54 protein-coding genes (1 of these 54 cut by a window edge) are annotated in these 55865 nt (G+C 67.1%); 38 read left to right on the top strand and 16 right to left on the bottom strand.

What is annotated here, in order from left to right:
- From CR157_RS03255 to CR157_RS03225, 8 genes are all read left to right on the top strand, one after another.
- Positions 1–490 carry the end of a TRAP transporter substrate-binding protein gene (locus CR157_RS03255; RefSeq protein WP_110282091.1) on the top strand. It extends 593 nt beyond the left edge of the window, so the window shows 490 of its 1083 coding nt (coding positions 594–1083); its start codon lies beyond the left edge, outside the window; it ends in the stop codon at positions 488–490.
- 65 nt (positions 491–555) lie between these two features.
- Positions 556–1068: a TRAP transporter small permease subunit gene (locus CR157_RS03250; protein ID WP_110282090.1), complete on the top strand. Its 513-nt coding sequence runs from the start codon at positions 556–558 to the stop codon at positions 1066–1068.
- Positions 1068–2384 (top strand): TRAP transporter large permease, encoded by a 1317-nt coding sequence (locus CR157_RS03245; protein ID WP_110282089.1) that lies wholly within the window; start codon positions 1068–1070, stop codon positions 2382–2384. Before CR157_RS03250 ends, CR157_RS03245 begins: the two co-directional genes overlap by 1 nt.
- A 15-nt stretch (positions 2385–2399) precedes the next feature.
- On the top strand, positions 2400–2552 hold the full coding sequence (locus CR157_RS22470; protein WP_181421943.1) for a hypothetical protein: 153 nt from the start codon (positions 2400–2402) through the stop codon (positions 2550–2552).
- A 191-nt stretch (positions 2553–2743) separates the two neighbouring features.
- The gene (locus CR157_RS03240; protein WP_258364052.1) at positions 2744–2986 is read left to right on the top strand and encodes a hypothetical protein; all 243 of its coding nucleotides are present in this window, start codon (positions 2744–2746) and stop codon (positions 2984–2986) included.
- 53 nt (positions 2987–3039) lie between these two features.
- Entirely contained in the window at positions 3040–4365 is a 1326-nt protein-coding gene (locus CR157_RS03235; protein WP_110282088.1) for an enolase C-terminal domain-like protein, read from the top strand.
- Between the two features lie 84 nt (positions 4366–4449).
- Complete coding sequence (locus CR157_RS03230) at positions 4450–5175, top strand: FadR/GntR family transcriptional regulator (protein WP_373681007.1); 726 nt, start codon at positions 4450–4452, stop codon at positions 5173–5175.
- A gap of 24 nt (positions 5176–5199) precedes the next feature.
- Positions 5200–6768 (top strand): aldehyde dehydrogenase (NADP(+)), encoded by a 1569-nt coding sequence (locus CR157_RS03225; protein ID WP_110282086.1) that lies wholly within the window; start codon positions 5200–5202, stop codon positions 6766–6768.
- 79 nt (positions 6769–6847) lie between these two features.
- Here the strand turns inward: CR157_RS03225 and CR157_RS03220 are convergent, their stop codons facing one another.
- Positions 6848–7795, bottom strand: coding sequence for an AEC family transporter (locus tag CR157_RS03220; RefSeq protein ID WP_181421994.1), 948 nt, complete (start codon positions 7793–7795; stop codon positions 6848–6850).
- A 210-nt stretch (positions 7796–8005) separates the two neighbouring features.
- Here CR157_RS03220 and CR157_RS03215 point away from each other — a divergent pair, with 210 nt between their 5' ends.
- Genes CR157_RS03215 through CR157_RS03205 form a run of 3 tightly spaced genes read left to right on the top strand, consistent with a single transcriptional unit; the run spans position 8006 to position 10783 of the window.
- A complete protein-coding gene (locus CR157_RS03215) occupies positions 8006–8812 on the top strand; it encodes an alpha/beta fold hydrolase (protein ID WP_110282085.1) in 807 nt (268 codons plus the stop codon).
- A gap of 2 nt (positions 8813–8814) precedes the next feature.
- Positions 8815–9678, top strand: a complete 864-nt coding sequence (locus CR157_RS03210) for an alpha/beta fold hydrolase (RefSeq protein WP_110282084.1) — start codon at positions 8815–8817, stop codon at positions 9676–9678.
- A gap of 25 nt (positions 9679–9703) precedes the next feature.
- Positions 9704–10783: a patatin-like phospholipase family protein gene (locus tag CR157_RS03205; protein WP_110282083.1), complete on the top strand. Its 1080-nt coding sequence runs from the start codon at positions 9704–9706 to the stop codon at positions 10781–10783.
- On the opposite strand, the gene CR157_RS03200 is transcribed toward CR157_RS03205, so the two are convergent.
- The gene (locus CR157_RS03200; RefSeq protein WP_110282082.1) at positions 10780–11355 is read right to left on the bottom strand and encodes a Smr/MutS family protein; all 576 of its coding nucleotides are present in this window, start codon (positions 11353–11355) and stop codon (positions 10780–10782) included. The two genes, CR157_RS03205 and CR157_RS03200, sit on opposite strands and share 4 nt — an antisense overlap.
- A 121-nt stretch (positions 11356–11476) precedes the next feature.
- On the opposite strand from CR157_RS03200, the gene prmB reads away from it, so the two are divergent.
- The 5 genes from prmB to phaC all read left to right on the top strand — a co-directional run bounded on the left by prmB (position 11477) and on the right by phaC (position 16571).
- Positions 11477–12430 (top strand): 50S ribosomal protein L3 N(5)-glutamine methyltransferase, encoded by a 954-nt coding sequence (prmB, locus tag CR157_RS03195; RefSeq protein ID WP_258364051.1) that lies wholly within the window; start codon positions 11477–11479, stop codon positions 12428–12430.
- Between the two features lie 39 nt (positions 12431–12469).
- The gene (aroC, locus tag CR157_RS03190) at positions 12470–13555 is read left to right on the top strand and encodes a chorismate synthase (RefSeq protein WP_110282080.1); all 1086 of its coding nucleotides are present in this window, start codon (positions 12470–12472) and stop codon (positions 13553–13555) included.
- A gap of 56 nt (positions 13556–13611) precedes the next feature.
- The gene (locus tag CR157_RS03185; protein ID WP_110282079.1) at positions 13612–14019 is read left to right on the top strand and encodes a hypothetical protein; all 408 of its coding nucleotides are present in this window, start codon (positions 13612–13614) and stop codon (positions 14017–14019) included.
- A gap of 124 nt (positions 14020–14143) precedes the next feature.
- Entirely contained in the window at positions 14144–14587 is a 444-nt protein-coding gene (locus CR157_RS03180; RefSeq protein WP_110282078.1) for a phasin family protein, read from the top strand.
- A gap of 142 nt (positions 14588–14729) precedes the next feature.
- Positions 14730–16571, top strand: coding sequence for a class I poly(R)-hydroxyalkanoic acid synthase (phaC, locus tag CR157_RS03175; protein ID WP_110282077.1), 1842 nt, complete (start codon positions 14730–14732; stop codon positions 16569–16571).
- 174 nt (positions 16572–16745) lie between these two features.
- Here phaC and lnt read toward each other — a convergent pair whose 3' ends face one another.
- The 5 genes from lnt to miaB all read right to left on the bottom strand — a co-directional run bounded on the left by lnt (position 16746) and on the right by miaB (position 22272).
- A complete protein-coding gene (gene lnt / locus CR157_RS03170; protein ID WP_110282076.1) occupies positions 16746–18206 on the bottom strand; it encodes an apolipoprotein N-acyltransferase in 1461 nt (486 codons plus the stop codon).
- 28 nt (positions 18207–18234) lie between these two features.
- Entirely contained in the window at positions 18235–19104 is an 870-nt protein-coding gene (locus CR157_RS03165) for an HlyC/CorC family transporter (RefSeq protein WP_110282075.1), read from the bottom strand.
- Positions 19101–19622: an rRNA maturation RNase YbeY gene (gene ybeY / locus CR157_RS03160; RefSeq protein ID WP_110282074.1), complete on the bottom strand. Its 522-nt coding sequence runs from the start codon at positions 19620–19622 to the stop codon at positions 19101–19103. The genes CR157_RS03165 and ybeY overlap by 4 nt, the downstream gene beginning before the upstream one ends.
- Positions 19619–20710 (bottom strand): PhoH family protein, encoded by a 1092-nt coding sequence (locus tag CR157_RS03155; RefSeq protein ID WP_110282073.1) that lies wholly within the window; start codon positions 20708–20710, stop codon positions 19619–19621. The genes ybeY and CR157_RS03155 overlap by 4 nt, the downstream gene beginning before the upstream one ends.
- Before the next feature lie 218 nt (positions 20711–20928).
- Positions 20929–22272 carry a tRNA (N6-isopentenyl adenosine(37)-C2)-methylthiotransferase MiaB gene (gene miaB / locus CR157_RS03150; protein ID WP_110282072.1) on the bottom strand — a complete coding sequence of 448 codons (1344 nt, stop codon included), beginning with the start codon at positions 22270–22272 and terminating at the stop codon, positions 20929–20931.
- A 245-nt stretch (positions 22273–22517) separates the two neighbouring features.
- Here miaB and CR157_RS03145 point away from each other — a divergent pair, with 245 nt between their 5' ends.
- From CR157_RS03145 to CR157_RS03135, 3 genes are all read left to right on the top strand, one after another.
- The gene (locus CR157_RS03145; RefSeq protein ID WP_110282071.1) at positions 22518–22847 is read left to right on the top strand and encodes a DUF1820 family protein; all 330 of its coding nucleotides are present in this window, start codon (positions 22518–22520) and stop codon (positions 22845–22847) included.
- Between the two features lie 228 nt (positions 22848–23075).
- Positions 23076–23705 (top strand): TIGR04211 family SH3 domain-containing protein, encoded by a 630-nt coding sequence (locus tag CR157_RS03140; RefSeq protein WP_110282070.1) that lies wholly within the window; start codon positions 23076–23078, stop codon positions 23703–23705.
- Positions 23706–23727: 22 nt separating this feature from the next.
- A complete protein-coding gene (locus CR157_RS03135) occupies positions 23728–24366 on the top strand; it encodes a thiopurine S-methyltransferase (RefSeq protein WP_110282069.1) in 639 nt (212 codons plus the stop codon).
- Positions 24367–24428: 62 nt separating this feature from the next.
- Here CR157_RS03135 and CR157_RS03130 read toward each other — a convergent pair whose 3' ends face one another.
- Positions 24429–25019, bottom strand: coding sequence for a YajG family lipoprotein (locus CR157_RS03130; RefSeq protein WP_110282068.1), 591 nt, complete (start codon positions 25017–25019; stop codon positions 24429–24431).
- A gap of 124 nt (positions 25020–25143) precedes the next feature.
- On the opposite strand from CR157_RS03130, the gene CR157_RS03125 reads away from it, so the two are divergent.
- Complete coding sequence (locus CR157_RS03125) at positions 25144–25590, top strand: GNAT family N-acetyltransferase (protein ID WP_181421942.1); 447 nt, start codon at positions 25144–25146, stop codon at positions 25588–25590.
- A gap of 24 nt (positions 25591–25614) precedes the next feature.
- On the opposite strand, the gene cysP is transcribed toward CR157_RS03125, so the two are convergent.
- Positions 25615–26637, bottom strand: a complete 1023-nt coding sequence (gene cysP, locus CR157_RS03120) for a thiosulfate ABC transporter substrate-binding protein CysP (protein WP_110282066.1) — start codon at positions 26635–26637, stop codon at positions 25615–25617.
- Positions 26638–26831: 194 nt separating this feature from the next.
- On the opposite strand from cysP, the gene rpe reads away from it, so the two are divergent.
- Positions 26832–27533, top strand: coding sequence for a ribulose-phosphate 3-epimerase (gene rpe / locus CR157_RS03115; protein ID WP_110282065.1), 702 nt, complete (start codon positions 26832–26834; stop codon positions 27531–27533).
- Between the two features lie 35 nt (positions 27534–27568).
- A complete protein-coding gene (locus CR157_RS03110; protein WP_110282064.1) occupies positions 27569–27823 on the top strand; it encodes a GIY-YIG nuclease family protein in 255 nt (84 codons plus the stop codon).
- Between the two features lie 90 nt (positions 27824–27913).
- On the opposite strand, the gene CR157_RS03105 is transcribed toward CR157_RS03110, so the two are convergent.
- A complete protein-coding gene (locus CR157_RS03105) occupies positions 27914–29212 on the bottom strand; it encodes an NAD(P)/FAD-dependent oxidoreductase (protein ID WP_110282063.1) in 1299 nt (432 codons plus the stop codon).
- A gap of 178 nt (positions 29213–29390) precedes the next feature.
- On the opposite strand from CR157_RS03105, the gene gph reads away from it, so the two are divergent.
- The 7 genes from gph to CR157_RS23275 all read left to right on the top strand — a co-directional run bounded on the left by gph (position 29391) and on the right by CR157_RS23275 (position 35896).
- Positions 29391–30179, top strand: a complete 789-nt coding sequence (gph, locus tag CR157_RS03100) for a phosphoglycolate phosphatase (protein WP_110282062.1) — start codon at positions 29391–29393, stop codon at positions 30177–30179.
- Positions 30180–30447: 268 nt separating this feature from the next.
- Positions 30448–31935, top strand: coding sequence for an anthranilate synthase component I (trpE, locus tag CR157_RS03095; RefSeq protein ID WP_110282803.1), 1488 nt, complete (start codon positions 30448–30450; stop codon positions 31933–31935).
- A gap of 70 nt (positions 31936–32005) precedes the next feature.
- Entirely contained in the window at positions 32006–32590 is a 585-nt protein-coding gene (locus tag CR157_RS03090; protein ID WP_110282061.1) for an anthranilate synthase component II, read from the top strand.
- A 19-nt stretch (positions 32591–32609) separates the two neighbouring features.
- Entirely contained in the window at positions 32610–33629 is a 1020-nt protein-coding gene (gene trpD, locus CR157_RS03085) for an anthranilate phosphoribosyltransferase (RefSeq protein ID WP_110282060.1), read from the top strand.
- Positions 33630–33676: 47 nt separating this feature from the next.
- Positions 33677–34486, top strand: a complete 810-nt coding sequence (trpC, locus tag CR157_RS03080; RefSeq protein ID WP_110282059.1) for an indole-3-glycerol phosphate synthase TrpC — start codon at positions 33677–33679, stop codon at positions 34484–34486.
- Positions 34487–34773: 287 nt separating this feature from the next.
- Complete coding sequence (locus CR157_RS03075; protein WP_110282058.1) at positions 34774–35424, top strand: HAD family hydrolase; 651 nt, start codon at positions 34774–34776, stop codon at positions 35422–35424.
- A 355-nt stretch (positions 35425–35779) separates the two neighbouring features.
- A complete protein-coding gene (locus tag CR157_RS23275) occupies positions 35780–35896 on the top strand; it encodes a DUF6194 family protein (protein WP_373681006.1) in 117 nt (38 codons plus the stop codon).
- Between the two features lie 94 nt (positions 35897–35990).
- Here the strand turns inward: CR157_RS23275 and CR157_RS03065 are convergent, their stop codons facing one another.
- Both CR157_RS03065 and CR157_RS03060 read right to left on the bottom strand, forming a co-directional pair.
- Positions 35991–36191, bottom strand: coding sequence for a DUF2905 domain-containing protein (locus tag CR157_RS03065; protein WP_110282056.1), 201 nt, complete (start codon positions 36189–36191; stop codon positions 35991–35993).
- A gap of 103 nt (positions 36192–36294) precedes the next feature.
- Complete coding sequence (locus tag CR157_RS03060) at positions 36295–39513, bottom strand: FAD-binding and (Fe-S)-binding domain-containing protein (protein ID WP_110282055.1); 3219 nt, start codon at positions 39511–39513, stop codon at positions 36295–36297.
- Positions 39514–39703: 190 nt separating this feature from the next.
- On the opposite strand from CR157_RS03060, the gene serS reads away from it, so the two are divergent.
- Entirely contained in the window at positions 39704–40981 is a 1278-nt protein-coding gene (gene serS, locus CR157_RS03055) for a serine--tRNA ligase (RefSeq protein WP_110282054.1), read from the top strand.
- Positions 40982–41147: 166 nt separating this feature from the next.
- Here serS and CR157_RS03050 read toward each other — a convergent pair whose 3' ends face one another.
- Positions 41148–41918, bottom strand: coding sequence for an SIMPL domain-containing protein (locus tag CR157_RS03050; RefSeq protein WP_110282053.1), 771 nt, complete (start codon positions 41916–41918; stop codon positions 41148–41150).
- A gap of 195 nt (positions 41919–42113) precedes the next feature.
- Between CR157_RS03050 and CR157_RS03045 the strand changes: the two genes are divergently transcribed.
- Positions 42114–43220 carry an AI-2E family transporter gene (locus tag CR157_RS03045; protein WP_110282052.1) on the top strand — a complete coding sequence of 369 codons (1107 nt, stop codon included), beginning with the start codon at positions 42114–42116 and terminating at the stop codon, positions 43218–43220.
- An 81-nt stretch (positions 43221–43301) separates the two neighbouring features.
- On the opposite strand, the gene trxA is transcribed toward CR157_RS03045, so the two are convergent.
- Positions 43302–43625 (bottom strand): thioredoxin, encoded by a 324-nt coding sequence (gene trxA / locus CR157_RS03040; protein WP_110282051.1) that lies wholly within the window; start codon positions 43623–43625, stop codon positions 43302–43304.
- A 260-nt stretch (positions 43626–43885) separates the two neighbouring features.
- On the opposite strand from trxA, the gene cysB reads away from it, so the two are divergent.
- Positions 43886–44857, top strand: coding sequence for an HTH-type transcriptional regulator CysB (cysB, locus tag CR157_RS03035; protein WP_110282050.1), 972 nt, complete (start codon positions 43886–43888; stop codon positions 44855–44857).
- Between the two features lie 6 nt (positions 44858–44863).
- On the opposite strand, the gene CR157_RS03030 is transcribed toward cysB, so the two are convergent.
- Both CR157_RS03030 and pabB read right to left on the bottom strand, forming a co-directional pair.
- Positions 44864–45484, bottom strand: coding sequence for a phosphoadenosine phosphosulfate reductase domain-containing protein (locus tag CR157_RS03030; protein WP_110282049.1), 621 nt, complete (start codon positions 45482–45484; stop codon positions 44864–44866).
- 114 nt (positions 45485–45598) lie between these two features.
- Positions 45599–46966 carry an aminodeoxychorismate synthase component I gene (pabB, locus tag CR157_RS03025; protein ID WP_110282048.1) on the bottom strand — a complete coding sequence of 456 codons (1368 nt, stop codon included), beginning with the start codon at positions 46964–46966 and terminating at the stop codon, positions 45599–45601.
- A 239-nt stretch (positions 46967–47205) separates the two neighbouring features.
- Here pabB and CR157_RS03020 point away from each other — a divergent pair, with 239 nt between their 5' ends.
- The 6 genes from CR157_RS03020 to prpD all read left to right on the top strand — a co-directional run bounded on the left by CR157_RS03020 (position 47206) and on the right by prpD (position 55658).
- The gene (locus tag CR157_RS03020) at positions 47206–47916 is read left to right on the top strand and encodes a GntR family transcriptional regulator (protein WP_110282047.1); all 711 of its coding nucleotides are present in this window, start codon (positions 47206–47208) and stop codon (positions 47914–47916) included.
- Positions 47917–47947: 31 nt separating this feature from the next.
- Positions 47948–48832 carry a methylisocitrate lyase gene (gene prpB / locus CR157_RS03015; RefSeq protein WP_110282046.1) on the top strand — a complete coding sequence of 295 codons (885 nt, stop codon included), beginning with the start codon at positions 47948–47950 and terminating at the stop codon, positions 48830–48832.
- Positions 48833–48945: 113 nt separating this feature from the next.
- Complete coding sequence (gene prpC / locus CR157_RS03010; RefSeq protein WP_110282045.1) at positions 48946–50073, top strand: bifunctional 2-methylcitrate synthase/citrate synthase; 1128 nt, start codon at positions 48946–48948, stop codon at positions 50071–50073.
- Between the two features lie 96 nt (positions 50074–50169).
- Positions 50170–52788, top strand: coding sequence for a Fe/S-dependent 2-methylisocitrate dehydratase AcnD (acnD, locus tag CR157_RS03005; RefSeq protein WP_110282044.1), 2619 nt, complete (start codon positions 50170–50172; stop codon positions 52786–52788).
- A 95-nt stretch (positions 52789–52883) separates the two neighbouring features.
- On the top strand, positions 52884–54062 hold the full coding sequence (gene prpF, locus CR157_RS03000) for a 2-methylaconitate cis-trans isomerase PrpF (protein WP_110282043.1): 1179 nt from the start codon (positions 52884–52886) through the stop codon (positions 54060–54062).
- Positions 54063–54173: 111 nt separating this feature from the next.
- Entirely contained in the window at positions 54174–55658 is a 1485-nt protein-coding gene (prpD, locus tag CR157_RS02995; RefSeq protein ID WP_110282042.1) for a 2-methylcitrate dehydratase, read from the top strand.
- Positions 55659–55865 lie beyond the last annotated feature (207 nt).

Genomic DNA, 55865 nt, shown 5'->3' with positions numbered 1-55865 from the left:
CGAGGTCTACACCTCGCTGCAGCAGGGTGTGGTCGATGCCGCCGATGCCTCGGCCTACGTCAACAACGACGCCTCGGGCCTGCATGACATCGCCAAGTACCCAATCTATCCTGGGATCCACAGCATGTCGTCGCAGCAGTTTACGCTCAACCAGCAAACTTGGGAGTCGCTGAGCGAGGAGGACCAGCAGGCCCTGAACCAGTGGTTCTACGACGCTTTCAGCGACCTGGCAAGTGCGGTGCAGGAGCAAGATGAGAAACTGGTGGCCCGTGACAAGCAAGAGGATGACATGACGGTCATCGACTGGCCGCAGGAAGAGCGTGACCAGTTCCGCGAGATCGCCAAAGGTGCCTGGGAAGAGTTTGGCGAGAGGAGCGAATTGGCTCAGCAGGCCCTGCAGGCTCACCTTGAGTATATGCGTGAAGCTGGCCTGCTCGAAGATGGTGCCGGGACGGACACTGCCACGACTGAACAGGATCAGCAGAACTGATTCGTCACCTTCCGGACCACGGCAGAGGGCATTGTCGTGGTCCTTTTTTCTCACTGGAGTCTGCTATGCGACTACTCAGCCGACTGGCGGCAGGCATGGACCGTATCAGTGCCTTCATCGGCTATGCCTGCGCCGTGCTGTTCTTTGCCTGCATCGTGTTGTCTGCCTTCGAGGTGGTCATGCGCTACGCCTTCGATGCGCCGACTCAATGGACCTTCGAGACGGTCATGGCGCTGTGCGCCACCGGCTGGGTGCTGACCAGCGGTTATGTGACCCAGCGCAAGCGGCATATCGCCATCACCATGATGGAACTGGTCGTGCCCGCTCATGTGTGGAAGAAGATGGAACTGGTCTCGCTGGGGGTGGCGATCTTCGCCTTGGCCGCGCTGATCTGGGCCACCTGGGAGCCGGCGATGATGGCGCTGCATGGTGGCGAGCGTAGCGGTAGCTCTTTCAACCCGCTGTTGCCAGCTTATCTCAAGCCGATCCTGGTGGTGGGGGCATTCCTGTACCTCCTGCAGCTGCTCGCCAACGTGGTTCACTGGTTCGAGGACCAGGCCAAGGGAGAGACCGAATAATGGGTATCGAAGTCGTCACCTTGTTGATCGTCCTGGCGCTGCTGGCGCTGATGGCCTTCGGCATTCCGCTGGGGGTCACCACGCTAGCGGTGTCGGTGGTCACTGCACTGCTATTCTACGGCCCGGATGGCCTTTTCCTGGTCTCGTCCAATGTCTACCATGTGCTTGAGAAGTACGAGCTGGTCGCGGTGCCGTTCTTCGTGTTCATGGCCAACGTGCTGGAACGCTCGGGTATCGCCCACTCGCTGTTTGACAGCATGTCGATTCTTGGCGGCCGGGCGCGTGGCTCGGTAGCCGTGCAGACCTGTGTGGTGGCGGTAATCCTCGCCGCGATGAGTGGCATCATGGGCGGCGAGATCGTCATGCTGGGCCTGATCGCCCTGCCGCAGATGCTGCGTCTGGGCTACGATCGCAACCTGTCGATCGGCATCATCTGCGCCGCCGGCGCGCTGGCTACTCTGATTCCGCCCTCGGTGGTGATGATCGTATACGGTCTTGCTGCTCAAGTTTCGATAACGAAGCTGTTTGCCGCTGGTGTCGTGCCGGGCATGATTCTGGCCGCCATCTACATCACCTATATCTTGATTCGCTGCCGTCTCAATCCGGCGCTGGCGCCGATCAATGACATTCCCGAGACCGCGCTTCCGCTGTACAAGCGCCTCAAGTATCTCAAGGGCGCGATCCTGCCGTTCATCCTGATCGGCTGTGTGTTGGGGGCCATCTACACCGGCATCACCACGGTAACCGAGGCCGCCGCCATGGGAGCAGTGGGCGCGATGATTATCGCCGCGATCCTCAAGCAATTCTCCTACCGCATGATACGCGACGCCATGCGCCAGACGGCGCTGACCGTGGGTTCAATCATCTGGCTAGTGCTTGGGGCGGTCAGCCTGGTGGGTATCTATAACCTCATTGGCGGTGTCAGTTTTCTGACGGGCTTCTTGGAAGGGCTCGACATGCCGCCGCTGGCCGTTATTGCTATCATGATGTTGATCGTCATGGTACTGGGGACCTTCCTCGAGTGGATCGCGATTATCTTCATCACCGTGCCGATCTTCGCCCCGGTGGTGGTGGGCTTGGGCTATGACCCGGTGTGGTTTGGCGTGCTGTTCGCCATGAACATCCAGATCTACTACCTCTCGCCGCCGTTCGGCCCGGCCTGCTTCTTCCTCAAGAGCGTGGCGCCTGAGGGAGTCGAGCTGCAGCACATCTTCCGCGCGGTGCTACCTTTCATCGGCCTACAGGTGATCGGCATGGCGCTGGTGCTATTCTTCCCGCAGCTAGCGCTGTGGCTGCCCAACCTGATGTTCGGCTAGGAGGTATTATCGACCATGAAGATGCGCAATGACGAGCTGACTCGCCAGGACGACGAGCTGACCATCAGCGACTCACCGGAAGAGGTCAACCAGTTTCGCTTCGGCTTCTGGCCGGAGATCGCCGGCCTGGTGGCCACCGGTATCATCATCTGGATCATGCTGCTGTAATCCGATGGATCTACACATGATAGGTAATTGTCCCGCCTGCCGTCGCAGCGTCGTCATGCGGCCGGGCGACGCTGCCAGGCCGAGCGCGCGTTGATTCCCGCCGGGTGCAGCAGCGCCTGGTTCATGATCTGTGCCGCCTACAGGGCCAGCGTGACCGGTGGGTCGTCCTGGACATCAAAAGGAGTGTTGGCATGTTGAACCGAATCCTGGTGACGGGGGCCGCCGGCGGCCTGGGGCAGGCCCTTCGCCCTCATCTGACGAGGCTGGCACGCTGGGTGCGGCTGTCGGACGTGGCCGATCTCGGTGAGGCCGCCGATCATGAAGAGCGGGTTCACGGCGACCTGGCCGATGCCGAGGCCGTCAGTGCCCTGGCGGCCAACCGGCTCGGCATCCACAACGATCTGGTGCTGTTCAAGCCGGCACCCGTGACCTGAGCCCAACAGGAAGGCATCCCGCCTGGGCCGATAATTCAAGAGGCAAGAGACTGATGTTTCCGAAGATCAAGAGCATGCGCGTCGTTCCCGTGGCCGGCTATGATGGCTTCCTGTTGAACCTCAGCGGCGGGCACGCGCCCTGGTTCATCCGCTGCGTCGTCATCCTGGAAGATGACGCCGGCAACCAGGGGGTCGGGGAGATCCCCTCCAGCGCCGGTATCCTCAAGGGGCTGGAGCAGTGTCGCGAGCTGGTGGAAGGCTCGCAGATCAACGATATCAAGCAAACGCTGAATCAAGTCCGTCTGTTGCTGGCACAGAACGGCCGTGAGGAGCGGGGCCGCCAGACCTTCGACCTGCGCGTGGCGGTGCACGTAATCACCGGCCTCGAGTCGGCCCTTTACGACCTCTATGGCCAGGCGCTGGGCATGCCGGTGGCCGACCTGCTGGGCCAGTACGGCCGCCAGCGCGACGAGGTCGAGGCCCTGGGCTACCTGTTCCTGCTCGGCGACCCGGCCAAGACCGATCTGCCCTATCCCAAGGCCGAGAATCCTCAGGATGCCTGGGACGAGGTGCGCTGCCGCGAGGCGTTGACCCCGGAGGCGGTGGCCAACCTGGCCAAGGCGGCCTATGAGCGCTACGGCTTCAAGGACTTCAAGCTCAAGGGCGGCGTTCTGCGCGGCGAGGAGGAGGCCGCCTGCATCCGGGCATTGTACGAAGCCTTCCCCGAAGCGCGCCTGACCCTCGACCCCAACGGCGCCTGGAAGCTCGACGAGGCGGTGCGGGTGCTGACGCCGATCCGCGACCTGCTGAGCTATGCCGAGGATCCCTGCGGCCAGGAGGAGAGCTATTCGGGCCGCGAGACCATGGCCGAGTTCAAGAAGCGCACCGGCCTGCCCACCGCGACCAACATGATCGCCACCGACTTCAAGCAGCTGCAGTACGCCGTGCAGCTCAACTCAGTGGATATCCCGCTGGCGGACTGCCACTTCTGGACCATGCAGGGCGCCGTGGCGGTGGGCGAGCTGTGCAACGAGTGGGGCATGACCTGGGGCTCCCACAGCAACAACCACTTCGATATCTCGCTGGCCATGATGACCCATGTGGCCGCGGCCTGCCCCGGCGAGATCACCGCCATCGACACCCACTGGATCTGGCAGGACGGCCAGCGCATCACCAAGAACCCGTTCCCGATCCGCGATGGCAAGCTCAAGGTGCCCTCGACGCCGGGCCTGGGCGTCGAGCTGGACGAGGAGAAGCTGATGGAGGCCCATCGCCTCTACCAGAGCCTCGACGTGACCCAGCGCAACGACGCCATGGCCATGCAGTACCTGATCCCCGGCTGGGAATTCGATCCCAAGCGGCCGGCGCTGGTGCGTTGAGGGCGACCCGGCTGCTAGACTAAAAGTCATACTTTTGGTCGAGGGCGTTTTTTCATGGCAGAGGGTAGGGAAATGCCAGCAGGAATCGCGCGGTTGGATTTGCATAAGGTGGCGAAACAGGGAAGTCTCTCCGTCCACGTCGCCGATCAACTCGAGACGTTGATCCTTCAGGGAAAGGTCAAGGTGGGTGAGAAGCTTCCCACCGAAAGTCAGCTGTGTGATTCCTTCGGCGTCAGCCGCACCGTGATCCGCGAGGCGATCACTCACCTCAAGTCGCTGGGGCTGGTGGAGACGCGCCGCGGAGTGGGTACCACCGTGCTGCGCTCGACGGTCGTCGAGGCGCGGCCGGCGGAGCGCATCAACCCGACCACGGTGGAGGATATCCTGCATGTCCTCGAGCTGCGCCTGGCCCTGGAGCCGGCGGCGGCGGAACTGGCCGCCCTGCGGCACGACGACGAGGACCGGCGCCTCATCGAGGCTACGCATGCCGCCTTCATCAAGGCCCAGGCGGAGCAGTCCCTGGCCAGGGTGGAGGACTTCGAGTTCCACCATGCCATCGCCCGTGCCACCCATAACCCCTTCTTCGAGCAGTTCTACGAGCAGCTCAGCCCCAGCGGCATTCCGCGGGCCAAGCTGCTCAGCATCGATATCAACCCGGCCGCCTCCGAGCGCTATCTGTTGCGGGTCCAGGAGGAGCACGCCTATATCCTCGAGGCGATCCTTTCCCGCGACGGCGAGGCGGCCAAGGAGACCATGTTCCAGCACCTCAACCGGGCTCGGAACATGTACGCGCAGTATCAGGAAAACTGAACCCCGCAAACCAAGGGAGACAGCATGACTCCACAAGGCACTTCCCAGATCGGCCAAAGCGCCGTCACCGGCGACCAGGCCGTCATCCGCGCCATCGACCCGGCCAGCGGTGAGGCCCTGGCCCCGGACTACCCGGGCCTGGACCGCGACGCGGTCGCCCGGGCCTGTGAGCTCGCCGAGACCGCCTACGCCACGTACCGCGAGAGCTCGCTGGCGGACCGCGCGGCCTTCCTCGAGGCCATCGCCGCCGAGATCGAGGCCCTGGGCGATGACCTGATCACCCGTGCCATGGCCGAGACCGGCCTGCCCCGGACACGCCTGGAGGGCGAGCGCGGCCGCACCTGCGGCCAGCTGCGCCTGTTCGCCGACGTGGTGCGCGCCGGCGAGTGGCTCGACGTGCGCCTCGACCCGGCACTGCCCGAGCGTCAACCGATGCCGCGGGTCGACCTGCGCCAGCGCCACGTCGCCCTGGGACCCGTCGCCGTGTTCGGCGCCTCCAACTTCCCGCTGGCGTTCAGCGTGGCCGGCGGCGATACCGCATCAAGCCTGGCCGCCGGCTGCCCGGTGGTGGTCAAGGCCCACTCCGCCCACCCCGGCACCTCCGAGCTGGTGGGCCGCGCCGTGCAGGCCGCGGTGGCCAAGTGCGGCCTGCCCGAGGGCGTCTTTTCGGTGCTGTTCGGCGCCGGCCGCGAGGTGGGTCAGGCGCTGGTCGCCAACCCGCGCATCCAGGCGGTGGGCTTCACCGGCTCGCGGTCGGGCGGCCTGGCGCTACAGCAGACGGCCCAGGCTCGCCCCCAGCCGATCCCGGTCTACGCCGAGATGAGCTCCATCAACCCGGTGTTCCTGCTGCCCGAGGCGCTCAAGGCGCGCGGCCGCGAGATCGCCGAGGGCTTCGTCGCCTCGCTCAACATGGGCGCCGGGCAGTTCTGCACCAACCCGGGGCTGGTGATCGGGGTCAAGGGCGAGGCGCTGGACGCCTTCGTCGCAGCCGCCGGCGAGGCGGTCAAGGGCAGCGCCGCCCAGACCATGCTCACCCCGGGCATCCACGCCGCCTATGCCGACGGCGTGGGTCAGCTCGCCGGCGAGGCCCGCGAGATCGCCCGCGGCCCGGCCGGCGAGGGGCCGCACCAGTGCCAGACCGCACTGTTCGCCGCTCGCGGCGCCGACTTCCTGCAAAGCGAGGCGCTGCAGGCCGAGGTGTTCGGTGCGGCCTCGCTGGTCATCGAGTGCGACGACCTCGACCAGGTCAAGGCTGTGGCCGAGCATCTGGAGGGCCAGCTCACCGCCACCCTGCAGCTGGACGACGGCGACGTCGAGGCCGCCCGCACCCTGCTGCCGGTGCTCGAGCGCAAGGCCGGCCGGGTGCTGGCCAACGGCTGGCCCACCGGCGTCGAGGTGTGCCACGCCATGGTCCACGGCGGGCCCTTCCCGGCCACCTCGGACAGCCGTACCACCTCGGTGGGCAGCGCCGCCATCCAGCGCTTCCTGCGCCCGGTGTGCTACCAGAACCTGCCCGCGGGTCTGCTGCCCGAGGCACTCCGGGACGACAACCCGCTGGGCGTGTCCCGGCTGGTGGACGGCAAGCGCGAGTGATCCCCGACGCGAGTGAGTGATGGGAGTTTTTGGCGGCCTGCGGGCCGCCTTTTTTGTGGCCCCGATCAGCGCGTGCGCCTCAGATGGCGCCAAGGGCCTTGAGGGCGAATACGCCGAGGCTGATGGTCAGCATGGAACCGAAGGTGGTCAGCATGATGATGCTGGCCGTCATCCGCTCGTTAGCGCCGTAGGCCTTGGCCATGACGAAGGCCACGGCGGCGGTGGGACTGGCCAGGAAGAGGAACAGGATGCCCAGCTCGGCGTCGCGATAGCCGAGCTGGAAGGCGCCGACCGTGCCGGCCAGCGGCAGCCAGACGAGCTTCCACAGCCCCGCATACAGGGCCTGGCGGCCGTCGTGCCGGATGGCCGTGCCGCCGAGGGTGCCGCCGATGCAGATCAGCGCCAGCGGCAGCGAGAGGGAGCCAAGGTACTCGCCCGAGGTCACCAGCCAGGCGGGCAGGGGCAGGGCGAGAAAGGCCACCGGGAGGGCGACCATGACGCTGAGGATCAGCGGGTTGCGCAATAGCCCCAGCAGCAGGGAGCGCAGGTCGGAGTCGGCGCTCGGGCTGTAGAGGGCGAGGACGATCGAGGACAACACATTGTAGACGACGATGACCGATCCCGCCATGATGCCGCCCAGTGACAGTCCGTGGTCGCCGTACATGCTGGCAGCCAGCGCCAGGCCGACGATGCCGACATTGCCGCGGAAGGTGCCCTGGACGAAGACGCCGATCTCCTCCCGGGGGTAGCGGAGTCTCGCCCAGCCCCAGGCGGCAAAGAAGCCGAGCACGGAGACGGCCAGGAAGTAGCCGATCAGGCCGGGCTGCAGGGCGTAGGCCAGGTCGGCCCTGACGATGCTCAGGAACAGCAGCACCGGCATGGTGACCTTGAAGACCAGGCTGGAGGCGGTGGCGATGAAGGCGGCGTCGATCCAGCCCAGACGCTTGAGGACGAGGCCGACGAACACCATGGCGAAGACCGGCAGGGTGACTTCCAGGGTACCGAGAAAGACCTCGAACAGCCCCATCAGCGGGCCAGCCACAGGCCGACCACGACGGCGGCGATCACGGTGGCGAAGAACAGGCGGTTACGAAGGCGGGTGTCGCGGGGCTTGGGCACGATCTCTCCTGGCACGACCGGATCGGAATGGGGTAAAACGGATGTTTGCTTCTTGCGTTACCCTACCGGTTCGATGGTAAACCCGTTAGTCTGCTACCGCTAGTCAGGACACGTCACCATGCCCATGCACTCTCCCCATCGCGATCCCCTGGTCTTCGCCCATGCCAACGGCTTTCCGGGCATCAGCTATCGCAGCTTCCTGGCGCCGCTGGCCGAGCGCTTCGACCTGCACCCGCTGGATCGTCTCGGGCATCACCCGGATTTTCCGGTCGGCCATAACTGGCTGGCGCTGCGCGACGAACTGCTCGAGCACCTGGCCACCCTCGAGGGGCCAGTGATCGGGGTGGGACACTCCATGGGCGGCGTGCTGATGGCGATGGCCGCCGAGGCCGCTCCCCAGCGCTTTCGCTGCGTGGTGATGCTCGACCCACCGCTGATGCTCGGCCTCGACGCCTGGGCCATGAAGGCGGCCAAGTGCTTCGGTTTCGTCGACCGGGTCACCCCGGCCGGCAAGACGCGGGGACGTCGCACGGTGTGGCCCAACCGCGAGGCGATGGGCCAGTACCTGCGCCGCCGCGGGCTGTTCCGGCGCTTCACCGAGCGGGCCCTGCGCGACTATATCGAGGGGGGGACCCGGCTGCTGGACGATGGCCGGGCGGCACTGGTCTATGACCCGGAGGTCGAGGTGGAGATCTTCCGCCATCTGCCCGACCACCTGGGCAGTCTGCCGCGCCGCCTGACGGTGCCGGTGGGGCTGCTGGCCGGCGCCGATTCCGACCTGCTCACGCCACGCCGACGCCGGCGTCTGGCTCGCCACGGCGTGCCGGTGTCCCTGGTACCGGGGACCCACATGTTTCCCATGGAGTATCCCGACGAGACCCGTCAGGCCCTGCTGGCGACCCTGCACACCCTGCTGGACGACTGACCATGTCCGATTCCCGATCCCTGCGCCTCGCCGGGGGGCGACTCGCCGCCCTGAGCTGGGGCGATGACGGCGCCCCCACCTGGCTGGCGCTGCACGGCTGGCTCGACAATGCAGCGAGTTTCTCCCGGCTGGCGCCACGCCTGGTCGAGCGGCTCGGTATCCGCATCCTGGCCATCGACTTTTGTGGGCACGGCCTCTCGCATCACCTGCCGGGAGAGGGGGACTACGCCCTCTGGGACTACTGCCATGACCTGCTCGATGCCTGTGACGACCTGGGGCTCGAGCAGGCGACCCTGCTGGCCCACTCCATGGGCGCCGGGGTGGCCTGCCTGACCGCGGCGACCCTGCCCGAGCGCATCGGACGCCTGGTGCTGCTCGACGGGCTCGGCGCGGTGACCACCGAGGCCGCCGAGGCGCCGCGGCAGCTGCGCAAGGGACTGCTGGGACATCGCCGCCCCGTCTCACCGGCGCCGCGCTATCCTGATATCAAGACGGCGGTGGCGGCCCGGGTGGCCGGCGGTGCCACCCCCATCGACGCCGAGACGGCCGAACCGCTGGTGGCGCGCAACCTGGAGTCACTGGCGGATGGCCACTGGCGGTTGCGCACCGATGGTCGGCTGTTGCGTCCCTCGCCGGTGAGGCTCAGTCCCGCCCAGGCGCTCGCCATGCTGTCCGCCATCGAGTGTCCGGTGCTGCTGGTGGAGGGCGAGGCTGGCATCCTCGGCAGTCGCGAGCTGGCGTCCCGGGCGCGAGCCGCGGTGCCACGGCTCGAGCGTCGGGTAGTGCCGGGCGGCCATCACCTGCACCTCGAGCCGGTGGCCGTGGCAGGCGTGGCCCGGGCCATCGTCGACTGGTGCAGGACTTGAGGGGGTCGACGGGGAGGACAGTCCGATGAATGGGCGGCGTGTGGACCAGGGGAACGAGGGCAAGCGGGTGGCGCTGGTGCTGGGCAGCGGCGGCGCCCGTGGCTACGCCCATATCGGCGTCATCGAGGTGCTCGAGGCCCGCGGCTACGAGATCGTGGCGATCTCCGGCTGCTCCATGGGGGCCCTGGTGGGGGGCATCTACGCGGCGGGGGGGCTGCCGGCCTACCGCGACTGGGTCTGCCGGCTCGATTACTTCGACGTGCTCCGGCTGGTCGACGTCACCTGGAGCCCCATGGGCGCCATGCGCGCCAGCAAGGTCATGAGCAAGCTCGAGTCGCTGATCGGCGCCACCCGCATCGAGGATCTGCCGGTCCCGCTGACCACCGTAGCCACCGATCTGGTACGCCAGCGCGAGGTCTGGTTCCAGAGCGGGCCGCTGCTGGAGGCGATTCGCGCCTCCATCGCCGTGCCTGGGGTGATCACGCCGGTGCATCGTGGCGACCAGGTGCTGGTGGACGGCGGCCTGCTCAATCCACTGCCGATCATTCCCCTCGTCTCGGCTCATGCCGACCTGGTGCTGGCGGTGAACACCACCGCCCATAGCCCGCGCCCGGTGACGCTGGACGAGTTGCTGGCCGACGATGAACCGGACGAGGGGAAGGACGAGCCGCGCGACGACGCCCGCCGCGATGTCGTGGGGCAGCAGTTCAGCGGCTGGATGGACGACGTGCGCGACGCCACCCGCCGGCTGCTCGACGGGTTGAGCCCCGCCAGTGCGGCCGAGGAGGAGGACGACCAGGCCGTCGGTCGCCGCGCCTGGGGCCGGCTGGACATGATCCTGGCCTCGTTCGACATCACCCAGGCGGCACTGGCCAAGTACAAGGTAGCCGGCTATCCCCCGGATGTGCTGATCGAGGTGCCCAAGACGGTGTGCGGCGCCTACGAGTTCCACCGTGCCGAGGCGCTGATTCGCCTGGGCCAGCGGCTGGCCATGGAGGCGCTCGACAACTACGAGGGCCGCAAGCACCGGGCCTTGGGCAGCACCCAGGCACTGGTGGTGGAGTCGCCGAAGTTGCCCGACGAGGGGGAGACGGGCGGGCCTTAGCCGTCCCGGCCGCGCCGTCGCAGCAGCACGTAGACCGCCCCGGTGCCGCCGTCGGTCGCGGTGGCCGAGCAGAAGGCCAGCACCCCGGGCCACTCCCTGAGCCAGGCATTCACGTGGCTCTTGATCACCGGGAAGTCGCTGGTGGTGCCCCAGGCCTTGCCGTGTACCACCAGCACGCAGCGCCGGCCCTCGGCGGCGGCGTCGCGCAGGAAGGCTTCCAGTTCGCGGCGGGCCTCCTCCAGGGTGTAACCATGCAGATCGAGGCCGACCTCCCAGGCGATCCTGCCCCGCTTGAGCTGGCTGCGGGTCCGCCAGGGCAGGTCGGGCAGTGCGAAGTCGAGCGCCTCCGAGGGGCGCACCGGTTCCACCCGGCCGTCGGAGGTTCGCCCCGTGCCTTGGTCGTCGCGCGCGGCGGTGGCCGCCGCGCGGCGCTCGGCGGCGGAAGGGTCGGGACGGCGGTGACGACCCGGGTCGGCGCGATTGGTCTCGATCGGCCGCACGCCGGCCTCGCGCAGGGCCTGGCGGAAGGCCTCGATGTCGTCGTCGTCCGGGTGGTGGCGGTGTCGACTCATGGGGCACTCGGATGGGATCAGGGAGCGCCAGTATAGCGAGTCGAGCGTGGCTGTGAACCGCTCGGCCGGGTACAATCGGACCCTCTCTTGCCGTCCGCAACCGTCAACCACAGGATGCCACGTGGCCGTTTCCAACGACGTCTCCACCTCCACGCTCCAGCTCTCCGACAGCGAGCTTTGCGATGGCTTCGTCACCCTGCGTGACTGCCTGCGCTGGGCCGCCAGCGAGTTCCACCTGGCCGGGCTCTTCTACGGCCATGGCACCGATTCCGCCTGGGACGAGGCGGTGGCCCTGACCCTGGGCGCCCTGCACCTGCCCTGGAACGTCGATCCCGCGGTGCTCGATGCTCGGCTGCTGCCGATGGAGCGTTCGCGCATCGTGTCGCTGGTGCGTGCCCGCGTCGAGACGCGTCGCCCGCTGCCCTACTTGCTGGGCGAGGCCTTCTTCGCCGGCTTTCCCTTCTGCGTGGACGAGCGGGTGCTGATACCGCGCTCGCCCATCGCTGAACTGATCGAGCACGGCTTCGCCGCCTGGTTTCCCGACGAGCCGCCGGCGCGGGTTCTCGACCTCTGCACCGGCTCGGGCTGCATCGGTGTCGCCACGGCGCTGCACCTGCCCGGCTGCGAGGTGGACCTGGCCGACATCAGTGCGGAGGCGTTGGAGGTGGCGCGGATCAACATCACCCGCCACGACGTCGGCGAACGGGTGAGGGCGGTCGAGTCGGACCTCTTCGACGGGCTCGCCGGCCGACGCTATGACCTGATCGTCTCCAACCCGCCCTACGTGGACGCCCGGGACCTGGTCACCATGCCCGCCGAGTTCCGCCACGAGCCGGCCCTGGCGCTGGGGGCGGGCCGCGACGGACTGGATATCGTGCGGCGCATCCTGTGCCAGGCCCGGGAGCACCTCACCGACGACGGTGTGTTGATCGTCGAGGTCGGCAATTCCGACCGCCACCTGGAGGCCGCCTTCCCCGAGGTACCCTTCCTGTGGCTGGAATTCGAGCGTGGCGGCCAGGGCGTCTTCGCCCTGACCGCCGCGGAACTCGACGCCCATGCGGCGTCCTTCGTCTGATCACCCGCTACCGATCTCCCGATACCAGGAGGAGCGCCCATGTCCGGCAATACCTTCGGCAAGCTGTTCACCGTCACCACCTTCGGCGAGAGCCATGGCCCGGCGCTGGGGGCCATCGTCGATGGCTGCCCGCCGGGGCTGCCGCTCACCGAGGCCGACCTGCAGCGTGACCTGGACCGCCGCCGCCCGGGGACCTCGCGCCATACCACCCAGCGCCGCGAGCCCGACCAGGTGCGGATCCTCTCCGGCGTCTTCGAGGGGGTGACCACCGGCACACCCATCGGCCTGCTGATCGAGAACACCGACCAGCGCTCCAAGGACTACTCGAAGATCAAGGACCAGTTCCGTCCGGCTCACGCCGACTACAGCTACCAGCACAAGTACGGCATCCGCGACTACCGCGGTGGTGGCCGCTCCAGCGCCCGCGAGACCGCCATGCGGGTGGCGGCGGGGGCCATCGCCAAGCAGTACCTGGCGACCCAGGGCATCCGGGTGCGCGGCTACATGAGCCAGCTCGGCCCCATCACCATTGAGTTCCGGAGTTGGGAGGCGGTCGGCGACAACCCCTTCTTCTGCCCCGACCCGGCGCGGGTTCCCGAGCTCGAGGCCTACATGGACCAGCTGCGCCGCGACCAGGACTCGGTGGGCGCCAGGATCTCGGTGGTGGCCGAGGGCGTGCCGCCGGGGCTGGGCGAGCCGGTCTTCGATCGTCTGGATGCCGAGCTGGCCCACGGCCTGATGAGCATCAACGCGGTGAAGGGGGTGGAGATCGGCGACGGTTTCGCCGCGGTGGCCCAGCGCGGCAGCGAGCACCGCGACGAGATGACCCCCGAGGGCTTTCTCTCCAATCATGCCGGCGGCGTGCTGGGCGGCATCTCCAGCGGCCAGGCGATCATCGCCCACCTGGCGCTCAAGCCCACCTCCAGCATCTCCACCCCGGGGCGCAGCATCGACGTCCACGGCAATGCCGTCGAGGTGGTCACCCGGGGGCGACACGACCCCTGCGTGGGTATTCGTGCCACGCCCATCGCCGAGGCGATGATGGCGCTGACCCTGATGGACCACCTGCTGCGCCATCGCGGCCAGAACGCCGAGGTCCGTGTCGAGACGCCGCGGCTGCGTTGAGCCGTGGCATCGGTGATGGCTGCTACACTGGAATCACGACGACCAAGAGTGCTGCCATGAAGATCAATGTCGAGTTCGACCTGACCCCCGAGGAGTTCCGCCAGGCGCTGGGCCTGCCGGATGTCGAGGCCTTCCAGAAGGACCTGCTGAGCCGCATCCAGCAGCAGATGGAGTCCGGGGCGGAGGGCTATGACCCCATGAGCCTGATGCAACCCTTCCTTCAGCAACCGGGGCTGCCGCAGGGGCTTTCCCAGGGACTCTCCCAGGGGTTGGCGAGTTTCGGCACCTACCAGCAGATGATGCTCGACATGCTGCGCCAGGCCGGTGCCGGTGCGGCCCAGCGGAGCGGAAAGGGCGACCCGGGCGACGGCGAGGCCGGTGAGGATAACCCGGCTTCTTCCCGGGGTGAGCGCAAGACCACCACGGCCAGTGCCCGCTCCCGCACCAAGGGGGGGGACGGCTAATCGTCTGCCGGATTCGCCCAGGATCGTATTGCAACTCGGCCCCCGGCAGACTACTCTTTGGTGCAGTGCAACATGAAGGGTGGCCCTACCACCCAGCTAGACACCCCCACAAGGAGTACCTGCCATGTCAGACAAGATGACCGACGCCTTCAACGAGCAGACCCGCCAGTTCTTCGAGCCGATGCGCAGGATCAACTCCCTGATGCTCGACAACATGGAGAAGATGACCCAGTACCAGTTGGAGTCGATGAAGCGCTACAGCCAGATGGGTACCGAGCGCATGCGCAGTGCCAGTGAAATCAGCGATGCCGAGGACATGCGCGACTTCGGCACCCGCCAGGCCGAGATGATGAACGAGCTCTCCCGGCAGATGCTGGAGGATGCCCGTGCCATGAGCGAGATGAGCCTGGAGTTCAAGAACCAGCTCGAGCAACTCTTCGCCGAGCAGACCAAGACGACCGAGCAGGCCGAGCAGGCCGAGCAGGCGGAAAAGGCCGGCGGCAGCGACAAGTCCGCATCGGCCAAGGCCACCAGCCAGTCCACGCGCGGCAGCAGCAACAAGAGCTGAGCGAAACGGCACTGAGGTGGTGTGACCGAGCCCGGCCACACCCACAGCGGCTCCCCGGCACCCGCATTGCGGGTGCCGGGGAGCGGCTTTGCATATTTCATATGTTGATGGCAATCAGCCGGCAAGAAGTCAGGAGGGGTCAATGCAGTCAGGGGTGCAAGCACCGACACAGGCCGAACTCGAGGCCTGGAATGCGCAGCTCAAGGCGGTCGGCGAGGAGTATCGAGCCTTGATGGAGGAAATGATGGAGCGGATGGCGCCCAGCGATGCCGCCGACTCCGTCTATGATGACATGCGCGAGAGCTTCCGCGCGGGAGCCGAGTCGCTGATGCGCAACCCCTCCCTGCTGTGGCAGGCCCAGTCACGGCTGCTCCAGGACCAGTTCCAGCTCTGGCAGCAGGGCATGCGGGCGCTGGCCGGCGAAGCGATGGAGCCGTTGGTCACCCCCGCGAAGGGCGACCGGCGCTTCAACGACGAGGCCTGGACCAACGACCCCCACTACCTGGCGATCATGCAGCAGTACCTGCTGTTCTCGCGGATGGTCGAGGATCTGGTGGAGGGCCTCGACGGTCTCGACCCCGAGCGGCAGCGCAACCTGACCTTCTATGCCCGCCAGGTGGTCAATGCCATGGCGCCGACCAATTTCGTCACCACCAACCCCGAGGTGATGCGCAAGACCCTGGAGACCCGCGGCCAGAACCTGATCGACGGCCTGACCCGGCTGCGCGAGGACCTGGCCAATTCCGCCGAGGGCCTCAACGTCGCCATGACCGACCGCAGCGCCTTCGAGGTCGGCGACAATATCGCCGTGACCCCGGGCTCGGTGGTCTACGAGAACGAGCTGATCCAGCTGATCCAGTACAGCCCCACCACCGAGCAGGTCTTCAAGACGCCGCTGCTGATGGTGCCGCCCTGGATCAACAAGTACTACATCCTCGACCTTCGCCAGGACAACTCCCTGGTCAAGTGGCTGGTGGACCAGGGCCATACGGTGTTCCTGATCTCCTGGCGCAACCCCGGCCCCGAGCAGCGCGACCTGACCTGGGCCGACTACATGCAGATGGGGCCGATCGCCGCGATGGGGGCCATCGAACAGGCCACCGGAGAGAAATCGGTCAATCTGCTCAGTTACTGCATCGGTGGCACCCTGGCCGCCTCCACCGTCGCCTACCTCACCAGCACCCGCCGTGGGCGCAAGGTGAAGTCGGTGACCTACATGGCGACCCTGCAGGACTTCCGCGATCCCGGCGACATCGGCGTCTTCCTCTCCGAGCCGGTGCTGGCCGGCCTCGAGGCCAAGCTCGAGCGCGACGGCTACCTGGACGGGCGGGTGATGGCGTTCTCGTTCAACCTGCTGCGCGAGAACGATCTCTTCTGGTCCTTCTACATCAACAACTACCTCAAGGGGGAGATGCCGGCCCCCTTCGACCTGCTCTACTGGAACACCGACGGCACCAACCTGCCGGCCGGTACCCACGCCTGGTACCTCCGCCACATGTACCTGGAGAACCGCCTAGTGGAGCCCGGCGGCATCGAGCTCGACGGGGTGAAGATCGACCTGCGCAAGATCTCCACGCCGAGCTACTTCATCTCCACCAGCGATGACCATATCGCCAAGTGGAACAGCACCTACTACGGCGCGCTGCTGCCCAAGGGGCCGGTGACCTTCGTGCTGGGTGGCTCGGGCCATATCGCCGGCATCGTCAACCCGCCGAGCCGGAACAAGTACGGCTACTGGACCAACGATGCACTGCCGGAGACACCGGAGGAGTGGCTGGCCGGTGCCGAGCACCAGGAGGGCTCCTGGTGGCCCCACTGGCAGGCCTGGATGACCTCCAACGGCTATGTCGACGCGGAGAAGATGGTGCCGGCGCGCCAGCCCGGCGAGGGAGAGCTGGATATCCTCGAGCCGGCCCCGGGGCGCTACGTCAAGATGACCATTCCCGAAGTGTTGGGCGAGACCCCGGCTTCGCCGGGAGCTTGAAGCTATAAGCTATAAGCCGTAAGAAAAACACCCCCACCGGCACTGAACTGCACCCCGAAAGTTGGACACCCAATCCAACCTTCGGGGTGTTTTCGTTCGTTGGCAATTTCCGGGTTTAAGCTGGCTTCGAGCTTCGAGCTTCGAGCTTCGAGCTTCGAGCTTCGAGCTTCGAGCTCAGCGCCGCAGGCGCAGCCCCGGCACTATCATCAGCCCGGCGAGCAGCCAGACGGGCCAGCTGCCGGTGCGGGTGAAGGGTGTCAGGCCCTGCATGGCGGTGACCTCGCCGGTGAGGGTGGCCACCTCGAACTGCGGTGCCCTGGCGGTGACGTTGCCCAGGGGGTCGATGATGGCGGTGACCCCGTTGCTGGTGGCGCGTATCACCTGGCGGCCGTTCTCCAGGGCCCGCAGACGGGCCATCTGCAGGTGCTGCAGCGGGCCGAGGGAGGCGCCGAACCAGGTATCGTTGGAGACCGTGAGCAGGATATCGGCGTCCCGGGCGCGGTCGGCGACCAGGTCGGCGTAGATGATCTCGTAGCAGATGGCGTTGCCGAGGGTCAGGCCGGCGGCGCGGATCGGCTTCTGGCCCGGGGGGCCCGGGGTCATGGCCGGCATCGGCAGGTCGAAGAAGGCGATGGCGCCGCGCAGCAGGTTCTCCAGCGGCAGGTACTCGCCGAAGGGCACCAGGTGCTCCTTGCGGTACTGGCCGTCCACATCGCCCACCCCGATCACGCTGTTGTAGTAGAGCCCGCGTGCCTCGCGCTGCAGGATGCCGGTGAGCAGGGCGGTTGCCGGTGCCAGGTTGGCCTGGACACGTTCGAGGATCGGCCGCGCCTCGTCCTCGAACATCGGCAGGGCGGCCTCGGGCCAGACGACCAGGTCGATGGTGTCGTCGAGCTCGCGGGTCAGGTCGCCGTAGGTGTTGGCGGCGACGCGTTGCCCCTCGGGTGTCCATTTGATCAGCTGCGGCAGGTTGCCCTGCAACAGGGCGACGCGCACCGGTTCACCGCTGGGGGTGGTCCACTGGGTCGGCAGGGCCAGCGGGGTGAGCCAGAGGGCGGCAATGGGCGCCAGTGCCCACCAGCGTCGGCGCAGGATCTCGATGCCCAGGCTGCCGGTCAGCGCGGTGATCAGCGACAGGCCGTAGGCCCCGACCACCGGCGCCCAGGAGGCGAGTGGCGAGTCCACCTGGCCGCTGCCCAGCAACAGCCAGGGAAAGCCGGTGAACAGCCAGGTGCGCAGCCACTCGCCCAGCACCCAGGCACCGGCGAAGGTGAGGAACGCCAGCCGGGGACCACACAGGAGGCGGTAGAGCCACAGGGTGGCGGCGAAGAACAGCGCCAGGGCGACCACGAAGAGGCCGGTGAGGAACAGCGCCAGGGGGACGCCAGTATAGCCATAGTCGTGGATCGACACATAGACCCAGGATGCCCCCGAACCGAACAGGCCGACACCATAGCACCAGCCGCGCAGGGCGGCCTGGGCGGGGGTCAGGGCCGGCAGGCCGGCATAGACCAGGCCGGCGGCCACCGGGGCCAGCCACCAGAGCTCGAAGGGGGAGGCGGTCAGGGTGGTGAGGACACCCGCGGCCAGGGCCAGCAGGCAGCCCAGGGCCGGGGAGAAGCGCAGTTCATGCATCTTGGCCATCCTTGGGGTAATGCCCGGGTCAGTCGTCGCCCGGTTGGTCGCAGGGCTGGGCTTCCAGCAGGCGGATGCGACGGTTGTCGGCGTTGAGCACCGTGAAGCGCCAGCCACCGATCTCGGTATGCTCGCCCCGGCCGGGCAGGTGGCCGAAGCGCTGCATGACCAGCCCCCCCAGGGTGTCGAACTCCTCGTCGGAGAAACGCGTCTGGAAACGCTCGTTGAAATCCTCGATGGGGGTCAGGGCGCGGATGGCGTAGTGGCCTTCGCCGAGCTCGCGGATGTCCTCCTCCTCGTCGATGTCGTGCTCGTCCTCGATGTCGCCGACGATCTGCTCGAGGATGTCCTCGATGGTGACGATGCCCGCGGTACCGCCGTATTCGTCGACCACCACCGCCATGTGGTTGTGGGTGTCGCGGAACTCCTTGAGCAGGCTGTTGAGGCGCTTCGATTCGGGCACGAACATGGCCGGGCGCACCACCTCCTCGAGCCGGAACGGCAGCCCGTTCTCCTGGCCGCGCCGCAGCAGCGGCAGCAGGTCCTTGACCAGCAGGATGCCCTTGACCTCGTCGAGGTTCTCGCCGATCACCGGGTAGCGGGAGTGGCCGGTCTCCAGGATCACCGGCAGGTACTCCTCCAGGGGCTGGTCGAGGGCGATGGCGGTGACCTGGGAGCGGGGGATCAGCACCTCGCGGACCTGCTGGTCGCTGATGTTCAGGGCGCCCTCGATGATCATCATGGCGTCCTGCTCGAGCTTGAGCCGGCTGGCCGTCTGACGCAGGAAATCGAGCAGTTCGTCCCGCGAACTGGGCTCGTCGTTGTCACTGGAAAGGGCGCTGAACAACTTCTCGAGCCAGGACTTGCCGCCCTGGCTGGTCGATCGGTCTTCGCTCATGCGTCGGCTCTCTTGTCCTCGGTATCGGGGCCCAGCGGGGCGGGGTCATCGCGGGTGTCCGCATGATAGGGGTCGGCGATGCCCAGGCCGGCGAGGATCTCGCGCTCGAGCGCCTCCATGGCCTCGGCCTCGGCCTCCTCGAGATGGTCGTATCCGAGCAGGTGCAGGGTGCCGTGCACCACCATATGAGCGTAGTGAGCCCCCGGTGACTTGTCCTGCTCGCGTGCTTCCCGGACCACCACGGGATGACAGATCACCAGGTCGCCGAGCAGCGCCAGCTCGATGCCGGGCGGGCTCTCGAAGGGGAAGGAGAGCACATTGGTGGGGGTGTCGCGGCCGCGGTAGTCGCGGTTCAGGGCCCGGCTCTCCGCCTCGTCGACCAGGCGCACCGTCAGCTCCGAGCCTGGGGCGACGTCGTGGCGGGCCAGGACGGCGGCCACCCAGGTGTCCAGTTCGGCCTGGCTCGGCAGGCCTTCGGCCTCGATGGCGACCTGGAGGTCGACGAGCGGGGCGTTCATGAGTCTCTCTGCGCTCCGTTGCCACGGTCGTGGTCGATGCGCTCCTGGCGGAGCGTTTCACGCTTCTGCTCCCGGGCCTCCCGGCGGGAGCGCTCGGCGGCCTCCTGCTCGGCCTCGAAGTGGTCGTAGGCCTCGATGATGCGCTGCACCAGCGGGTGGCGCACCACGTCCTTGGCGGCGAAGTGGGTCACGCCGATGCCGGGGGTCCCCTTGAGCACCTCGAGGACCTGAATCAGCCCCGAGCTTTGGCCACGGGGCAGATCGACCTGGGTGATGTCGCCGGTGACCACCGCGGTGGAGCCGAAACCGATACGCGTCAGGAACATCTTCATCTGCTCGCGGGTGGTGTTCTGGCTTTCGTCGAGGATGATGAAGGCGTTGTTCAGGGTGCGCCCGCGCATGTAGGCCAGGGGCGCGATCTCGATCACCTGGCGTTCGATCAGCTTGGCGACCTGCTCGAAGCCGATCATCTCGTAGAGGGCATCGTAGAGCGGACGCAGGTAGGGGTCGATCTTCTGGGCCAGGTCGCCGGGCAGGAAGCCCAGCTTCTCGCCGGCCTCCACTGCCGGGCGCACCAGCAGGATGCGACGCACTTCCTGCTGGTTGAGCGCCTCCACCGCCGCGGCCACCGCCAGGTAAGTCTTGCCGGTGCCGGCCGGGCCGATGCTGAAGTTGATGTCGTGGGCGCGGATGCTCTGGACGTAGCCCTGCTGGTTGAACCCGCGGGGCTTGATCACCGTCCGCGGGGTGCGCAGCAGCACCTCGCCCTCCTGGTCGGGGCCTTCCTCCTCGTCCAGGGCCTCGAGGCCGGATTCCTGCAGGAAGAGATGCACGGTATCGGGGGTCAGGTCACCGGCCTCGGCTTCGCGGTAGAGATGCTCGAGCACGTTGGCGGCGGCCTTGACGCGATGGCTGGGGCCGGCCAGCTGGAAGATGTTGCCGCGGTTGCGCAGGGTGATGCCGAGCCGGGACTCGACCAGCTTGAGATGCTCGTCGCGCTGGCCGCAGAGGTTGGCCAGGCGGCGGGGATCATTGGGCTCGAGGTTCAGGGTGATGATGCGATTGGCCTGGGTGGCTGGCTGGCTCAAGGCAGGGGGATCCGTGCGTTGTGTATGTGGGCTCAGCTTACTGCCCCGGCGGTCGCCGGGGCAATGCATGCGCCGCAGAGAAAAGCTCGGAGCTGATCCGGCGGCAAGCCTGCGAGGAGGCGCTGTGACCCCCTCCCTGGGCGCTACCGACGCCATCCCTGGCGTAGGACCTCCTCTTCGGCTCGCCCCCGGCGCTCCTCGCTGGCGAGCGTCTAGCGTCAGTAGCACTCCGGCGAGGCGAGCTCGCCGCGCAGGGAGTTGGGCAGCGCCTCGCTGATCTCAACGTCGACGAAGTAGCCGATCAGATCGAAGGGGTTGGCCGCGCGGAAGTTGACCACCCGGTTGTTCTCGGTGCGTCCGGAGAGCTGCCCAGGGTCCTTGGGCGAGAAGCCGGTGACCAGGATGCGCTGGGTCGACCCGACCATGCGGCGGCTGATCTGCATCGCCTGCTGGTTGATGCGCTCCTGGAGGATCGCCAGACGCTGCTTCTTGAGGCTCTCGGGGGTATCGTCGTCGAGGCCCGCCGCCGGGGTGCCCGGTCGCGCCGAGTAGACGAAGCTGAACGAGTGGTCGAAGCCGATACGATGGATCAGGTCCATGGTCGCCTCGAAGTCCTCCTCAGTCTCGCCCGGGAAGCCGACGATGAAGTCCGAGGAGAAGCTGATGTCCGGGCGCAGCGCGCGGATGCGCTCCATCTTCTCGAGGTACTCCTCGACGGTGTGGCCGCGCTTCATGGCCGCCAGGATGCGGTTGGAGCCGGCCTGCACCGGCAGGTGCAGGTGGCTGACCAGCTCGGGGATCTCGCCATAGGCCTCGATCAGGCTGTCGGAGAACTCCACCGGGTGCGAGGTGGTGAAGCGCACCCGATCGATGCCCTCCACCGCCGCCACGCAGCCGATCAGTTCGGCCAGGTCGATCTCGTCGCCGAGCCGGTTCTCGCCGCGATAGGCGTTGACGTTCTGGCCCAGCAGGTTGATCTCGCGCACGCCCTGGTCGGCCAGGTGGATCACCTCGTCCATCACCGCCTCGAAGGGTCGCGAGACCTCCTCGCCGCGGGTGTAGGGCACCACGCAGAAGGTGCAGTACTTGGAGCAGCCCTCCATCACCGAAACGAAGGCGGTGGCGCCGTCGGAGCTCGGCTTGGGCAGGTGGTCGAACTTCTCGATCTCGGGGAAGGTGACGTCGACCACCGAGATCTGGTCGTTGCGGCGCGAGTCGAGCATCGCCGGCACCCGATGCAGGGTCTGGGGGCCGAACACCATGTCGACGTGGGGCGCGCGCTTGCGCAGCGCCTCGCCCTCCTGGCTGGCGACGCAGCCGCCCACCCCGATCACCAGCTCGGGGTTGGCCTCCTTGAGCTTCTTCCAGCGGCCGAGCTGGTGGAACACCTTCTCCTGGGCCTTCTCGCGGATCGAGCAGGTGTTGAGCAGGATGACGTCGGCATCGCGCTCGTCGTCGGTGAGCTCAAGCTGGTGGGATTCGCCGAGCAGATCCGCCATGCGAGCGGAGTCGTACTCGTTCATCTGGCAGCCGTGCGTCTTGATGAAGAGTTTCTTCGCCATAAGAATAGGGTCGTGGCGGCTGGCGCCCGACGTCTGTCACCGATGAGGATGAATGGGAGTCGCGAGCTCTTCGCGAGGCTGTGGCCGGAGACGGCCATTCGAATGGCTTGTATTATACGCGGGCACCCCGCGAGGGGCCAGCACGCCCGGGTGCGCCGTGGCCGACTATGGTACCCTTGGCGCCTCGCGACACGCGCGCGCCGCGCGTTGCATTTCAGGGCGACAGGCGAGGAACAGGCACCATCATGGCGGCCAAACCGATCTATCGAGTGGTATTCCACCAGCAGGGCGAGGTCTGGGAGCTCTATGTCCGCGAGATCTTCCAGAGCGAGCTCTGGGGCTTCATCGAGGTCGAGGAGTTCGTCTTCGAGGATGTCTCGAAGCTGGTGGTGGATCCCTCTGCCGAGAAGCTGCGGCGTACCTTCGACGGTGTCAGCCGCAGCTATCTGCCGTTGAACGCCATCGTGCGGATCGACGAGGTGGAGCGTGAGGGCCCGCCGAGGGCGGTGAAGAGCGAGGGCAGGGTAGCGGAGTTTCCGCGACCCTTCGCGCCTCCGCCCAGGGGCGAGCGCTGATGCCTGGTCACGGAATGACCAAGGGGAGGGCGAGCCGGGCAGGGCGGCCCTCGTCGGCGGCTTTCCAGCGGTTTTCCCGGCACTTGTCCACAGAAGCTGTGGAAAACTGCCAGGGCCGGGCAGTGTGCCTTCCCGGCGTTGTCTCATCGTGCCGTTGCCGGAAGGAAGCCGGTGACGGTGACGGGTCGCGGTGGAGCGGATCCCGCTAGTTACAGCCAGGACGACGGCATGACGAAACACGATTTCAGATTCTTGACCATGGGCGTGGCCCTGGGGTTGCTGGCCTTGCCGCTGCACGCCCAGGAGGTCGACGATGGCACCCGGTGGGTGTCCGACTCACTCACCACCTACGTGCGCAGTGGTCCCACCGACGGTTACCGCATCATCGGCACCCTGACCGCCGGCGAACCGGTCACGGTGTTGGAGACCAGCGGCGACTATACCCGGGTGCGCAATAGCGACGACAACACCGTCTGGGTGCTGAGCAGCGAGCTGCAGGAGGTGCCCAGCGCCCAGGTGCGCCTGCCGGAGCTGGAGACCCGGGTGGCCGAATTGACCGACGAGCTCGATGGCATCAATGGCGAGTGGGAGAACCGGGTGGCCTCGATGACCGAGGCCCTGGCAGCCAGCGAGCAGCGAATCGACGAACTCGAGTCCCGTAACCGCGAGCTCGACGCCGAGGCCGAACAGTCGCGCAGTACCATTCGCCGGCTCCAGGCACGCCTCGACACCCAGGAGGAGGACCTGCTGCTGCGCTACTTCATGTACGGTGGCGGTGTAGCGGGGGGCGGGTTGCTGGTCGGCCTGATCGTTCCCCACCTGCCGCGCCGTCGCAAGAAGCGCGACCGCTGGTTCTGAGCCCGCACGCGCAGGAGAGCAGATGGCCAACGAATGGCTCGACCGCTGGCGGGAGGGACGTATCGGCTTCCACCGCGAGCAGCCCCATCCGTCGCTGGTACGGTACTGGCCCCTGCCTGGCGTGACGCCCGGCACCAAGGTGCTGGTGCCGCTGTGTGGCAAGAGCCTGGACATGCGCTGGCTGGGGCAGCATGACCATCCGGTACTGGGCATCGAGTTCGCTCCCGAGGCCATCGAACAGTTCGTCGCCGCGGGGTCGGGGGAGGTCTCGCGCTATCGGCAGGATGGCTTCGACGTCTGCCGCCAGGGCAACGTGGAGCTGTGGTGCGGCGACTTCTTCCACTTCCACATCGAGCAGGCGGCGGAGGTCGGTGCCTTCTACGATCGCGCCGCGCTGATCTCCCTGCCGCCCGCCACCCGGCAGCGCTACGCCTTCCACCTCGCCCAGTTGATCCCGCCGGGCGCGCGGGGGCTGCTGATCAGCCTGACCCGGGCCCCCGGCGACGAGGGGGGGCCGCCCTTCAGCGTGACCGCCGAGGAGGTGCGCGAGCTGTTCGAGCCCAACTTCCAGGTCACCCACCTGGAGGATGGCGAACCGGAAGCCGGCAGCGGCTTTCGCGAGAGCGTCTGGGCCCTGGTGAGGCGAGGTCCCTCGATCTAGCAGCCTGACAACGACGAGGGCGCCCCGCGGGGCGCCCTTCTCATGTCACGGCGCAGCGCACTTCACCTGGCCAGCAGCCGCCCCAGCTCCGGGTCGCGGAAGGCGCGGTCGAGGCCATCCGAGAGCAGGTCGTTGACCATGCGGGTGTTGGTGTCGCGGTCGGGGCGCAAGGCAAAGCTCTGGGTGCGTCGGGAGGTGTAGGTGCCGGTATAGGTGTTGCCGCCGTTGACCGCTTCGGCGATGAACACCGCCTCCAGGCGCGCCTCGTCGATCACCGGGCGGCTCTGGCCGCGCCCGTAGCCGAGGTGATCGAGCGTCAGGGTCAGGCTGGGTCGCCCCTGGGCACGCTCGGTGGTGGGGGTGAAGCCCATCTCGCGCACGGCCCGCTCGGCCTCGGCCTGGAGCCGGGGCACCAGCTCATGGGCACTGACCGTGATGGTGGCGGTGGACATGGCACTGCCGCTGCGGGTACCGATCACCTCGCTGTCACGGCCGTCGACGGCCACCACGGTGATCTGCTGGCCGCTGCCGGTCTGCGGCACGGCGGCACTGCGCTTCGGGTTAAGCTGCAGGTAGTGGGGGCTGGCGCAACCGGCCAGCCAGAGACCGGCGAGCAGCACGGCGGAAAGACGAAGGAGGTGGCGACGACGCATCCGGGTACTCCGAGAGGTCAGGTGGGAGGATGTCCCGCGAGTATATCGCCCCGCGACGAGCGCAGGAATTCCCGGCGTACGGCCCGAGGGTTACACTGTCGCGATAGACCAACGGATGGCCACCATGATTCGACCCGCGACGCCCGAGGACATACCGCTCCTCGTCGACATCTGGTTGCGAGCCTCGCGCCGGGCCCACGACTTCATTCCCGCCGACTTCTGGGAGGCGCGGGCCGGGGAGATGGCGCGCGACCATCTGCCCACCGCCGAGCTGCATGTGCTGGAAGCCGGCCGTCGGGTGATCGGCTTCGCTGCCCTCAACGACGACCACCTCGAGGCGCTGTTCGTCGACCCGGAGGTGCAGAGCTATGGTCACGGCACGCAACTGATGGCCCATGCCATGGAGCGCCGCCGCCGCATCACCCTGTGCGTCTACTCGCGCAACGTGCGGGCCGTCTCCTTCTACCTGCGGCTGGGCTTCCAGGTCTGCGGGGAGCGCGAGGACCCGCTGACGGGCGAACAGGAGACGCTGATGTACTGGGCCCGCCAGGCCGGCGCGACTGATCGCTGAGTGCGTTATCTTGGCGGCTGGTGATCATCGGCGCTGCAGCTGGTCCAGCAGGGCACCGCCGGCGAAGTGCTCTTCCATGGCCGCTTCCCAGCTACCGACGATGTTCTCGACCTTCAGCAGCTCGGTTTCCGGGAACCGCTCGGCGAACTCCTCGACCACCGCCTCGTGGTGCACGCGGTAGTTGAAGCTGGCAAGCAGGCGCTGGGCCTGTTCGCTGTAGAGGTACTCCAGGTAGCCCCGGGCCAGGTCGAGGTTGTCATGGCGCTCGGCGTTGGACTCGACCACCGCGACCGGGAACTCGGCCAGGATGCTGACCGGCGGCACGATGGCCTCGTAGTCCTCCTCGCCGTACTCGCTACGGATGTTGTTGGCCTCGGACTCGAAGCTGACCAGGACATCGCCGACGCCGCGCTCGATGAAGCTGGTGGTGGCACCACGGCCGCCGGTGTCGAACACCGCCACGTTGCGCAGGAAGGTGCGCATGAAGTCGTGAATTTTCTCTTCATCACCTTCGAATTCCGCATCCGCGAAGCCCCAGGCGGCCAGGTAGGTGTAACGGCCGTTGCCGGAGGTCTTGGGATGGGGGAAGACGATCTCCACGTCCTCGCGCACCAGGTCGTCCCAGTTCTCGATCTCCTTGGGGTTGCCCCGGCGGACCAGGAAGGCGGTGGTGGAGTAGTAGGGCGAGGCGTTGTTGGGCAGCTGTGCCTGCCAGTCTTCGGCGACCATGCCGCCATCGGCCAGCACCTGGACGTCGGGGACCTGGTTGTAGGTCACCACGTCGGCGCGCAGTCCCTGGAGGATGGCGCGAGCCTGGGCGGACGATCCGCCGTGGGACTGCCTGATCTCGACCTCCTCGCCGTGCTCGTCCTGCCACCAGGCCTGGAACTCCGGGTTGAGGGCGGCGAACAGCTCGCGGGCGATGTCATAGGAGGAGTTGAGCAGCTCGCGCTCGGCGGCCACGGCCGGCGTCGCCAGGCCGGTGCCGAGGGCGACGGCCAGAGCGGTACCCACGACGCCACGGTGAAACAGGGGGAGCAGGGGCATGAGGTTCACTCCGGGTATGCAGGATATTGACGTGAAGGCTAGGATTGCGTTGAGGGTATTACACTCGTGATTTGTATTCGATTTTGAAATATATGTGTGGCACCGCAAGGTGGGTCGATTTCGCTGCTGTTCTGCCGGGGCGTGGCGGCTCTGGTAGAATGCAGCCTTCCTGGAGCAACCGCCTGGACACTTTCATGACCGATGCGCCCCGCGACTTTCTCATCGCCCCCTCGATCCTCTCCGCCGATTTCGCCCGCCTGGGCGAGGAGGTGGATAATGTGCTGGCCGCCGGTGCCGATATCGTCCACTTCGACGTGATGGACAACCATTATGTGCCCAACCTGACCATCGGGCCCCTGGTCTGCGAGGCGCTGAGGAGACACGGCGTCACCGCGCCCATCGACGCGCACCTGATGGTGCGCCCGGTGGACCGGTTGATAGGCGATTTCATCGACGCCGGCGCGAGCTACATCACCTTTCATCCGGAGGCCTCGGACCACATCGACCGCTCCCTGCAGCTGATCCGCGACGGTGGCTGCAAGGCGGGGCTGGTGTTCAACCCGGCCACGCCGCTCGCCTACCTCGATCATGTGATGGACAAGGTCGACATGGTGCTGCTGATGAGCGTGAACCCGGGCTTCGGCGGCCAGGCGTTCCTGCCCGGCACCCTGGACAAGCTGCGTGCCGCGCGTCAGCGCATCGATGCCTCGGGGCTCGATATCCGCCTCGAGATCGACGGTGGCGTCAAGGTCGACAACATCGCCGAGATCGCCCGGGCCGGGGCCGACACCTTCGTCGCCGGCTCGGCGGTGTTCCAGGCCGGCAGCGAGGCCGACCCGCACCGCTACGACAGCGTGATCCGCGAGTTCCGCGAGCAGCTGGCCGGGATCCGGTGAACGACAGGCCGGCGACCCCGCGGTGGCACCTCTACATGATAGAGACCGCCGGCGGCGCCCTCTATACCGGCATCACCACCGACGTAGACCGGCGCCTGGCCCAGCATCGTGCCGGGCGTGGGGCCAAGGCGCTGCGAGGCCGCGGCCCCCTGCGGCTGGTCCACCACGAGGCGGTGGGCAGCCGCGGCGAGGCGCTGCGCCTCGAGGCGTGGCTCAAGCGACTCCCGGCGACGGAGAAGCGCGCCTGGCTGGCGGATCGCCCGAAAGCGGGCCATCCGCGACACCGTTAGCCAGGAGGCCGCCCTCGAGCGTTGGGTCGCCGCGCCGCGGCCCGGGGCCGCCGGCAGATTCGGCGGCCCCGGTCGTTGGCGGTGCCGGAGTCAGTGCAGTTTCATGCGCGGCTTGAGGAAGCGGTTGAGCCCATCCACCACCACCATCAGGGCGGTCTTGAGGCTGCCGTGAATGGCGCGCTGGTGCATGCGGTAGAGCGAGGCGTAGAAGAACTTGGCCAGATGGCCCTCGATGAACAGGCTGCGTGCCGAAGCGCCGCGCATCAGGCTGCCGATGGCATCGAAGTGGGCCAGCGAGATCAGCGAGCCGCGGTCCCGGAAGACGAACGGCTTGAGTGGCCTGCCGTCGAGCCGGGCCCGCAGGTTGCGATACAGCCGCTCGGCCTGCTGGTGAGCGGCCTGGGCCCGGGGCGGGACCATCGAGCCATCCGCCTGGGGACAGCTGGCGCAGTCGCCGAAGGCGAAGATGTGCGGGTCGTCGATGCTCTGCAGGGTGGCATCGACCTTGAGGCGGTGGTTGTGCTCCGTGGTCAGGCCCAGTGCCGAGAGGAAGGCCGGGGCCTTGATGCCGGCGGCCCAGACGCTCAGGTGGGTCTCGATCCGCTTGCCGTCGGCGGTGACGATGGCGGATGGCTCGACCTCGATGACCCGTGTCGCCACGTGCACCCGGACGCCCAGGCGCTCCAGTTCGGCATGCACCGCCCGGCTGATGCGGTCGGGCAGGACCGGCAGGATGCCCGGCGCCGCCTCGATCAGGTGCACCTCGAGATGTTCGCTCTCGAGGGTGGTGAAGCCATAGCTGTTGAGCATCTGGGAGGCGTCGTAGAGCTCGGCGGCCAGCTCCACGCCGGTGGCGCCGGCGCCCACGATGCCCACCACCATCCGGGGGTTCCGGTGTTGCGGCAGAGCGTTGTAGCGCAGGAAGGCATTGAGCATGTTGCGGCGGAAGGCCTCGGCCTGGCCGGGGCTGTCCAGGAAGTGGCAGTGGTCACTCACCCCCGGGGTGCCGAAGTCGTTGCTGACGCTGCCCACCGCGATCACCAGCTCGTCGTAGGTCAAGGTCCGTGGGGGCAGCACCTCGGCGCCGTCGTCGTCGTGGATCGGCTCCAGGGTCAGCGTGCGCGTCTCCCGGTCCAGGTCGCACAGGGTGCCACGCTGGAAGCGGTAGCCGTGGGCCCGGGCGTGCCCCTGATAGGCGATCTCGTCCAGCCCGGAATCCAGGGCGCCGGTGGCGACCTCGTGCAGCAGTGGCTTCCAGATGTGGGTCGCGTTGCGGTCCACCAATACGATCTCGGCTTTGCCGCGCCGGCCGAGGCGTCGGCCGAGGCGGGTGACCAGTTCGAGGCCGCCGGCTCCGCCGCCGACCACCACGATACGGGGTGGTGTCATGGGAGACTCCTGAGTGAAAGTGATAGGGAAGGGTGATGAAAACGCTTCCAGCATAGCGGCCCCCGCGGCGGCTGCCTATGGTCCGGGGCGTCGTGGCGCATATTTTTTTCGTAATATTACATGCATGAAGCCCGTTGGCCGGGTAGAGTGCCGTGACAACCGCGCAGGAGGAGTGGCGATGCATCGCTTGCTGGAAGGGGTGTCCCTGGTGGCCTTCGACCTGGATGGCACCCTGATCGATTCGGTACCCGACCTGGCGGTGGCGGTGGACGCCAGCCTGGTTGAGTTGGGCCTGCCGGTCGCCGGCGAGGCACGAGTGCGCGACTGGGTGGGCAACGGCTCGCTGGTATTGATGGAGCGGGCTCTGCGTCATGCGGTCCTCGCCAGAAGCGGCGAGGCTGATCCGGCGACTGATCTCCGAGGGGGCGCTGTGAACCCCTCCCTGGGCGCTACCGATGCCATCCCTGGCATAGGACCCCCTCTACGATCAGTCCCCGGCGCCTCGCCGGATATCGACAGCGCCCTGCTGGCTCGCGCCCACGATGCCTTCCTCGCACACTACGCGCACGACCCCGGCTCGCGTACGCGCCTCTATCCCGGGGTGCGGGAGTGCCTGGACGCCCTGCGAGAGAAGGCAGTGCCCCTGGCGCTGGTGACCAACAAGCCGTATGCCTTTATCGCGCCCATCCTCACGGGCTTCGGGCTCGAACATCACTTCGCCCTCTGCCTGGGCGGCGATAGTCTGCCGCAGAAGAAGCCCGACCCGGCGCCGTTGCGGCACGTGGCGGCCCACTTTGGTGTGGCGCCCGAGGCCTGCCTGATGGTGGGGGACTCGCGCCACGACATCGCCGCGGGCCGGGCCGCGGGTTTTCGCACCCTGGCGGTGCCCTATGGCTACAATCACGGGGAGCCGGTGCGCGACAGCGGCCCCGATGCCGTGGTTGAATCGCTGGCGGAACTCGTTTAGGGTAACTTTGGCTGTCGCTATGAGCACTGCCTGGTCAATATGTTTTCGCTATCACACTTCCCCGCGCGGGAAACGCTTCGATGGACGGCCGCATGACGCTGGATGACCTCTCCTCTCGTGGCGGTGACCCCCTGACGGTTGCTGCCTTCCCGACTGCGCCGCTCGCCGTGCCCGGCGGCTGGCGATGGTGACGCTCCACCGCTGAGCGGGCTGCCGCTCGTCTCCGATACCACCATCGCCGACTTCCATCATCGAGGATCCGGGCATGATGACCCCCGAACGTTTCCATGAGCTGGCGGCGGCCGGCTACAACCGCATTCCGGTCACCCGCGAGGTGCTGGCCGATCTCGACACGCCCCTGTCCACCTACCTGAAGCTCGCCGACGAGCCCTGGACCTTCCTGCTGGAGTCCGTGCAGGGCGGTGAGAAGTGGGGGCGTTACTCGATCATCGGCCTGCCGTGTCGCGAGCGCATCGAGGTGCGTGGTTTCACCGTCACTCATGTCGTCGATGGCGAGCGCCAGGGCGCCACGGAAGTCGAGGATCCGCTGGCCTGGATCGAGCAGTTCCAGTCGCGCTTCAAGGTGCCGCGACTCGACGACCAGCCACGTTTCGATGGCGGCCTGGTGGGTTACTTTGGCTACGATACCATCCGCTATATCGAACCGCGCCTGCGGGGCGTCGAGAAGCCCGATCCCATCGGCGTGCCGGACATCCTGCTGATGGTCTGCAACGACCTGGTGGTATTCGACAACCTCTCCGGCCGGCTGACCCTCTGGACCCATGCCGACCCGGTCGAGGAGGCGGCCTACGAGGGCGCCCTGGACCGGCTCGAGCGCCTGGAGACCCGCCTGCGCAGCGCCACCTTCAACACCATCAGCCCCGGCACCGGCCGGGCGGCGGTGGAGGAGGGGCACTTCACTTCCGGTTTCACCGAGGCGGGCTTCAAGGCCGCGGTGGAGACGATCAAGGAGTACGTGCTGGCCGGCGACATCATGCAGTGCGTGCCCTCGCAGCGCATGTCGATCCCCTACCGGGCCTCGCCCCTGGACCTCTACCGGGCGCTGCGCAGCCTCAACCCTTCGCCCTACATGTTCTTCCTCAACCTCGACGACCACCAGGTGGTGGGCTCCTCGCCGGAGATCCTCACCCGCCTCGAGGATGGCGAGGTCACCGTGCGGCCGATCGCCGGTACCCGGGTGCGGGGCAGGACGGAAGACGAGGACAGGGCGCTGGAGGCCGACCTGCTGGGGGACCCCAAGGAGGTGGCCGAACACCTGATGCTGATCGACCTGGGCCGCAACGACGTGGGGCGCATCAGCGAGACCGGCTCGGTGAAGGTCACCGACCAGATGGTGGTGGAGCGCTACTCCCACGTGATGCACATCGTCTCCAACGTCACCGGCCGGTTGAAGCCCGGGCTGTCGGCCATGGACGTGCTGCGGGCGACCTTCCCGGCGGGAACGCTCTCCGGCGCGCCCAAGATCCGCGCCATGGAGATCATCGACGAGCTGGAGCCGGTCAAGCGCGGCATCTACTCCGGCGCCGTGGGCTACCTCTCCTGGCACGGCAATATGGATACCGCCATTGCCATCCGCACCGCGGTGATCAAGGATGGCGAGCTCCACGTCCAGGCCGGCGCCGGTATCGTGGCCGACTCGGTGCCCGAGATGGAGTGGCAGGAGACCCTCAACAAGGGACGCGCCCTGTTCCGCGCCGTGGCCATGGCCGAACGTGGCCTCGACAATCTCGAGTAGGCGCCACGCCCCTTATCCACCGCCGGCCATGGCCGGGCGAGCGCCCCGAGGTGCGAGAGAGAGAAAGACCATGAAAGTCTGCATGATCGACAACTACGATAGCTTCACCTTCAATGTGGTGCAGTACCTGGGCGAGCTGGGGGCCGAGGTGGTCACCCACCGCAACGACGCCATCGCCCTCGAGGAGATCGAGGCGTTCTCGCCCAGTCACCTGGTGATTTCGCCGGGGCCCTGCACGCCCAACGAGGCCGGTATCTCCATGGCGGCGATCCGCCACTTTGCCGGGAAGCTGCCCATCCTCGGCGTCTGCCTCGGCCATCAGGCGATCGGCCAGGTCTACGGCGGCCAGGTGGTCAGGGCCCCCCGGGTGATGCACGGCAAGACCTCGCGGATCCGCCATGGCCAGCAGGGGGTATTCGAAGGGCTCGAGGATCCGCTGGAGGTGACCCGCTATCATTCCCTGATAGTGGCGCGGGAGAACCTGCCGGCATGCCTCGAGGTCACCGCCTGGACCGATGACGACGACGTCACCCCGGGGGTGATCATGGGGCTGCGTCACCGCGAGCTGGATGTCGAGGGGGTGCAGTTCCACCCCGAGTCGATCCTGACCCGCCAGGGGCATGAGTTGCTGGCCAATTTCCTGAAACGCCGCTGAGCGAGAGGAGACCCATCCGATGCAGATGAGAGACGCCATCGCCGCGGTGATGCGCCGCGCGAACCTGAGCTTCGCCGACACCCACGAGGTGATGCGCCAGATCATGACCGGCGAGGCCAGCGACGCCCAGATCGCCGGCTTCCTGATCGGCATGGCCATGAAGGGCGAGACCGCCGAGGAGATCAGCGCCGCCGCCCAGGTGATGCGCGAGCTGATGAAGCCGGTGACGCTCCACACCGAGAACGTGGTCGACATCGTCGGCACCGGCGGCGACGGCGCCAACCTGTTCAACGTCTCCACCGCGGCCAGCTTCGTGGTCGCCGCCGCCGGCGCTCACGTCGCCAAGCACGGCAACCGCGGCGTCTCCTCCTCCTCGGGCAGCGCCGACCTCTTCGCCGTGGCCGGCATCCACCTCGACCTGGACGCCGGCCAGGTGGCGCGCTGCATCGAGCAGGTGGGCGTGGGCTTCATGTTCGCCCCCAACCACCACCCGGCCATGCGTCACGCCGTGGGCCCGCGCCGCGAGATGGGCGTGCGCACCCTGTTCAACATCCTCGGGCCGCTGACCAATCCAGCCGGGGCTCCCAACCAGCTGCTCGGTGTCTACTCCGCCGAGCTGGTGCCGCTGATGGCCGAGGTGCTGCGGCGCCTGGGTAGCCAGCATGTGCTGGTGGTGCACGCCGAGGATGGCCTCGACGAGATCTCGCTGGCGTGCTCGACCCAGGTGGCGGAGCTCAAGGACGGTGAGATCCGCGAGTACGTCATCACCCCCGAGGAGCTCGGTATCGAGCGCCAGTCGCTGGATCCGCTGCGCGTGCAGACCGCCGAGGACAGCCTGCGCCTGGTCAAGCAGGCCCTCGAAGGCGAGGGGCCCGCCGCGGATATCGTCGCCCTCAACGCCGGGGCGGCGCTCTATGCGGCCGGCGTGGCCGACAACCTCAAGGAGGGCGTGGTGCTGGCCCAGGATGCCCAGGCCTCCCACATGCCGCTCGAGAAGCTCCGCGAGCTGGCCCTCTTCACCCGGGTCTACCAGCAGTAGGGATTGCCCGGCTATCCCCTTGGCCATTCCTCGATAAGGAGTTCGATATGACGTCTTCCCGGGGAGGTACCCCCACCATCCTGACCCGCATCCTGGCCCGCAAGGATGAGGAAGTCGCCGAGCGGAGCCGTGCCGTCCCCGAGCAGGAGCTGCTGCGTCTGGCCGGCGAGCAGGATGCCCCGCGCGGCTTCGTGGCGGCGCTGGAGCGCCTGATCGCCGAGGGCGACCCGGCGGTGATCGCCGAGATCAAGAAGGCCTCACCCTCCAGGGGCGTGATGCGCGAGGACTTCCACCCGGCGGAGATCGCCGCCAGCTACGCCAAGGGCGGCGCGGCCTGCCTCTCGGTGCTCACCGATGCCGACTTCTTCCAGGGCCACGAGGACTTCCTGGTCGAGGCCCGTGAGGCCTGCTCGCTTCCGGTGATCCGCAAGGACTTCATCACCCACGGCTACCAGGTCAGCGAGGCCCGGGCCATCGGCGCCGACTGCATCCTGCTGATCGCCGCGGCCCTGGACGACGTCCAGATGGCCGACCTACACCGCCAGGCCGTGGAGCTCGGCATGGACGTGCTGGTGGAAGTCCACGACGTGCTGGAGCTGGACCGGGCGCTCAAGCTCGACCTCAGCCTGGTGGGCATCAACAACCGCGACCTGCACACCTTCGATACCCGACTCGAGACCACCCTGGAGCTGCTGCCGCGCATCCCCGCCGGCGTCACCGTGGTCACCGAATCGGGCATCCATACCCAGGCCGACGTGCTGCGCATGCGCGAGCACGACGTCAACGCCTTCCTGGTGGGGGAGGCCTTCATGCGCGAGGACGACCCCGGCGAGGCGCTGCGGCGGCTGTTCTTCTGAAGAGGCCGAAGACACGACAACGGGGCCGTCCTGCTGGGCGGCCCCGTTGTCGTTGATACCCGCTATCGAACGCCGCCTCGCTCCGGTGGCGTCATCTGGCTGCGCCGTTCAGGCCTCGCCATGCGAGTCGCGTTGAACCGCGTGTCGCCCCCGTTTTGCACAACCCCTCCTGCCTGCGTAATCTCAGAGGCTAAGGCAGCGTGATTGCAATAAGCGCAGGGACTACCGCATGGATGGCGGCGCCATCGCAGCGTGCAGGGTAGGGCGGAAGTAGCTCTATTGCAGGCATGGGGGGTGTGGGCCGACGGCCCGCCGCCACTATCGCCATCATCATAGGAGCGACGACGATGAACTGGGCCTTGCCTCTGGGGTGCCGAGGGTTGATTTTCGATTGCGATGGCACCCTTGTCGATTCGATGCCCTTGCATTACCACGCCTGGGTAACCGTCCTGCGCCGTCACAACTTGGACTTCACGGAGGCGCGCTTTTATCAATGGGCTGGTGTGCCCGTGGACGAGATCGTCCGTCGCTTGGCCGCGGAAAAAGGACTGACGGTCGATGCCAAGAGTATCGCGGCGGAACGTGATACCTATTTTCACAGTCTACCGACCAGTGCACTGCGCCCCGTGGCGGCGGTGGTCGACATTGCGCGCCGCTTTCATCGGCATCTCCCTATGGCAGTGGCAACTGGGAGTACCAAGGCATCGGCGGAAACCTCCTTGCGAGCGATTGGCATTCTTGAGTTGTTTGACGCGGTGATCAGTTCGCAGGAGGCTGGCCGCCCAAAACCGGCACCAGATGTATTTTTGATGGCGGCGGAACGGATCGCGGTCACCCCGAGGGACTGCGTGGCTTTTGAGGACGGGGATGCAGGGCTCCAAGCGGCGCAAGCGGCAGGGATGCGCGTGGTCGATATTCGTCCCTGGTTACAACGCTGACGTTCTGGAGATCCTTGGCCAGCTCTAGGAGGCTGAGCTTGCGTCGTGCTACCTTTTCCTCGGTGGTCATAGTGGTTTCCTCATGGTGTTACAGCCGAGCGTCAGACACTCGTTCTATAACCCACGGGGGGCACTATGGCCACTTTGCTGTCAGCGGCCGACTGTCAGGTAAATACCATCACACCTCACACAAACACATGACCAAGCGCAGCACTGCGCAGCCTTCGGCCGCCTGACGCTCGCAAGCTCGCACCGGTGTGCGCGGCGTTATGACTAAGGCGGTAAAGTGCGGGAAAAGGAAATCTCGGAGTACATTCTTGACCAGTATCGGGGTTTGGTTGCAGTCTATGCGTGGATGTCTTGGGTATGTGTTCTCAATCCTGACAAAACCATGATCGAAGACTTGGCTCCTTTGCTGAATGAGTCCTATGATCTGGTGGTCAAAAAGCATGCTAAACGCATAAAGTCATAACCGGGCCAATTGCGGCGACAGCTTTTCCGTAGCGGCTTCGCCTCCACTCAAAAGCTGCGCGTGTTGGCGGCGTTAGATTATTACTTCTCGTCTCTCACCGATTGAACAACCACAATACCCCCGACAGTACCAGGCTGGCCAGGATCATGGTGGTGATGGGAAAGTAGAAGGAGAAGTTCTCGCGTCGGATGACGATATCGCCGGGGAGCTGGCCAAGCGGTAGCTTGGATAGCCAGGGCCAGAGCAGGCCGATGGCGACGATGAGCAGGCCGATCAGGATCAGGGTGCGGTTCATGGGGTCGCCTCTTGTTTCCTGAATCCAGACTCGATGGGCTCCTGAGTGAATTAGACAAAGCGTCCACCGGTGGTTTTACCGGTAGGCGCTTTTTTGTGCTGGCTCAGCCGCGCCGCTTGAGCTCCGTGAGCAGGGCCTGCAGCGGGTGCGGCAGGGCCCGGTCGGAGAGCCGCTTGACCTGGCTGCGGCAGGAGTAGCCGGTGGCCAGCAGGCGTCCGGCGTTGGCCGCGTCTTCCACGACCTTCTGCCAGGAGAGACCATAGATGGCTCGGGAGGTTGCGCGGTTGCGCGCCTCATGGCCGTAGGTGCCGGACATGCCGCAGCAGCCGGTGGCGACCAGCTCGAGTTCGAGGCCGAAGGCGGTGAACACCTGCTGCCACGCCTTGGGGCTGCCCGGGGCGTTGGTGGCCTCGGTGCAGTGGGAGAGCAGCCGGTAGCCTGCCGGTGACGTATCGTCGTCGCGGCGTGCCGGCGCGAGGCGGGAGGCCAGGGTCGGGGTCTGAGCGACCAGCCACTCCTGGAGCATCAGCACCTCGGGCACGGCCTCCGGTCCCAGCGCCTTCACGTACTCCTGGCGGTAGGTGAGGGTCATGGCCGGGTCGATGCCCACCAGGGGCACGCCGAACTCGGCCAGCGTGCGCAGCCGCCGGGCCTGCTGCTCGGCGGTGCGCGCGAAGGCGCCGAGGAAGCCCTGGACGTTGAGCGGCTTGCCGTTGGGGGAGTAGGGGGCGACGAAGACCCGCACGTCGAGCCGCGCGAGCAGCTCGACGATGTCCATCACCAGCCGGGCCTCGAAGTAGCTGGTGAAGGCGTCCTGGACGATCACCACGCTGCGGGCCTTCTGGGCTTCGGTGAGCAGGCCGAGCGAGGTGGGGGTGGCCTCGGCGACGCCCCAGGCCTTGAGCTGCTTGTCGAGGCTGGCCCGTGACAGTCGCGGGCTGTCGACCATGCCGATGGGGCCGGCCAGCAGGCGGTCGACCAGGCGATTGCCGAGGGCGGCGTTATAGAGCGGCGCCACCTTGGAGAGCGTCGGCACCAGGAATTCCAGGCCGCCGATCAGGTAGTCGCGCAGCGGGCGCAGGTAGCGGCCGTGGTAGACCTCGAGAAACTGGGAACGTGCCTCGGGGATATTGACCTTGACCGGGCACTGGCCGGCGCAGGACTTGCAGGCCAGGCAGCCGGCCATGGCGTGGTAGACCTCGTGGGAGAAGTCCGCCTCGCCGCGCCGCTGGGCCAGGGTGTTCTTGAGCCGCAGCGGGAAGTCCTTGATGAAGCCCCAGGCGCCCTCGGCCTGCTTCTTCCTCGACTCCTCCACCAGGTCGATGCCGGCCGCGCCCTGCAGGCGCAGCCATTCGCGCACCAGGCTGGCGCGCCCCTTGGGCGACTGGACCCGCTCGCGGGTGGCCTTCCACGACGGGCACATGGCGTCATCGGGGTCGTAGTTGTAGCAGGCGCCGTTGCCGTTGCAGTAGACGGCGGCGCTGTGGGCCTGCCAGACACGCTCGTCGATCTGGCGGTCGAGCTGGCCGCGGGTGGGCACGCCGTCGATGGTCAGCAGGCCCGGGTCGACCCACTTGACCGGCTGTGCCTCGGTGGCCTGTTCCGTGACGGCGCCGGGCGGGCTAAGGGCTCCGACCCTGCGACCTGCCCCCGATGCCCCCTCGTCGGAGAGGGTTTGGATAGGCGCGCTATCGGGAGTCGCGATCTTGCCGGGGTTCAACTGGTTGTGGGGGTCGAAGGCGGCCTTGATCCGCTGCAGGCAGGGGTAGAGCGCGCCGAAGAAGCTGGGCGCGTACTCGGAGCGCACGCCCTTGCCGTGCTCGCCCCACAGCAGGCCGTGGTACTTGTGGGTCAGTTCGGCCACCTCGTCGGAGACCTCGCGAATCAGCCGCTCCTGCTCGGGGTCCTTCATGTCGATGGCCGGGCGCACGTGCAGCACCCCGGCGTCCACGTGTCCGAACATGCCGTAGGCCAGGCCGCGGGCATCCAGGGCGGCGCGGAACTCGGTGATGAAGTCCGCCAGGTGCTCCGGGGGCACCGCGGTGTCCTCGACGAAGGGGATGGGGCGCTTCTCGCCCTTGGCATTGCCGAGCAGGCCCACCGCGCGCTTGCGCATGCCGTAGACCCGCTTGATGGCGTCGTGCCCCTCGGCCAGGGTGTAGCCCAGCCGCGCGACGCCGGCGTCCTCCTGCAGGTGGCGGCAGAAGGCCGCGACCCGCTCATTCAGCCGCTCGGGGTCGTCGTCGTTGAACTCGACCAGGTTGATGCCGCGTACCGGCGTCTCCCCGGCCGGAAAGAACTCCCCCACGCTGTCCCAGACGAAGTCCTCCATGGCCAGCAGCAGCACGGTGTCGTCCACCGTCTCGATGGAGGTGGGCGCCGCGCTGCTCGCCATCAGCGCCTTGGCATCGCGCAGGGCGTCCATGAAGCCGGCGTAGCGCACGTTGACCAGCGTCGAATGCCGGGGAATCGGCAGCACGTTGAGCACCGCCTCGCTGGTGAAGGCCAGCGACCCCTCGGCGCCGCACAGCAGGCTGTTCAGATCGAGACGCCCTTCCGCGTCCCTGAGGTGCGCCAGGTCGTAGCCGGTCAGGCAGCGGTTGAGTGGCGGGAAGGTGTCTGTGATCAGCTCGCCCTGGGTGTCGATGATCTCGCGGGCGGTGCGGTAGGCGCGGCCGGTGGCGTCGTCGCGCGCGCAGAGGGCCTCCAGCTCGCCGTCGTCGACCGGGCGGCTGACCAGGCGCTTGCCGCCCAGCAGCACGCTGTCGAGCTCCAGCACATGGTCGCGGGTCTTGCCGTACTCGCAGCTGCCCTGGCCGCTGGCGTCGGTGGCGATCATGCCGCCGATGGTCGCCCGGTTGGAGGTGGAGAGCTCGGGGGCGAAGAACAGCCCGTGGGGCTTCAAGGCGGCATTGAGCTGGTCCTTGACCACCCCGGCCTGGACCCGCACCCGGCGGTTCTCGACGTCGATGTCGAGGATGCGGTTCATGTGCCGGGAGACATCCACCACCAGGCCGTCGGTGAGCGACTGGCCGTTGGTGCCGGTGCCGCCACCGCGTGGGGTGAGCACTACCCGGCGATGTTCCACCTGGCCGGCGAGGTGCGCGATGCGCTCGAGATCCTCCGCCCCCCTGGGGTAGAGCACCGCCTGGGGCAGGCGCTGGTAGATGGAGTTGTCGGTGGCCAGTACCGTGCGGTTGGCATAGTCGGGGGCGATCTCGCCCTCGAAGCCGGCGGCCTCGAGGGCCTCGAGAAAGCGCAGGTAAGGCGCGTCCTGGCCCGGGAGGGTGGGCGAGTCGGCGGTGTCCAGTCGTGCGATCATGGTGTCGTATTCGGTGGTGGCGCCGCCGGGGCAATACCAGGGTAATGCCGGGCGGACAGAAGGGATGGACCTACTTTACCGCGACAGGGCGGTGGGGCGCATCCCGGTGCGTCGGTATCGCGTAGCACCCGGGCGGCCTTTTGCCTACAATGAGCGCCCTGATTTCACCGACTGCAACGGACCGGATTCCATGCTCGATCCCAAACTGCTGCGCGGCGACCTCGAGATGGTCGCCCAACGACTGGCCAAGCGGGGCTTCGTCCTCGACACCGAGCGACTCGAGGCGCTGGAGTCCCGGCGCCGCGAGCTGCAGGCCGAGACCGAGTCCCTGCAGAGCGAGCGCAACACCCGCTCCAGGGCGATCGGCAAGGCCAAGGCCTCGGGCGAGGACATCCAGCCGTTGCTCGACGAGGTGAGCGACCTGGGCGATCGCCTCGATGCCGCCAAGGCGCGGCTGGCCGAGGTGCAGGTCGAATGGGACGAGGTGACCAGCGGCCTGCCCAACCTGCCCCACGAGAGCGTGCCGGTGGGCGAGAGCGAGGAGGAGAACGTCGAGTTGCACCGCTGGGGCACGCCGAGGGCCTTCGACTTCGAGGTCAGGGATCACGTGGACCTGGGGGCGCTCAGGAATGACCTGGACTTCGACCTGGCGGCCAAGCTGACCGGCGCGCGCTTCTCGGTGATGCGCGGCCCCATCGCGCGGCTGCATCGGGCGCTGACCCAGTTCATGCTCGACAAGCAGACCCTCGAGCACGGCTATGAGGAGTGCTATGTGCCCTATATGGTCAACGCCGACTCGCTCTTCGGAACGGGGCAACTGCCCAAGTTCGGCGAGGACCTGTTCCGCCTCGACGACGAGCGCGGCTATCACCTGATTCCCACCGCCGAGGTGCCGCTGACCAACTTCGCCCGCGACGAGATCCTCGACTACGAGGCGCTGCCGCTGAGGCTCACCGCCCACACGCCGTGTTTTCGCAGCGAGGCGGGCTCCCACGGCCGCGACACCCGCGGCATGATCCGCCAGCACCAGTTCGACAAGGTCGAGATGGTGCAAATGGTCGAGCCCGAGCGCAGCTACGAGGCGCTGGAGGAGATGCGCGGCCACGCCGAGGCGATCCTCCAGGCGCTGGAGCTGCCGTATCGTGTCGTCACGCTCTGTACCGGTGACATGGGGTTCGGCGCCGCCAAGACCTACGACCTCGAGGTATGGCTGCCGAGCCAGTCGACCTACCGCGAGATCTCCTCGGTGTCCAACTGCGAGGACTTCCAGGCACGGCGCATGCAGGCGCGCTTCCGCCACCCCGAGCAGAAGAAGCCGCAGCTGCTGCATACCCTCAACGGGTCCGGCCTGGCGGTGGGGCGCTGCCTGATCGCGGTGATGGAGAACCACCAGAACGCCGACGGTTCCATCACCATTCCGGAGGTGTTGCGGCCCTATATGGGCGGGATCGCGACCATCAACGTCTAAGCATCAGGGGCCTGTCGTCGCGGCTTTCCCGGCGACAGGCCTGCGCGGAGGCGCTGTGAACCCTTCCCTGGGCGCTACATTCCTCTTCCCTGAGGAATGACCTCCGCTCCGACCCGTCCCCGGCGCCGCTTGCTCCAGTCTTTATCCGCGAGCATTCTGCTCGGCGCTACGGCTCGATATCCCAGCTGACGCTGACCCCCGCCTCCATGGTGATGGTGCCGGGGCGATACTCGCCCTGGGGGGCACTCTCCCTGGCGTCGGCGCTCATGGCCATCATGCGCGGGGCGTAGATCGGGGCGCGGGTCTCGGCGATGCTGGTCACCGGGCCCAGCGACACGCCCAGCGTTTCGGCCATCAGCTCGGCCTTGTGACGGGCCTTCACCAGTGCCTTGACCAGCGCCTCGTCGGTGGCGGCGTCGCGGTCGGCGAGGTCGTAGGTCACGCCATCCAGCGCATCGACACCGGCCTCGGTCAGGGCATCGAGCAGCAGCGGCAGGCGTTCCAGGTCCTCTATCTCGACCCGGAAGGGGCGCTCGAGGCGGGTGCGCATCAGCGTCTCGCGATCGTCGTCTCCGTGCCTCTCGCCGGGCAGGTGTTCGGGCTGCACGTTCAGCGAGCCGGCGCTGATCGCCTCGCGCTCCAGGCCGGCCTCTTCCAGGGTGCGGATCAGGGTGGCGGCACGCGCCTCCAGGCGGTCGCGGGCCTCGCGCAGGGCGTCGGGGTCGTTGGCGGTGGCGTCTCGCCGGGCGATGGCCGGCGTGCGCTCCCAGAGGCGGGCGCTGAGGGTGGCGCGGTCGGGTATCACGTCCAGCTGGGCCTCGGCCTGGACATCGAGCCGCGAGCGGGACTCCTCGGCCAGCGTGGGGGTGGCGATCAGCGGAGTGACGACGAGCAGGGCACCCAGCAGCAGATGCCGGGGAAAGAGAGCGAGCGACATGGAAGCCTCCTTGCGACGGGCAGTGTAAACGGCGGCATGATACCGTGCCCCGCTTCGAGCGCCGACGTCAGCCGTGGTTCCGTGGTCGGGACGGCGTCCATCGAATCTGCACCTTCTCCGTGGTGTTTCAAACGGTTTGTACCCGCGCCCGGCAGGCGGCATCATGGGCGTTCACTGGCTGGTAGGGACCCCGGCATGCGCCTTCCGGACGACGAGTCCTTGCGGACCGTTCCCCTCAACCTCATCCTGGCCCTGGCGGCCCTGGTGATCATCATTGCCGGCCTGAAGGCCGGGTCGGACCTGATCGTGCCGTTGCTGCTGGCGTTGTTCATCGCGGTGGTCTGTACGGCACCGGTGCAGTGGCTCCATCGCCTGGGGCTGAGCCTGCGTCTGGCGGTCTGGCTCACCCTGCTGGTGATCGGGGCCTTCCTGTCCCTGCTGGGGCTGCTGGTCGTGAACAGCTTCGGCACCTTCGTCGAGGCCCTGCCGGGCATCGAGACGCGCCTCTACGAGTACTACCTGAGCCTCCTCGACCGGCTCGCCACCATGGGGCTCGCCATCGACCCGGAACGCCTGGCGAGGCTGCTGGAGATCGAGGACGATGGCGTCTGGGTGACGGCGCTGCTCGGTGAGCTGGGCAATCTGCTGGTGCAGAGCATGGTGGTGGCGCTGCTGGTGGTGTTCATGCTGTTCGAGACGCTCAACTTCCGCGACAAGGTCTCGCGGGCGCTGGCCAATCCGGCGCCGAGCCTGCGTCGTTTCAGCGAGTTCAGCCTGACGCTCAAGCGTTACCTGGCCGTCAAGACGATGATCAGCCTGGTGACCGGGGCACTCGTCTGGCTGGCCTGCGTGCTGGTCGGCGTGGACTTCCCGTTGCTGTGGGCCGTGCTCGCCTTTGCCCTCAACTTCATCCCCAACATCGGCTCGGCCATCGCCGCGATCCCGCCCGTCCTACTGCTGCTGGTATCGCAGGATGGCGGCCCGCTTCCGGCGCTGACGCTGGCGATGGCCTACCTGGTGATCAACTTCGTGCTCGGCAACCTGGTGGAGCCGCGCGTCATGGGGCGAGCGCTGGGGCTCTCGACCTTCGTGGCCTTCCTGTCCCTGGTGGTATGGGGCTGGGTGTTCGGCGCCGTGGGCATGCTGCTCTCGGTGGTGCTCACCATGACGCTCAAGATCGCCCTCGACAGCCATCCCGATACCCGTTGGATCGCCCACCTGCTGGGACCCGGCGAGCGCTTCGTCGACGACGACATCGAGGATGCCGACCAGCCACCCTCGCAACGCGATGGCGGGGCCTGAGGCAACCGCGGGGTCTCGAAACGACTTCGCCCCGGCCGGGGCCGGGGCCGGGGGCGAAGTGGCCGTTCCAGCGGGAACCGATCAGGCGTTCTGATCGATGAACTGCGCCAGTTGCGACTTGGACTGGGCACCGACCAGGGAGGCCACCTTGCTGCCCGACTTGAACAGCATCACGGTGGGGACACCACGCACCCCCTGTTCGGCGGCGATCTCCGGGGCGTCGTCGACGTTGATGCTGACGACCTTGAGGTTGCCGGTACGCTCCTCGGCGACCTCGTCGACCACCGGTGCCATCACCTTGCAGGGACCGCACCAGGGGGCCCAGAACTTCAGCAGGACCGGCGTCTCGGCCTTGAGGACTTCCTGCTCGAAGTTGGCATTGGTGACATCGACGTTGTTGGCCATGTGATTCTCCAGTTACGTTGCGCTGCATCGAGGGGATCGGGGTGGCACGCCTGGGGCGTGTCTGGTCGGCTGATGTTAGCGGCCGACCGGGTCGCTGGCAAATGGCGGCCCGCTAGTCGGGCCATAGCTCCCGACTATCGTGGGCCGGGAGGAGGACCGATCTGGCCGGTTTTCTTTTATGCTATATAGTGATTACATGATGCCACTTTAATCACTATCGTGTATCGCATCGCCGGGCGGTAGAGGGAGCCGAGTCCACCATGAAACTTCAGCAGCTGCGCTATATCTGGGAAGTCACACGTCACAATCTCAACGTGTCGGCGACGGCCCAGAGCCTCTTTACCTCGCAGCCGGGCATCTCCAAGCAGATTCGCCTGCTGGAGGACGAGCTCGGCGTGGAGATCTTCGCCCGCAGCGGCAAGCACCTCACCCGGGTCACGCCGGCGGGACAGGCGATCATCGAGCTGGCCGGCCAGGTGCTGCGCCTGACCGAGAATATCAAGGAAGTGGCCCAGGAACACAGCGACGAGCGCCGCGGCAGCCTGTCGATTGCCACCACCCACACTCAGGCTCGCTACGCGCTGCCTCCGGTGATCCGCGACTTCACCCGCAAGTATCCGGACGTGGCCCTGCACATGCAGCAGGGCACACCCAAGCAGATCGCCCAGATGGTCAGCGACGGCCAGGCCGATTTCGCCATTGCCACCGAATCGCTGGAGTTGTTCAACGACCTGGTGCTGCTGCCCTGCTATCGCTGGAACCGCTGCGTGCTGGTGCCCAGGGGGCATCCCCTGGCCCAGCTCGAGACCCTGACTCTCGAGGCGCTGGCCGCACATCCGCTGGTCACCTATGTGTTCGGCTTCACCGGCCGCTCCCAGCTCGACGACGCCTTCAGGGCCCGTGGCCTGACGCCCAACGTGGTGCTGACCGCCGCCGATGCCGACGTGATCAAGACCTATGTGCGCCTGGGCATGGGGGTGGGGATCGTCGCCCACATGGCGGTGGATCCGGAACAGGACACCGATCTGGTGGCGCTCGATGCCGGGCACCTGTTCGAGAGCTCCACCACCAAGATCGGCATTCGTCGTGGCACCTTCATGCGCAGCTACATGTACGACTTCCTACAGCGCTTCGCCTCGCACCTGGACCGCGACCTGGTCGATGCCGCCATGACCGCGGGGCCACGCCATGAACAGGGGCTGTTCGAGAGCATCATGCTGCCGGTGCGTTGAGCCGGCTCAGTGCTGCAGGTGCAGGCCGCACTCGCGCTTCTCCTCGACCTTGGTGGGGTCAAAGTAGTCGAAATTGTTGGGCAGGTCGTGGGCCTGCAGGTACTGGTACATGTCCCGGGCGCTCCAGTGCAGCAGCGGTGACACCTTCAGCAGGCCACCGGCATTGCGGCTGACGGGGGCCATGCGCGCGCGCTCCGGCGTGTCCTCGGCGCGCAGCGCCGTGAACCAGACATCCGGCGCCATTTCCTGCAGCGCCCGCTCGAAGGGCTCCAGCTTCACTTCCCGGGTAAAGGCCTCGTGGCGAGGATCCTCGATGCCCGGCATCGGCCCCTCCACGGCTTCCCGGTGAGCCCGTGAGCGGCGCGGCAGATAGGTGATCAGGTTGAGGTCGAGCCGCTGGACCAGCTCGTCGGCGAAGCGGTAAGTGGCTTCCGTGTTGTAGCCGTTGTCCATCCACACCACCGGGATGTCCGGCCGCTGGCGCGTGACCATGTGCAGGATGACCGCCTCGAAAGGGCGGAAGTTGGTCGTGCAGATGGGGCGTTCGCCTTGTTCCAGGGCCCAGCGAATCAGCGCTTCCGGGTCCTTGCCAAGTTCACTGTTGATAGCGTCGAGTGATGATGCCATGGGGGGCTCCAGGTCGTTGACGACAATTGGCCCTACCCTACCAAAGCCTGCGGAGCGTCCCCCAATACCGTTTCATTGGATGAATATATCAAAAAGGAAGAAAAAGGTCGGCGCTTATTCCATATCGTGCTGAGTGTCGGTGGCCGTCAGGGCATCCATCAGGTGGCGGATCTTGTCCAGGGTCTCGACGTACTCGTCCTCACCCCTGGAGTCGGCCACCAGGCCGCCGCCGCCCCAGAGATGCAGGCGGCCGCGATCGGCCACGGCGGTGCGGATGGCAATGGAGGTGTCCATGCGCCCGCGCACGTCCACGTAGCCGAGGCTGCCGCAGTAGGCGCTGCGCCGGCAGGGTTCGAGTTCGTCGATGATCTGCATGGCCCGCACCTTGGGGGCGCCGGTGATGGAACCGCCAGGAAAGGCCGCGGCCAGCAGGTCCAGGGGGCGACGCCCCGCGGCCAGCTCGCCGGTGACCACGCTGACCAGGTGGTGGACATTGGCGTAGCTCTCGAGCCCGCAGAGTTGCGGTACCCGGACGCTCCCCGGCCGGCAGACCCGGCCCAGGTCGTTGCGCAGCAGGTCGACGATCATCACGTTCTCGGCACGATCCTTGAGGCTCGCCTCGAGCTCCCTGGCGAGACGCCGGTCCTCCTCGGGGGTGTCGCCGCGGGGGCGGGTGCCCTTGATCGGGCGCGCCTCGATCTGGCCGCCGAGGCAGCGCAGGAAGCGCTCGGGCGAGAGCGACAGGATCGCCTTGTCGTTCCAGGCCATGTAGCCCGCGAAGGGAGTCGGCGTGGCTTCCCGCAGGCGCAGGTAGGCGGCCCACAGGTCGCCTTCGTAAGGGGCGCTGAAGCGCTGGGCCAGGTTGATCTGGTAGCAGTCGCCGGCCCGGATATAGCGCTGCACGGCATCGAAGCGCCGCAGGTAGCCGTCACGGTCCAGCTCGCCGGTGAAGGCGTCGGTGAGCCGGAAGTCACCGGTCGGAGAGGGCGCTTCGTCCAGCCAGCCGATTACCTGCCGGCGCCGCTCGGGGGTGGCCACCAGCCAGGTTTCCCGGCGCACCTGATCCTGGATCAGTGCCCAGTCATGCAGGCCGACGCGACTCGAGGGGAGGTCGACCACCCGCTGCGCCCGGCCGGCGACCGGCTCCAGTTGGCTCGCCAGGTCGTAGCTCCAGTAACCGATCAGGCCGCCGAGAAACGGCAGGTCGCTGTCGGGCACCGTCGCCGGCAGGCGATCGAGCAGGGCCTGCTGGGCGGCAAAGGGGGAGAGACCGGCGAGTGCCGGGTCGCCGTGTACGCTGCCCTCGGCATCGATCTCGAGCAGGCCCAGCGGGTCGCTGCTGAGGATGTCATAGCGGCCTCCCGGGGCAGCAGGGCGCCCGCTGTCGAGCAGTACGGCACCGGGGCGGTGGCGCAGCGCCGTGAAGTAGGCCAGCGGATCTTCACGATGGGGCAGGGGGGTGATCTCGAGTCGTGGTGTCATCAACGTGCCTTCCCTGAACAGGCGCCCCATTCTAGGCATCGCGCCCCGGTTTGTCCCTCCCGTTGCCCCCTCGGGGCAGTGATGCCCTGTCAACGAGGCGACGGCGATTGTCGACATTGTCCGGTCTGGCTGGCGGGTTGTCTACAACCAAAGATGTAGGATGTTGCGCCGAGTCGATGGTTGACCGCCTCAGGGTCAGTGATTAAAGTGCTTTTACCACCCAATTGTCGACAATTGCCATGAACTCAATCGTACCGGAACAGGCTACCCCCGAGGCACGCACCCTGGCCGAGCGGGTCTTCCAGCAGCTTCAGGGCGCCATCGTCAGGGGCGAGTTGGCGCCGGGCAGCAAGATCACCGAGCCCGGGCTGTCGAAGACCTATGGCATCTCCCGCGGGCCACTGCGCGAGGCGATGCGTCGCCTGGAGGCGCATCGCCTGATCGAGCGGGTGCCCCATGTGGGGGCGCGGGTGGTCAAGCTGTCGATGAAGGAGCTGCTGGAACTGTTCGACGTGCGGGAGGCGCTGGAGAGCATGGCGGCCCGCCTGGCCGCCGAACACATGACCAGCGAGGAGGTCGCTGGGCTGCGCGAGGTGCTCGCGCTGCACGAGCGCCAGAGCGACCTCAAGCGTGGCGAGGCCTACTATCAGCGCGAGGGCGATCTGGACTTCCACTTCCGTATCGTCCAGGGCAGCCACAACCGCATGCTGATGACGCTGCTCTGTGACGACCTCTATTACCTGGTGCGGCTCTATCGCACCCAGTTCAGCGCCAGCGGCTCGCGCCCCCAGCGCGCCTTCGTCGAGCATCACCGCATCGTCGATGCCATCGAGGCCGGCGATGCCGAGCTGGCCGAACTGCTGATGCGCCGGCACGTCAGTGCTTCCCGGGCCAATGTCGCCGACCGCTATGCCGCCATTCTGACACAGGAAGACGAGACGACCGCCTGAGGCCGGCTCCGACGACACGAGGAGAGATCGCATGACGCAACAGACACCGGGTGCGCGCTTCCGCACCGCCCTCGAGGCCAGCCGCCCGCTGCCCATCGTCGGCACCATCAACGCCTACACCGCCATGATGGCCGAGCGCGTCGGTCACCGGGCGATCTACCTGTCCGGTGGCGGTGTGGCCAACGCCTCCTTCGGCCTGCCGGACCTGGGCATGACCACCATGAACGACGTGGTGGAGGACGCCCACCGCATTTGCGGCGCCACCGAGCTGCCGCTGCTGGTGGACATCGACACCGGCTGGGGCGGCGCCTTCAACATCGCGCGCACCGTCAAGGAGATGCAGCGTGCCGGGGTGGCGGCGGTGCACCTCGAGGACCAGGTCGCCCAGAAGCGCTGCGGTCACCGTCCCAACAAGGCGATCGTCTCCCAGGCCGAGATGGTCGATCGCATCAAGGCCGCCGCCGATGCCAAGCGCGACCCCGACTTCTACCTGATCGCGCGTACCGACGCCTTCCAGAAGGAGGGGCTGGATGCCGCCATCGAGCGTGCCAACGCCTGCATCGAGGCCGGTGCCGATGCCATCTTCGCCGAGGCGGTGCACACCCTCGATGACTACCGCGCCTTCTGCGAGCGCATCGACGCCCCGATCCTGGCCAATATCACCGAGTTCGGCGCTACGCCGCTGTTCAGCCAGCAGGAGCTGGGTGAGGTAGGCTGTCGCATGGTGCTCTACCCGCTGTCGGCCTTCCGCGCCATGAACGCGGCGGCGCTCAAGGTCTACCAGAGCATCCACGACCAGGGGCACCAGAAGGACGTGGTCGAGCTGATGCAGACCCGCGACGAGCTCTACGACTTTCTCAACTACCACGATTTCGAGCGCAAGCTCGATGCCCTCTTCGAGGAAGGCGCCGATTGACGGGTGCCGAGACGGGTGGCGACGAGGCGCGCCGGATGCTGTGGCGGACGCCCGACAATAACGACACGACAAGCACGCATACGACAGCCAAGTGCAAGACGAGGAGACACGACATGGCAGATAAATCCGTCAGTAGTACCGGCCTGCGTGGCCAGAGTGCCGGCAGCACGGCGTTGTGCACCGTCGGCAAGACCGGCTCTGGCCTGACCTACCGCGGCTTCGACATCGAGGAGCTGGCGGAGAAGGCGCGCTTCGAGGAAGTGGCCTACCTGCTGCTCAAGGGCAAGCTGCCCAACCAGGCCGAGCTCGATGCCTACATCACCAAGCTCAAGGGCCTGCGCGGCCTGCCCCAGGCGCTCAAGGCGGTGCTCGAGCAGATTCCGGCCTCTGCCCACCCCATGGACGTGATGCGCACCGGCGCCTCGATGCTGGGCAACCTGGAGACCGAGCAGCGCTTCGACGAGCAGCAGGACGTCTCCGACCGCCTGCTGGCGGTGCTGCCATCGATCATCTGCTACTGGTACCGCTACTCCCACGAGGGCGTGCGCATCGAGACCGAGACCGACGACGAGTCGGTGGGCGCCCACTTCCTGCACCTGCTGCGCGACGAGGCCCCCAGCGAGCTGCACGCCCGGGTGATGAACGTCTCGCTGATCCTCTATGCCGAGCACGAGTTCAATGCCTCGACCTTCACCGCACGCGTCTGCGCCTCCACCCTCTCCGACCTGCACTCCTGCGTGACCGGTGCCATCGGCTCGCTGCGCGGCCCGCTGCATGGCGGTGCCAACGAGGCGGCCATGGCGATGCTCGAGAACTGGACCTCCCCGGACGAGGCCGAGCGCGAGATCCTGAGCATGCTCGAACGCAAGGAAAAGATCATGGGCTTCGGCCACGCGATCTACCGCGAGTCCGATCCGCGCAACGCCATCATCAAGGAGTGGTCGAAGAAGCTCGCCGCGGACGTGGGCGACAGCGTGCTCTACCCGGTCTCCGAGCGTGTCGAGGCGGTCATGTGGCGCGAGAAGAGGCTGTTCAGCAACGCCGACTTCTTCCACGCCAGCGCCTACTACTTCATGGACATCCCCACCAAGCTGTTCACGCCGATCTTCGTCTGCTCGCGTGTCACCGGCTGGTGTGCCCATGTGTTCGAGCAGCGCTCCAACAACCGCATCATTCGCCCGAGCGCGGACTACGTCGGCCCCGAGCATAGCGTATGGGTACCGATCGAGGAGCGTGACTGATCTCGATCCCGTGCAGCGGCCGCCCGGCGGTCGCTGCCATTCCCTTGCCCCGCTTCCCTTTCTCTCTTCGCAACCCGGCGATGACGGCCCGATGCTATGAACACTGACTACCGCAAACCCCTGCCCGGCACGGAGCTGGACTACTTCGACGTGCGCGCCGCCGTCGAGGCGATCCAGCCCGGTGCCTACGACACGCTGCCCTACACCTCCCGGGTGCTGGCGGAGAACCTGGTGCGGCGCTGCGATCCGGCCATGCTGACCGAGTCGCTCAAGCAGCTGATCGAACGCAAGCGCGATCTCGATTTTCCCTGGTTCCCGGCCCGCGTGGTGTGTCACGACATCCTCGGTCAGACCGCGCTGGTCGACCTGGCCGGCCTGCGTGACGCCATCGCCGACAAGGGAGGGGACCCCGCCAAGGTCAATCCGGTGGTCCCGACCCAGCTGATCGTCGACCACTCCCTGGCCGTGGAGCACGCCGGTTTCGAGAAGGACGCCTTCGAGAAGAACCGCGCCATCGAGGATCGCCGCAACGACGACCGCTTCCACTTCATCGACTGGACCAAGACCGCGTTCGAGAACGTCGACGTGATCCCGCCCGGCAACGGCATCATGCACCAGATCAACCTGGAGAAGATGTCGCCGGTGGTGCAGGTGCGCCCCGACGAGAAGGGAAAGCGCGTGGCCTTCGTCGACACCTGCGTGGGCACCGACAGCCATACGCCGATGGTCGACGCCCTGGGCGTGATCTCGGTGGGGGTGGGCGGCCTGGAAGCCGAGAGCGTGATGCTGGGCCGTGCCTCCTGGATGCGCCTGCCGGATATCATCGGCGTCGAGCTGACCGGCAGGCTGCAACCGGGCATCACAAGCACCGACATGGTGCTGGCGCTGACCGAGTTCCTGCGCCGCGAGCGGGTGGTGGGGGCCTACCTGGAGTTCTTCGGCGAGGGTGCCTCGAGGCTGACCGTGGGCGACCGCGCGACCATTTCCAACATGACGCCGGAATACGGTGCCACCGCGGCGATGTTCTACATCGACGAGCAGACCATCGACTACCTCAGGTTGACCGGTCGCGACGACGACCAGGTGGCGCTGGTGGAACGTTTTGCCAGACAGACCGGCCTGTGGGCCGCTAGCCTGGCGAACGCCGAGTACGAGCGCGTGCTGACCTTCGACCTGTCCAGCGTGCCGCGCACCCTGGCCGGCCCCTCCAACCCCCATGCCCTGCTGCCGACCTCTGAGCTGGCCTCGCGCGGCATCAGCGGCAAGGTGGAGAACGAGGCAGGCAAGATGCCCGATGGCGCGGTGATCATCGCTGCCATCACCAGCTGCACCAACACCAGCAACCCGCGCAACATGGTGGCGGCCGGCCTGATCGCCCGTAACGCCAATCGGCTGGGCCTGACCCGCAAGCCCTGGGTGAAGTCCTCCCTGGCGCCGGGTTCCAAGACGGTCAGGATGTACCTGGAAGAGGCCAGGCTGCTGCCCGAGCTCGAGGACCTCGGCTTCGGCGTGGTGGCCTTTGCCTGCACCACCTGCAACGGCATGAGCGGCGCCCTGGACCCGATGATCCAGCAGGAGATCATCGACCGTGACCTCTATGCCACGGCGGTGCTGTCCGGCAACCGCAACTTCGACGGGCGGATTCACCCCTACGCCAAGCAGGCCTTCCTGGCCTCGCCGCCACTGGTGGTGGCCTACGCGATCGCCGGGACCATCCGTTTCGACATCGAGAAGGACGTGCTGGGCCATGACCCGGACGGCAACCCCGTCACCCTGAAGGACATCTGGCCGAGCGACGAGGAGATCGACGCCATCGTCAAGGCGAGCGTGAGGCCTGAACAGTTCCGGGAGACCTATATCCCGATGTTCGATGTGGACAAGGGCGCGCGTGCCCAGGTGAGCCCGCTCTACGAGTGGCGCCCGCAGAGTACCTACATCCGCCGCCCCCCCTACTGGGAAGGGGCACTCGCCAGGGAGCGCACCCTCAAGGGCATGCGTCCGCTGGCGGTGCTCGGTGACAACATCACCACCGATCACCTGTCGCCGTCCAATGCCATCATGGCGAACAGCGCCGCGGGTGAGTACCTGGCGAAGATGGGCCTGCCGGAGGAGGACTTCAACTCCTACGCCACCCACCGGGGCGATCACCTGACGGCCCAGCGTGCGACCTTCGCCAACCCCAAGCTGCTCAACGAGATGGTGCGGGATGATGCCGGCCAGGTGAAGCAGGGCTCACTGGCGCGGATCGAGCCGGAAGGTCAGGTCACCCGCATGTGGGAAGCCATCGAGACCTACATGGCGCGCAAGCAGCCGCTGATCATCGTGGCGGGGGCCGACTACGGCCAGGGGTCGTCCCGCGACTGGGCCGCCAAGGGCGTGCGACTGGCCGGTGTCGAGGCCATCGTCGCCGAGGGGTTCGAGCGCATCCACCGCACCAACCTGATCGGCATGGGCTTGCTGCCGCTGGAGTTCGAGCCTGGCACCACCCGCGAGACCCTGGCCCTCGACGGCACCGAGACCTATGACGTGATCGGCGAGTTCACGCCGCGTGCCACCCTGACCCTGGTCATCACCCGCCGGAACGGTGACCGCCGGGACGTGCCGGTGACTTGCCGACTGGATACCCAGGAGGAAGTGTCGATCTATGATGCCGGTGGCGTGCTGCAGCGCTTCGCCCAGGACTTCCTGGAAGCCGAGGCGGAAGCGGTCGGCTGAGCCGGGTACCGACTGTCATCGGTTGAACCCTCTTGTCGACCCGGCGCCTACCAGGCCCGGGTCGACCCCCTCCCTGTCCACAGGAAGCGATTTCCATGGCACATGCCCCCCAGATCAGGATTCCCGCCACCTATATGCGGGGTGGCACCAGCAAGGGCGTCTTCTTCCGCCTGCAGGACCTGCCCGAGGCCGCCCGGGTGCCCGGTGAGGCCCGGAACAGGCTGCTGATGCGGGTGATCGGCAGCCCCGATCCCTACCAGAAGCAGATCGACGGCATGGGCGGGGCGACCTCCAGCACCAGCAAGACGGTCATCCTGTCGCAGAGCGAGCGCCCCGATCACGACGTCGACTACCTGTTCGGCCAAGTCGCCATCGACAAGCCCTTCGTCGACTGGAGCGGCAACTGCGGCAACCTCTCCGCCGCCGTGGGGCCCTTCGCCATCAGCAACGGCCTGGTGGACCCCGAGCGCATTCCGGAGAACGGCGTGGCCGTCGTGCGCATCTGGCAGGCCAACATCGGCAAGACCATCGTCTCCCGGGTGCCGATCACCAACGGTGCGGTGCAGGAGACCGGCGACTTCGAGCTCGACGGCGTCACCTTCCCGGCGGCCGAGGTGCCGGTGGAGTTCATGGACCCGGCCGACGGGGAGGGGGCGATGTTCCCCACCGGCAACCTGGTCGACGACCTCGAGGTGCCGGGGGTGGGGACCCTCAAGGCCACCATGATCAATGCCGGCATCCCGGCCATCTTCGTCAACGCCGCCGATATCGGCTACACCGGCACCGAGCTGCAGGAGGCGATCAACGGCGACGCCAGGGTCCTGGCCATGTTCGAGACCATCCGCGCTCATGGGGCGGTGCGCATGGGCCTGATCCGGCATGTCGATGAAGCCGCCAACCGCCAGCACACGCCGAAGGTGGCCTTCGTGGCCAAGCCGGTCGACTACGTCGCCTCCAGCGGCCAGCCGGTCAAGGCATCCGATGTGGACCTGCTGGTGCGGGCGCTCTCCATGGGCAAGCTGCACCACGCCATGATGGGCACCGCCGCCGTGGCCATCGGCGCCGCGGCGGCGGTACCGGGTACCCTGGTCAACCTGGCTGCGGGCGGCGGCGAGCGCAACTCCGTGCACTTCGGTCATCCCTCCGGCACCCTGCGCGTGGGTGCGGAGGCCAGTCGGGTCAATGGCGAGTGGACGGTCACCAAGGCGATCATGAGCCGCAGTGCACGGGTGTTGATGGAGGGCGGGGTACACGTGCCGGGGGACAGCTTCTAGCGATTCCTTAGCAGACCTTCCCCGAGCCCTCTGTCCGGGTGGCAGCGGTCACCTATAGTGAGAGTGCTCGGGGCGTCCTCGATCCCCGGCGGTTGAAGAGGAGGCAGACCCATGAGTACGACGGTGGAAGCCAATGTGCGTCCGGACTACGACGTCGAGCTGCAGAGGATCGCCGACTATGTCCTGGAGTACCGGATCGAGAGTGCCGAGGCGCTGGATACCGCCCGCAACTGCCTGATGGACACCCTGGGCTGCGGCTTGCTGGCGCTGCGTTTTCCCGAGTGCACCAAGCACCTGGGGCCGCTGGTCGAGGGTACCGTGGTTCCCCATGGCGCTCGCGTGCCCGGCACCTCCTTCCGCCTCGACCCGGTCAAGGCGGCCTGGGACATCGGGGCCATCATCCGCTGGTTGGACTACAACGACACCTGGCTGGCCGCCGAATGGGGGCATCCCTCCGACAACCTGGGGGGCATCCTGGCCGTGGCCGACCACCTCTCCCAGAAGCGTGTCGCCGAGGGCGAGGCGCCGCTGACCGTGCGCGAGGTGCTCGAGGCCATGATCATGGCCCACGAGATCCAGGGGGTGCTGGCGCTGGACAACTCCTTCAATCGGGTCGGTCTCGACCATGTGGTGCTGGTCAAGGTGGCGTCCACCGCCGTGGTCGCCAGGATGATGGGGGGCAACCGCGAGCAGCTGCTCTCTGCCCTGTCCCATGCCTGGGTCGACGGCCAGAGCCTGCGCACCTATCGCCACGCCCCGAACGCCGGCTCGCGCAAGAGCTGGGCGGCAGGGGATGCGACATCGCGGGGGGTCCGGTTGGCCGATATCGCCCTGCGCGGCGAGATGGGCATCCCCGGCGTGCTCACGGCACCGCAGTGGGGCTTCTACGACATCCTGTTCTCCAAGACCAACAAGGACCAGAAGCTCAAGCCCGAGACGGAGCGCAAGTTCTCCTTTCAGCGTGACTTCGGCACCTACGTGATGGAGAACGTGCTGTTCAAGATCGCCTTTCCGGCCGAGTTCCATGCCCAGACCGCCTGCGAGGCGGCCGTCACCCTGCACCCGCAGGTCAGGGAGCGTCTCGACGATATCGACAGGATCGTGCTGACCACTCACGATTCGGCAATCCGCATCATCTCCAAGTCCGGCAGGTTGGCCAACCCGGCCGACCGTGACCACTGCCTGCAGTACATGACCGCCGTGCCGCTGGCCTTCGGCAACCTGGTGGCCGAGCACTACGAGGACGAGTTCCACGAGTCCCATCCGATCATCGACGAGTTGCGCGGGAAGATGGAGGTGGTCGAGGACGAGCGCTACTCCCGTGACTACCACGATCCCGAGAAGCGCTCCATCGCCAATGCCATCCAGGTGTTCTTTACCGATGGCACGTCAACCGACAAGGTCGAGGTCGAATACCCGATCGGTCACCGTCGGCGTCGTGCCGAGGGCATCCCGGTGCTGGAGGAGAAGTTCAGGCGCAACCTGGCCACCCGCTTCCCGTCCGGCCGCTGTGCACGGATCTTCGAGCTGTGCAAGGATCAGGCACGCCTGGAGAGCACCCCGGTGCACAGGTTCGTCGACCTGTTCGTGATCTGATCCCGTCCGGCGAGCAGCGCCCCGAAGTCAGAATGCGCGCCCCCTTCGAAGGAGAGGCTGCCCGACCTGGATGCCGCTACGCCAGTGACCGCTGGCGGGGTGCTTCGGCACCAGCCTGGTACCCGGGAAAGAAACTTGGCGGGAGTCATGGCAGAGAGGCGAGGAGTGGACTATCTTTTTTAATTGCAGGGGGGTTGCGTGCGCCCT

This window comes from Halomonas sp. LBP4, from assembly GCF_003202205.1.
Lineage (GTDB): Bacteria > Pseudomonadota > Gammaproteobacteria > Pseudomonadales > Halomonadaceae > Halomonas > Halomonas flagellata.
Note: the sequence above shows the minus strand (reverse complement) of the source record. Positions and strands in the feature narration are given on the sequence as shown.

What these genes read in the sequence shown, in the direction of transcription:
- CR157_RS03250 (WP_110282090.1), top strand. Translation starts at nt 556, where the DNA reads ATGCGACTACTCAGCCGACTGGCGGCAGGCATGGACCGTATCAGTGCC.
- CR157_RS03245 (WP_110282089.1), top strand. Translation starts at nt 1,068, where the DNA reads ATGGGTATCGAAGTCGTCACCTTGTTGATCGTCCTGGCGCTGCTGGCG.
- CR157_RS22470 (WP_181421943.1), top strand. Translation starts at nt 2,400, where the DNA reads ATGAAGATGCGCAATGACGAGCTGACTCGCCAGGACGACGAGCTGACC.
- CR157_RS03240 (WP_258364052.1), top strand. Translation starts at nt 2,744, where the DNA reads ATGTTGAACCGAATCCTGGTGACGGGGGCCGCCGGCGGCCTGGGGCAG.
- CR157_RS03235 (WP_110282088.1), top strand. Translation starts at nt 3,040, where the DNA reads ATGTTTCCGAAGATCAAGAGCATGCGCGTCGTTCCCGTGGCCGGCTAT.
- CR157_RS03225 (WP_110282086.1), top strand. Translation starts at nt 5,200, where the DNA reads ATGACTCCACAAGGCACTTCCCAGATCGGCCAAAGCGCCGTCACCGGC.
- CR157_RS03220 (WP_181421994.1), bottom strand. Translation starts at nt 7,795, where the DNA reads ATGGGGCTGTTCGAGGTCTTTCTCGGTACCCTGGAAGTCACCCTGCCG.
- CR157_RS03215 (WP_110282085.1), top strand. Translation starts at nt 8,006, where the DNA reads ATGCCCATGCACTCTCCCCATCGCGATCCCCTGGTCTTCGCCCATGCC.
- CR157_RS03210 (WP_110282084.1), top strand. Translation starts at nt 8,815, where the DNA reads ATGTCCGATTCCCGATCCCTGCGCCTCGCCGGGGGGCGACTCGCCGCC.
- CR157_RS03205 (WP_110282083.1), top strand. Translation starts at nt 9,704, where the DNA reads ATGAATGGGCGGCGTGTGGACCAGGGGAACGAGGGCAAGCGGGTGGCG.
- CR157_RS03200 (WP_110282082.1), bottom strand. Translation starts at nt 11,355, where the DNA reads ATGAGTCGACACCGCCACCACCCGGACGACGACGACATCGAGGCCTTC.
- aroC (WP_110282080.1), top strand. Translation starts at nt 12,470, where the DNA reads ATGTCCGGCAATACCTTCGGCAAGCTGTTCACCGTCACCACCTTCGGC.
- CR157_RS03185 (WP_110282079.1), top strand. Translation starts at nt 13,612, where the DNA reads ATGAAGATCAATGTCGAGTTCGACCTGACCCCCGAGGAGTTCCGCCAG.
- CR157_RS03180 (WP_110282078.1), top strand. Translation starts at nt 14,144, where the DNA reads ATGTCAGACAAGATGACCGACGCCTTCAACGAGCAGACCCGCCAGTTC.
- phaC (WP_110282077.1), top strand. Translation starts at nt 14,730, where the DNA reads ATGCAGTCAGGGGTGCAAGCACCGACACAGGCCGAACTCGAGGCCTGG.
- lnt (WP_110282076.1), bottom strand. Translation starts at nt 18,206, where the DNA reads ATGCATGAACTGCGCTTCTCCCCGGCCCTGGGCTGCCTGCTGGCCCTG.
- CR157_RS03165 (WP_110282075.1), bottom strand. Translation starts at nt 19,104, where the DNA reads ATGAGCGAAGACCGATCGACCAGCCAGGGCGGCAAGTCCTGGCTCGAG.
- ybeY (WP_110282074.1), bottom strand. Translation starts at nt 19,622, where the DNA reads ATGAACGCCCCGCTCGTCGACCTCCAGGTCGCCATCGAGGCCGAAGGC.
- miaB (WP_110282072.1), bottom strand. Translation starts at nt 22,272, where the DNA reads ATGGCGAAGAAACTCTTCATCAAGACGCACGGCTGCCAGATGAACGAG.
- CR157_RS03145 (WP_110282071.1), top strand. Translation starts at nt 22,518, where the DNA reads ATGGCGGCCAAACCGATCTATCGAGTGGTATTCCACCAGCAGGGCGAG.
- CR157_RS03140 (WP_110282070.1), top strand. Translation starts at nt 23,076, where the DNA reads ATGACGAAACACGATTTCAGATTCTTGACCATGGGCGTGGCCCTGGGG.
- CR157_RS03135 (WP_110282069.1), top strand. Translation starts at nt 23,728, where the DNA reads ATGGCCAACGAATGGCTCGACCGCTGGCGGGAGGGACGTATCGGCTTC.
- CR157_RS03130 (WP_110282068.1), bottom strand. Translation starts at nt 25,019, where the DNA reads ATGCGTCGTCGCCACCTCCTTCGTCTTTCCGCCGTGCTGCTCGCCGGT.
- CR157_RS03125 (WP_181421942.1), top strand. Translation starts at nt 25,144, where the DNA reads ATGATTCGACCCGCGACGCCCGAGGACATACCGCTCCTCGTCGACATC.
- cysP (WP_110282066.1), bottom strand. Translation starts at nt 26,637, where the DNA reads ATGCCCCTGCTCCCCCTGTTTCACCGTGGCGTCGTGGGTACCGCTCTG.
- rpe (WP_110282065.1), top strand. Translation starts at nt 26,832, where the DNA reads ATGACCGATGCGCCCCGCGACTTTCTCATCGCCCCCTCGATCCTCTCC.
- CR157_RS03110 (WP_110282064.1), top strand. Translation starts at nt 27,569, where the DNA reads ATGATAGAGACCGCCGGCGGCGCCCTCTATACCGGCATCACCACCGAC.
- CR157_RS03105 (WP_110282063.1), bottom strand. Translation starts at nt 29,212, where the DNA reads ATGACACCACCCCGTATCGTGGTGGTCGGCGGCGGAGCCGGCGGCCTC.
- gph (WP_110282062.1), top strand. Translation starts at nt 29,391, where the DNA reads ATGCATCGCTTGCTGGAAGGGGTGTCCCTGGTGGCCTTCGACCTGGAT.
- trpE (WP_110282803.1), top strand. Translation starts at nt 30,448, where the DNA reads ATGACCCCCGAACGTTTCCATGAGCTGGCGGCGGCCGGCTACAACCGC.
- CR157_RS03090 (WP_110282061.1), top strand. Translation starts at nt 32,006, where the DNA reads ATGAAAGTCTGCATGATCGACAACTACGATAGCTTCACCTTCAATGTG.
- trpD (WP_110282060.1), top strand. Translation starts at nt 32,610, where the DNA reads ATGCAGATGAGAGACGCCATCGCCGCGGTGATGCGCCGCGCGAACCTG.
- trpC (WP_110282059.1), top strand. Translation starts at nt 33,677, where the DNA reads ATGACGTCTTCCCGGGGAGGTACCCCCACCATCCTGACCCGCATCCTG.
- CR157_RS03075 (WP_110282058.1), top strand. Translation starts at nt 34,774, where the DNA reads ATGGGGGGTGTGGGCCGACGGCCCGCCGCCACTATCGCCATCATCATA.
- CR157_RS23275 (WP_373681006.1), top strand. Translation starts at nt 35,780, where the DNA reads ATGTCTTGGGTATGTGTTCTCAATCCTGACAAAACCATGATCGAAGAC.
- CR157_RS03065 (WP_110282056.1), bottom strand. Translation starts at nt 36,191, where the DNA reads ATGAACCGCACCCTGATCCTGATCGGCCTGCTCATCGTCGCCATCGGC.
- CR157_RS03060 (WP_110282055.1), bottom strand. Translation starts at nt 39,513, where the DNA reads ATGATCGCACGACTGGACACCGCCGACTCGCCCACCCTCCCGGGCCAG.
- serS (WP_110282054.1), top strand. Translation starts at nt 39,704, where the DNA reads ATGCTCGATCCCAAACTGCTGCGCGGCGACCTCGAGATGGTCGCCCAA.
- CR157_RS03050 (WP_110282053.1), bottom strand. Translation starts at nt 41,918, where the DNA reads ATGTCGCTCGCTCTCTTTCCCCGGCATCTGCTGCTGGGTGCCCTGCTC.
- CR157_RS03045 (WP_110282052.1), top strand. Translation starts at nt 42,114, where the DNA reads ATGCGCCTTCCGGACGACGAGTCCTTGCGGACCGTTCCCCTCAACCTC.
- trxA (WP_110282051.1), bottom strand. Translation starts at nt 43,625, where the DNA reads ATGGCCAACAACGTCGATGTCACCAATGCCAACTTCGAGCAGGAAGTC.
- cysB (WP_110282050.1), top strand. Translation starts at nt 43,886, where the DNA reads ATGAAACTTCAGCAGCTGCGCTATATCTGGGAAGTCACACGTCACAAT.
- CR157_RS03030 (WP_110282049.1), bottom strand. Translation starts at nt 45,484, where the DNA reads ATGGCATCATCACTCGACGCTATCAACAGTGAACTTGGCAAGGACCCG.
- pabB (WP_110282048.1), bottom strand. Translation starts at nt 46,966, where the DNA reads ATGACACCACGACTCGAGATCACCCCCCTGCCCCATCGTGAAGATCCG.
- CR157_RS03020 (WP_110282047.1), top strand. Translation starts at nt 47,206, where the DNA reads ATGAACTCAATCGTACCGGAACAGGCTACCCCCGAGGCACGCACCCTG.
- prpB (WP_110282046.1), top strand. Translation starts at nt 47,948, where the DNA reads ATGACGCAACAGACACCGGGTGCGCGCTTCCGCACCGCCCTCGAGGCC.
- prpC (WP_110282045.1), top strand. Translation starts at nt 48,946, where the DNA reads ATGGCAGATAAATCCGTCAGTAGTACCGGCCTGCGTGGCCAGAGTGCC.
- acnD (WP_110282044.1), top strand. Translation starts at nt 50,170, where the DNA reads ATGAACACTGACTACCGCAAACCCCTGCCCGGCACGGAGCTGGACTAC.
- prpF (WP_110282043.1), top strand. Translation starts at nt 52,884, where the DNA reads ATGGCACATGCCCCCCAGATCAGGATTCCCGCCACCTATATGCGGGGT.
- prpD (WP_110282042.1), top strand. Translation starts at nt 54,174, where the DNA reads ATGAGTACGACGGTGGAAGCCAATGTGCGTCCGGACTACGACGTCGAG.